The 55,445-nt window shown below is 66.4% G+C and carries 56 protein-coding genes (1 of these 56 only partly in view); 21 read left to right on the forward strand and 35 right to left on the reverse strand.

The genetic code is table 11. The features are described 5' to 3' along the window. Nucleotides 1-107: 107 nt before the first annotated feature. Both N5C28_RS19385 and N5C28_RS19390 read left to right on the forward strand, forming a co-directional pair. Nucleotides 108-404, forward strand: a complete 297-nt coding sequence (locus N5C28_RS19385) for a winged helix-turn-helix domain-containing protein (RefSeq protein ID WP_279824830.1) — start codon at nt 108-110, stop codon at nt 402-404. A gap of 35 nt (nt 405-439) precedes the next feature. Further along, the gene (locus N5C28_RS19390; protein WP_279824831.1) at nt 440-2,269 is read left to right on the forward strand and encodes an SLC13 family permease; all 1,830 of its coding nucleotides are present in this window, start codon (nt 440-442) and stop codon (nt 2,267-2,269) included. 109 nt (nt 2,270-2,378) lie between these two features. On the opposite strand, the gene N5C28_RS19395 is transcribed toward N5C28_RS19390, so the two are convergent. Then, nucleotides 2,379-2,846, reverse strand: a complete 468-nt coding sequence (locus N5C28_RS19395) for a bacteriohemerythrin (RefSeq protein WP_279824832.1) — start codon at nt 2,844-2,846, stop codon at nt 2,379-2,381. Nucleotides 2,847-3,027: 181 nt separating this feature from the next. On the opposite strand from N5C28_RS19395, the gene rlmF reads away from it, so the two are divergent. Continuing rightward, entirely contained in the window at nt 3,028-4,032 is a 1,005-nt protein-coding gene (gene rlmF, locus N5C28_RS19400) for a 23S rRNA (adenine(1618)-N(6))-methyltransferase RlmF (protein ID WP_279824833.1), read from the forward strand. A gap of 18 nt (nt 4,033-4,050) precedes the next feature. On the opposite strand, the gene N5C28_RS19405 is transcribed toward rlmF, so the two are convergent. The 6 genes from N5C28_RS19405 to sbcC form a co-directional block, all read right to left on the reverse strand. Continuing rightward, entirely contained in the window at nt 4,051-5,289 is a 1,239-nt protein-coding gene (locus tag N5C28_RS19405; protein ID WP_279824834.1) for an SLC13 family permease, read from the reverse strand. Between the two features lie 126 nt (nt 5,290-5,415). After that, nucleotides 5,416-6,156, reverse strand: a complete 741-nt coding sequence (locus N5C28_RS19410) for an ABC transporter permease (protein ID WP_347881271.1) — start codon at nt 6,154-6,156, stop codon at nt 5,416-5,418. Beyond that, nucleotides 6,156-7,103: an ABC transporter ATP-binding protein gene (locus N5C28_RS19415; protein WP_279824835.1), complete on the reverse strand. Its 948-nt coding sequence runs from the start codon at nt 7,101-7,103 to the stop codon at nt 6,156-6,158. The genes N5C28_RS19410 and N5C28_RS19415 overlap by 1 nt, the downstream gene beginning before the upstream one ends. Beyond that, the gene (locus N5C28_RS19420; RefSeq protein WP_347881273.1) at nt 7,100-8,251 is read right to left on the reverse strand and encodes an ABC transporter permease; all 1,152 of its coding nucleotides are present in this window, start codon (nt 8,249-8,251) and stop codon (nt 7,100-7,102) included. The genes N5C28_RS19415 and N5C28_RS19420 overlap by 4 nt, the downstream gene beginning before the upstream one ends. A 28-nt stretch (nt 8,252-8,279) precedes the next feature. After that, nucleotides 8,280-9,194, reverse strand: a complete 915-nt coding sequence (locus N5C28_RS19425; protein WP_279824837.1) for an ABC transporter substrate-binding protein — start codon at nt 9,192-9,194, stop codon at nt 8,280-8,282. Between the two features lie 121 nt (nt 9,195-9,315). After that, the gene (gene sbcC / locus N5C28_RS19430; protein ID WP_279824838.1) at nt 9,316-12,741 is read right to left on the reverse strand and encodes an exonuclease subunit SbcC; all 3,426 of its coding nucleotides are present in this window, start codon (nt 12,739-12,741) and stop codon (nt 9,316-9,318) included. Between the two features lie 171 nt (nt 12,742-12,912). Between sbcC and N5C28_RS19435 the strand changes: the two genes are divergently transcribed. Then, nucleotides 12,913-14,040 (forward strand): PQQ-dependent sugar dehydrogenase, encoded by a 1,128-nt coding sequence (locus N5C28_RS19435; RefSeq protein ID WP_279824839.1) that lies wholly within the window; start codon nt 12,913-12,915, stop codon nt 14,038-14,040. Nucleotides 14,041-14,087: 47 nt separating this feature from the next. Here the strand turns inward: N5C28_RS19435 and N5C28_RS19440 are convergent, their stop codons facing one another. From N5C28_RS19440 to sbcD, 8 genes are all read right to left on the reverse strand, one after another. Further along, entirely contained in the window at nt 14,088-14,693 is a 606-nt protein-coding gene (locus N5C28_RS19440) for a hypothetical protein (protein WP_279824841.1), read from the reverse strand. 66 nt (nt 14,694-14,759) lie between these two features. Further along, entirely contained in the window at nt 14,760-15,086 is a 327-nt protein-coding gene (locus N5C28_RS19445) for a hypothetical protein (protein WP_279824843.1), read from the reverse strand. Nucleotides 15,087-15,091: 5 nt separating this feature from the next. Then, a complete protein-coding gene (locus N5C28_RS19450) occupies nt 15,092-15,403 on the reverse strand; it encodes a hypothetical protein (RefSeq protein WP_279824844.1) in 312 nt (103 codons plus the stop codon). Then, the gene (locus tag N5C28_RS19455) at nt 15,400-15,870 is read right to left on the reverse strand and encodes a hypothetical protein (RefSeq protein ID WP_279824846.1); all 471 of its coding nucleotides are present in this window, start codon (nt 15,868-15,870) and stop codon (nt 15,400-15,402) included. The genes N5C28_RS19450 and N5C28_RS19455 overlap by 4 nt, the downstream gene beginning before the upstream one ends. A 34-nt stretch (nt 15,871-15,904) precedes the next feature. After that, on the reverse strand, nt 15,905-16,798 hold the full coding sequence (locus tag N5C28_RS19460; RefSeq protein ID WP_279824848.1) for a hypothetical protein: 894 nt from the start codon (nt 16,796-16,798) through the stop codon (nt 15,905-15,907). Nucleotides 16,799-16,958: 160 nt separating this feature from the next. Next, a complete protein-coding gene (locus N5C28_RS19465) occupies nt 16,959-17,327 on the reverse strand; it encodes a hypothetical protein (protein ID WP_279824849.1) in 369 nt (122 codons plus the stop codon). Nucleotides 17,328-17,342: 15 nt separating this feature from the next. Then, nucleotides 17,343-17,789 (reverse strand): hypothetical protein, encoded by a 447-nt coding sequence (locus N5C28_RS19470; protein ID WP_279824850.1) that lies wholly within the window; start codon nt 17,787-17,789, stop codon nt 17,343-17,345. Between the two features lie 15 nt (nt 17,790-17,804). Then, entirely contained in the window at nt 17,805-19,025 is a 1,221-nt protein-coding gene (gene sbcD / locus N5C28_RS19475) for an exonuclease subunit SbcD (protein WP_279824851.1), read from the reverse strand. A 242-nt stretch (nt 19,026-19,267) separates the two neighbouring features. Here sbcD and N5C28_RS19480 point away from each other — a divergent pair, with 242 nt between their 5' ends. From N5C28_RS19480 to N5C28_RS19490, 3 genes are all read left to right on the forward strand, one after another. Then, nucleotides 19,268-20,065: a 50S ribosomal protein L11 methyltransferase gene (locus N5C28_RS19480; RefSeq protein ID WP_279824852.1), complete on the forward strand. Its 798-nt coding sequence runs from the start codon at nt 19,268-19,270 to the stop codon at nt 20,063-20,065. A 2-nt stretch (nt 20,066-20,067) separates the two neighbouring features. Beyond that, entirely contained in the window at nt 20,068-21,423 is a 1,356-nt protein-coding gene (locus N5C28_RS19485; RefSeq protein ID WP_279824853.1) for an amino acid permease, read from the forward strand. Between the two features lie 65 nt (nt 21,424-21,488). Further along, complete coding sequence (locus N5C28_RS19490; RefSeq protein WP_279824854.1) at nt 21,489-22,196, forward strand: HAD family hydrolase; 708 nt, start codon at nt 21,489-21,491, stop codon at nt 22,194-22,196. Between the two features lie 12 nt (nt 22,197-22,208). Here N5C28_RS19490 and N5C28_RS19495 read toward each other — a convergent pair whose 3' ends face one another. Then, a complete protein-coding gene (locus N5C28_RS19495; protein WP_279824856.1) occupies nt 22,209-22,628 on the reverse strand; it encodes an Lrp/AsnC family transcriptional regulator in 420 nt (139 codons plus the stop codon). A 129-nt stretch (nt 22,629-22,757) separates the two neighbouring features. Here N5C28_RS19495 and yjeH point away from each other — a divergent pair, with 129 nt between their 5' ends. The 3 genes from yjeH (at nt 22,758) to yejK (ending at nt 26,701) form a co-directional block, all read left to right on the forward strand. Next, complete coding sequence (yjeH, locus tag N5C28_RS19500) at nt 22,758-24,032, forward strand: L-methionine/branched-chain amino acid transporter (protein WP_279824858.1); 1,275 nt, start codon at nt 22,758-22,760, stop codon at nt 24,030-24,032. An 82-nt stretch (nt 24,033-24,114) separates the two neighbouring features. Then, on the forward strand, nt 24,115-25,449 hold the full coding sequence (locus tag N5C28_RS19505; protein ID WP_279824859.1) for a TAXI family TRAP transporter solute-binding subunit: 1,335 nt from the start codon (nt 24,115-24,117) through the stop codon (nt 25,447-25,449). 247 nt (nt 25,450-25,696) lie between these two features. Beyond that, nucleotides 25,697-26,701, forward strand: coding sequence for a nucleoid-associated protein YejK (gene yejK, locus N5C28_RS19510; RefSeq protein WP_279824860.1), 1,005 nt, complete (start codon nt 25,697-25,699; stop codon nt 26,699-26,701). Between the two features lie 235 nt (nt 26,702-26,936). On the opposite strand, the gene N5C28_RS19515 is transcribed toward yejK, so the two are convergent. The 4 genes from N5C28_RS19515 to N5C28_RS19530 form a co-directional block, all read right to left on the reverse strand. After that, the gene (locus N5C28_RS19515) at nt 26,937-27,872 is read right to left on the reverse strand and encodes a glutathione S-transferase family protein (RefSeq protein WP_279824861.1); all 936 of its coding nucleotides are present in this window, start codon (nt 27,870-27,872) and stop codon (nt 26,937-26,939) included. A gap of 64 nt (nt 27,873-27,936) precedes the next feature. Then, nucleotides 27,937-28,251 (reverse strand): GIY-YIG nuclease family protein, encoded by a 315-nt coding sequence (locus N5C28_RS19520; protein ID WP_279824862.1) that lies wholly within the window; start codon nt 28,249-28,251, stop codon nt 27,937-27,939. Continuing rightward, nucleotides 28,252-28,962, reverse strand: a complete 711-nt coding sequence (gene pcsA / locus N5C28_RS19525) for a phosphatidylcholine synthase (protein ID WP_279824863.1) — start codon at nt 28,960-28,962, stop codon at nt 28,252-28,254. It abuts the gene before it with no gap. Nucleotides 28,963-29,076: 114 nt separating this feature from the next. Next, entirely contained in the window at nt 29,077-29,562 is a 486-nt protein-coding gene (locus N5C28_RS19530) for a nuclear transport factor 2 family protein (RefSeq protein WP_279824864.1), read from the reverse strand. Nucleotides 29,563-29,677: 115 nt separating this feature from the next. Between N5C28_RS19530 and N5C28_RS19535 the strand changes: the two genes are divergently transcribed. Then, nucleotides 29,678-30,688 carry a helix-turn-helix domain-containing protein gene (locus N5C28_RS19535; RefSeq protein ID WP_279824865.1) on the forward strand — a complete coding sequence of 337 codons (1,011 nt, stop codon included), beginning with the start codon at nt 29,678-29,680 and terminating at the stop codon, nt 30,686-30,688. A gap of 69 nt (nt 30,689-30,757) precedes the next feature. Here N5C28_RS19535 and N5C28_RS19540 read toward each other — a convergent pair whose 3' ends face one another. The 5 genes from N5C28_RS19540 to N5C28_RS19560 all read right to left on the reverse strand — a co-directional run bounded on the left by N5C28_RS19540 (nt 30,758) and on the right by N5C28_RS19560 (nt 35,815). Next, nucleotides 30,758-31,081, reverse strand: coding sequence for a hypothetical protein (locus N5C28_RS19540; RefSeq protein WP_347881272.1), 324 nt, complete (start codon nt 31,079-31,081; stop codon nt 30,758-30,760). Nucleotides 31,082-31,621: 540 nt separating this feature from the next. Further along, nucleotides 31,622-32,386 carry an amino acid ABC transporter ATP-binding protein gene (locus N5C28_RS19545; RefSeq protein ID WP_279824866.1) on the reverse strand — a complete coding sequence of 255 codons (765 nt, stop codon included), beginning with the start codon at nt 32,384-32,386 and terminating at the stop codon, nt 31,622-31,624. Nucleotides 32,387-32,396: 10 nt separating this feature from the next. Beyond that, the gene (locus N5C28_RS19550) at nt 32,397-33,494 is read right to left on the reverse strand and encodes an amino acid ABC transporter permease (protein WP_279824867.1); all 1,098 of its coding nucleotides are present in this window, start codon (nt 33,492-33,494) and stop codon (nt 32,397-32,399) included. 9 nt (nt 33,495-33,503) lie between these two features. Further along, the gene (locus tag N5C28_RS19555) at nt 33,504-34,688 is read right to left on the reverse strand and encodes an amino acid ABC transporter permease (protein ID WP_279824868.1); all 1,185 of its coding nucleotides are present in this window, start codon (nt 34,686-34,688) and stop codon (nt 33,504-33,506) included. Nucleotides 34,689-34,786: 98 nt separating this feature from the next. Further along, on the reverse strand, nt 34,787-35,815 hold the full coding sequence (locus N5C28_RS19560) for an amino acid ABC transporter substrate-binding protein (protein ID WP_279824869.1): 1,029 nt from the start codon (nt 35,813-35,815) through the stop codon (nt 34,787-34,789). Nucleotides 35,816-36,296: 481 nt separating this feature from the next. On the opposite strand from N5C28_RS19560, the gene N5C28_RS19565 reads away from it, so the two are divergent. The 8 genes from N5C28_RS19565 to N5C28_RS19600 all read left to right on the forward strand — a co-directional run bounded on the left by N5C28_RS19565 (nt 36,297) and on the right by N5C28_RS19600 (nt 45,621). Beyond that, complete coding sequence (locus N5C28_RS19565; RefSeq protein ID WP_279824870.1) at nt 36,297-36,956, forward strand: alpha/beta fold hydrolase; 660 nt, start codon at nt 36,297-36,299, stop codon at nt 36,954-36,956. Nucleotides 36,957-36,977: 21 nt separating this feature from the next. Then, nucleotides 36,978-38,879, forward strand: coding sequence for an acyl-CoA synthetase (locus N5C28_RS19570; protein WP_279824872.1), 1,902 nt, complete (start codon nt 36,978-36,980; stop codon nt 38,877-38,879). Nucleotides 38,880-39,072: 193 nt separating this feature from the next. After that, nucleotides 39,073-40,011 (forward strand): GGDEF domain-containing protein, encoded by a 939-nt coding sequence (locus tag N5C28_RS19575; protein ID WP_279824873.1) that lies wholly within the window; start codon nt 39,073-39,075, stop codon nt 40,009-40,011. 136 nt (nt 40,012-40,147) lie between these two features. Then, nucleotides 40,148-41,311 carry a dipeptidase gene (locus N5C28_RS19580; protein ID WP_279824874.1) on the forward strand — a complete coding sequence of 388 codons (1,164 nt, stop codon included), beginning with the start codon at nt 40,148-40,150 and terminating at the stop codon, nt 41,309-41,311. Between the two features lie 113 nt (nt 41,312-41,424). Continuing rightward, nucleotides 41,425-42,882 (forward strand): ATP-dependent RNA helicase RhlB, encoded by a 1,458-nt coding sequence (gene rhlB, locus N5C28_RS19585; RefSeq protein WP_279824876.1) that lies wholly within the window; start codon nt 41,425-41,427, stop codon nt 42,880-42,882. A gap of 274 nt (nt 42,883-43,156) precedes the next feature. Next, entirely contained in the window at nt 43,157-44,197 is a 1,041-nt protein-coding gene (locus N5C28_RS19590; RefSeq protein WP_279824878.1) for a DUF2157 domain-containing protein, read from the forward strand. After that, on the forward strand, nt 44,194-44,643 hold the full coding sequence (locus N5C28_RS19595; RefSeq protein WP_279824879.1) for a hypothetical protein: 450 nt from the start codon (nt 44,194-44,196) through the stop codon (nt 44,641-44,643). The genes N5C28_RS19590 and N5C28_RS19595 overlap by 4 nt, the downstream gene beginning before the upstream one ends. 69 nt (nt 44,644-44,712) lie before the next feature. Then, a complete protein-coding gene (locus N5C28_RS19600) occupies nt 44,713-45,621 on the forward strand; it encodes a LysR family transcriptional regulator (protein WP_279824881.1) in 909 nt (302 codons plus the stop codon). Between the two features lie 7 nt (nt 45,622-45,628). Here N5C28_RS19600 and N5C28_RS19605 read toward each other — a convergent pair whose 3' ends face one another. The 6 genes from N5C28_RS19605 to N5C28_RS19630 form a co-directional block, all read right to left on the reverse strand. Further along, nucleotides 45,629-45,757, reverse strand: a complete 129-nt coding sequence (locus tag N5C28_RS19605; RefSeq protein WP_279824882.1) for a hypothetical protein — start codon at nt 45,755-45,757, stop codon at nt 45,629-45,631. Nucleotides 45,758-45,873: 116 nt separating this feature from the next. Continuing rightward, nucleotides 45,874-46,476, reverse strand: a complete 603-nt coding sequence (locus N5C28_RS19610; protein ID WP_279824884.1) for a nucleotidyltransferase family protein — start codon at nt 46,474-46,476, stop codon at nt 45,874-45,876. 4 nt (nt 46,477-46,480) lie between these two features. Further along, nucleotides 46,481-47,449 (reverse strand): radical SAM protein, encoded by a 969-nt coding sequence (locus tag N5C28_RS19615; protein WP_279824885.1) that lies wholly within the window; start codon nt 47,447-47,449, stop codon nt 46,481-46,483. After that, nucleotides 47,446-48,450 carry an XdhC family protein gene (locus N5C28_RS19620; protein ID WP_279824886.1) on the reverse strand — a complete coding sequence of 335 codons (1,005 nt, stop codon included), beginning with the start codon at nt 48,448-48,450 and terminating at the stop codon, nt 47,446-47,448. The genes N5C28_RS19615 and N5C28_RS19620 overlap by 4 nt, the downstream gene beginning before the upstream one ends. After that, nucleotides 48,450-50,765, reverse strand: coding sequence for a xanthine dehydrogenase family protein molybdopterin-binding subunit (locus tag N5C28_RS19625; RefSeq protein WP_279824887.1), 2,316 nt, complete (start codon nt 50,763-50,765; stop codon nt 48,450-48,452). Before N5C28_RS19625 ends, N5C28_RS19620 begins: the two co-directional genes overlap by 1 nt. Then, complete coding sequence (locus tag N5C28_RS19630) at nt 50,762-51,232, reverse strand: 2Fe-2S iron-sulfur cluster-binding protein (protein ID WP_279824888.1); 471 nt, start codon at nt 51,230-51,232, stop codon at nt 50,762-50,764. The genes N5C28_RS19625 and N5C28_RS19630 overlap by 4 nt, the downstream gene beginning before the upstream one ends. A 515-nt stretch (nt 51,233-51,747) precedes the next feature. On the opposite strand from N5C28_RS19630, the gene N5C28_RS19635 reads away from it, so the two are divergent. Further along, the gene (locus tag N5C28_RS19635) at nt 51,748-51,909 is read left to right on the forward strand and encodes a hypothetical protein (protein ID WP_279824890.1); all 162 of its coding nucleotides are present in this window, start codon (nt 51,748-51,750) and stop codon (nt 51,907-51,909) included. 34 nt (nt 51,910-51,943) lie between these two features. On the opposite strand, the gene moaE is transcribed toward N5C28_RS19635, so the two are convergent. The 4 genes from moaE to N5C28_RS19655 form a co-directional block, all read right to left on the reverse strand. Beyond that, the gene (moaE, locus tag N5C28_RS19640) at nt 51,944-52,399 is read right to left on the reverse strand and encodes a molybdopterin synthase catalytic subunit MoaE (protein WP_279824892.1); all 456 of its coding nucleotides are present in this window, start codon (nt 52,397-52,399) and stop codon (nt 51,944-51,946) included. Between the two features lie 2 nt (nt 52,400-52,401). Beyond that, nucleotides 52,402-52,650 carry a molybdopterin converting factor subunit 1 gene (gene moaD / locus N5C28_RS19645; RefSeq protein ID WP_279824894.1) on the reverse strand — a complete coding sequence of 83 codons (249 nt, stop codon included), beginning with the start codon at nt 52,648-52,650 and terminating at the stop codon, nt 52,402-52,404. Further along, nucleotides 52,647-53,123: a cyclic pyranopterin monophosphate synthase MoaC gene (gene moaC / locus N5C28_RS19650; protein WP_279824895.1), complete on the reverse strand. Its 477-nt coding sequence runs from the start codon at nt 53,121-53,123 to the stop codon at nt 52,647-52,649. The genes moaD and moaC overlap by 4 nt, the downstream gene beginning before the upstream one ends. 124 nt (nt 53,124-53,247) lie before the next feature. After that, the gene (locus N5C28_RS19655) at nt 53,248-54,639 is read right to left on the reverse strand and encodes a PhoH family protein (RefSeq protein ID WP_279824896.1); all 1,392 of its coding nucleotides are present in this window, start codon (nt 54,637-54,639) and stop codon (nt 53,248-53,250) included. 468 nt (nt 54,640-55,107) lie between these two features. Here N5C28_RS19655 and yaaA point away from each other — a divergent pair, with 468 nt between their 5' ends. Then, nucleotides 55,108-55,445 carry the 5' portion of a peroxide stress protein YaaA gene (gene yaaA, locus N5C28_RS19660; RefSeq protein ID WP_279824898.1) on the forward strand. 442 nt of this gene lie beyond the right edge of the window, so only the first 338 of its 780 coding nucleotides appear in the window; it begins with the start codon at nt 55,108-55,110; the stop codon falls past the right edge of the window.

A 55,445-nucleotide genomic window follows, 5' to 3' on the forward strand; every position in this document is an offset into this window, starting at 1 on the left:
TGACAGAAAAGCCCGCGGCCCTCACCGGCGCGGGCTTTTTTGTCGTTTGGCGCCAGCGTACGGCTCGCAGTATCCTCCGGACTCTCCTTCGACCCGGGGCCGCTCAAATGGAAGTGAACAAGACCAAGACCAGTTTCTACCGCCGTCTCTACGTGGCCTGGCTGATCGACAGCGGCGAAGCCCGCAGCGTGCCGGATCTGATGGAGGCCACCGGCATGCCTCGGCGCACTGCCCAGGACACCCTCGCCGCCCTGGCCGACCTGGACATCGACTGCGTGTTCGAACAGCAGGCGGGTGAGCGCAACAACGCCGGCAGCTACGTGATCCACAGCTGGGGCCCCATCGACCGGCAATGGATCGCCACCAACCTGCAGCAGATCAAGTCGACCCTCGGCTATCCCTGACATCCTGCGATTCAGGTAACCGCCATGGAGGCGCCGTGAATTTCGAACTGCTCTGGGTGCTGGGCCTGCTGCTGGCCACCGTCACCCTCTTCGTCATCAACAAGCCACGCATGGACGTGGTCGCCCTGCTGGTCATCGTCGCCCTGCCGCTGACCGGGGTGCTCGACATCCAGCAGACCCTGGCCGGTTTCAGCGACCCCAGCGTGATCCTGATCGCCGCGCTGTTCGTCATCGGCGACGGCCTGGTCCGCACCGGCATCGCCTACCGCCTGGGCGATTGGCTGGTGGCCAAGGCCGGCAGCAGCGAAACCCGCCTGCTGGTGCTGCTGATGATCGCCGTGGCCGGCCTGGGTTCGGTGATGAGTTCGACCGGCGTGGTGGCGATTTTCATCCCGGTGGTGCTCGGCGTCGCGGCGCGCCTGAAGATCGCCCCGGGGCGCCTGATGATGCCCCTGGCCTTCGCCGGCCTGATCAGCGGCATGCTGACCCTGGTCGCTACCCCGCCGAACATGGTGGTGCACAGCGAGCTGCGCCGTGCCGGCCTCGAGGGCTTCGACTTCTTCAGCTTCACCCCCATCGGCCTGGCGATCCTCGTCCTGGGCGTGCTGTACATGCTGGTGACCCGGCGCTGGCTGCAGCGCAGCGGCGATGACGGCGAGGCGACGGCACCGCGCCTGACCCTGGCCGACCTGGCCCGCCGCTACCACCTGAGCGAGCGCGAGCGGCGCCTGCGCGTGCGGGCCGATTCGCCCCTGGCCAACCAGGCCCTGGACGAGCTGAAGCTGCGTTCGCAGTTCGGCATCAACGTCATCGCCGTGGAACGCCAGCGCCAGTTCCGTACCCTGCTGCTGATGGCCACCGGCAATACCCAGCTGCAGGCCGGCGACATCCTGCTGGTGGACCTCGCCAGCCCGGCCATCGCCCTGCTCGGCGCCTACCAGGAACTCGGCCTGGAGCCGATGCCGCTGCGCAACTCCTACTACACCACCCACTCCCACGAGCTGGGCCTGGCCGAAGTGGCCCTGCCGCCGGACTCGCACCTGCCCGGCAAGACCATCCAGGAGCTGGGCCTGCGCAGCCGCTACAAGCTCAACGTGGTCGGCCTGCGTCGCCACGGCAAGGCCCTCGAAGGCCTGCTGGTGGATGAAAAGCTGACCCACGCCGACACCCTGCTGGTGGCCGGCAGCTGGAAGCAGATCCACCACCTGCAAAGCCTCAACCGTGACTTCCTGGTACTCAGCCTGCCCGCCGAGGTCGACGAAGTGGCGCCGGCCGCACGCAAGGCACCCTACGCGCTGCTGAGCCTGGCGGTGATGGTGGGGTTGATGATCAGCGGGCTGGTGCCCAACGTCATGGCCGCGCTGATCGGCTGCCTGTTGATGGGTGCCTTCCGCTGCATCGACATGAACAGCGCCTACCGCGCCATCCACTGGCCGAGCCTGATCCTCATCGTCGGCATGCTGCCCTTCGCCCTGGCGCTGCAGAAAACCGGGGGCATCGACCTGGTGGTCAGCGGCCTGGTCGGCACCCTGGGCGAGGCCGAACCGCGGGTGATCCTGGCCAGCCTGTTCGCCGTCACCGCGCTGATCGGCCTGTTCATCTCCAACACCGCCACCGCGGTGTTGATGGCACCGGTGGCGATTGCAACCGCTCAGGCCCTGAACCTGTCGCCGACACCTTTCGCGATGATCGTCGCCCTGGCCGCCTCGGCCGCCTTCATGACACCGATCTCCTCGCCGGTGAACACCCTGGTACTCGGCCCGGGCCAGTACCGCTTCGGCGATTTCGTGCGCGTCGGCGTGCCCTTCACCCTGCTGGTGATGGTCGTCAGTGTGGTGATGGTGCCGTGGATCTTCCCGCTGTAGCGGGCGGTCGTTCGATTTGGTGGGCTGAAGCCCACCAATTGCCCCATCCCATGCGGATCACGAGCCCGTAGCCTGGGTCGAGCGAAGCGACACCCGGGTCGGCGAGCACTTACGCCGCGCGAAAGAAACGACGTCGGGCGCGGCTCAGCCAGCCTTCGTCGGAATGGTCGGCGGACAGCTGGCGCAGGTTCTCGGTCACTGCGGCCACGTAGTTCTGGTCGTCGTTGCGGATATGGCCGAACAGCCAGCGCCCCAGCAGGCTCTTGAGTTCCTCGGTGATGTCCTCGCCCTGGAGGAAACGCGCGCGGTAACCCGCCACCCGCTTGATGAACACCTCGTGCACCCGCTTGTGCGCCTTGGTGAAGATATAACCCGCCTCTTCGAGCATCGCCTCTTCGAAGGCGAAGTGCGAGATGGTGTAGTCGACCAGCTCCTCGATCACCTGGGCCACGCCTTCGGACCGGCCGCTCTGCTGCGCCACGTGCAACTGGTTGATCATGTCCACGATGCGCCTGTGCTGCCCGTCGATCACGGCAATGCCGGTGTCCAGGTCATCGGTCCACTCGAGGTACGCCATCGCTGTCTCCCTGCAAGAACGAGTAGCCGCAGTCTAGGAGCCTGCCCCCACGCAACCATTGACCTGGATCAATGGCCGACCGGTCGGTTGCCGTACGGCGTCATCAAACGGTCATCGTTTTCCCTGCACGAAGCTGAAAGCCTGTGGGAAAATGCGCGCCCTTCCACCTTGACCCGCCAGCATGTCCACCTCCAGCAAACGCCCGCCGAAAAAGACCACCACGCCCGCGCCCAAGACCGTCGAGAAGGGCCAGTTGCACCCGCGCAACCGCCACCAGGGGCGCTACGACTTTCCCGCGCTGATCAAGGCCAGCCCGGAGCTGGCGGCGTTCGTGATTCTCAACCCCTACGGCAAGGAAAGCATCGACTTCGCCAACCCGGCAGCGGTAAAGGTGTTCAACCGGGCGCTGCTCAAGCAGCACTACGGCATCGCTCATTGGGACATTCCGGCCGATTACCTGTGCCCGCCGATCCCGGGCCGGGCCGATTACCTGCACTACCTCGCCGACCTGCTGGCAACCGACAACGGCGGCAGCATGCCACGGGGCGCCCAGGTCAGGGCCCTGGACATCGGCGTCGGCGCCAACTGCATCTACCCGTTGCTGGGCCATCGCGAATACGGCTGGCAGTTCCTCGGGTCGGACATCGCCACCAGCGCCCTGGCCTCGGCACGGGCCATCGTGCAGTCCAACCCGGGCCTGGGCGAGGCCATCGAACTGCGCCAGCAGACCGACAGCGCCCACATCCTGAAGGACCTGCTGGGCGCCGATGAACGCTTCGAGGTGACCCTGTGCAACCCGCCGTTCCACGCCTCCGCCGACGAAGCCGCCAGCGGCAGCAAGCGCAAATGGCGCAACCTGGGCAAGCAGGACCCCAAGCGCAAGTTGCCGGTGCTGAACTTCGGCGGTCAGGCGGCGGAGCTGTGGTGCAAAGGCGGCGAAGCGGCCTTCGTCGGCCGTCTGGTCAAGGAGAGCGCCGATCATGCCCAACAGGTGCTGTGGTTCAGCACCCTGGTGTCCAAGGCCGGCAACCTGCCGGGCATCTATGCCGCGCTGAAACAGGTCAACGCCAGGGACGTACGCACCGTCGACATGGCCCAAGGGCAGAAACAGAGCCGCTTCGTCGCCTGGACCTTCCTCGACCCCGAGGCCCGGGCCCAGTGGTGGACGGCCCGCACGCCACGCTGATGCACCAGCCGCTGGCAGCTACCAGGGCAGCCAGCCGCCCAGCCCCAGCCACAGGCCGGCGACGGTCATGCTCAGCAGCGTCACCGGAAAGCCGCTGCGGGCGAAATCCACGAACCCCAGCGGCACACCCTGGCGCCGTGCGCTTTCCGCGACGATCAGGTTGACCACGCTGCCGATCAGCAGCAGGTTGCCGGCCAGGGTCGACATCACCGCCAGCCCGACCAGCACCGGCTCCGATAGCGCAGGCATCACCCCCAGCAGCAGGACCACGAACGGCACGTTGCCGATCAGGTTGCTCGCCAGCAACGAGGCGGTGGCCAGCGACAACACGCCCTGGGGCAGCAGCCCGTGCTCGGCCATCCGCGCCGCCAGCGCCGACACTTCGGGCAACACCAGGGCCGCCCCGGTGACCACGAACAACCCGGCGAACAGCAACAGCAGGTTCCAGTCGACCTTGTTCACGTAGTCCCGGCTGTCGACCCGGCGCGAAATCATCACCAGGGCTGCTACCAGCAACGCCGACCACTCCCGGGGCAGGCTGGTGGAAAACAACCCGAGCAGCACCAGGGTCGCCAGCAACGGCTTGAGGTAGCTGCGCGCACCGTAGATCCGCTCCACGGGCGGCTCTTCCGGCGCGACCGCCTTCGGCTCGCCCCAACGCGCGTGCCACTGCCACCAGATGCAGGCGTAGGTGATCGCCAGGGCCGCCAGGGCGGGGGGGCCGGCAATGAAGGTGAACGACCAGAAATCCAGGCCGCCGGCCTGGCCGATCAGGATGTTCTGCGGGTTGCCGATCAGGCTGGCGGACGACCCCGCGTTGCACGACAGCGCCAGCGCCAGCAGGAACGGCCGCGGGTCCAGGCCCCTGGCCAACAGGCTGTGGCAAAGCAGCGGGGTCAGGGCGAAGGCGACGATGTCATTGACCAGCACCGCCGACAGCACGCCGCCCAGCAGCACCACGCCGACCAGCAACAGCGCCGGACGCTGGGCGTAATGGCTGAGCTGGGCGTTGAGCCAGGCGTACACGCCGGAAAAATCGAACTGGGCAGAGATCAGCATCAGCGCCAGCAACAGCAGCAGCGCCCCCGCGTCCAGGTGATGCGCCGCTTCGGCGGGGCTCACCGCACCGAACACCAGCAACAGCACGGCCGCCGTGGCAGCGATCCAGCTGCGGTCGATGCGCAGGCCGCGCACGCCACCCGCGGCCATGCCCAGGTAGGTCACCACGAACAACCCCAGCACCAGCCAAGCACTCATGGCCATTTCACCCTCGATGATTGCAACCCAGAGGCGCGCTCGGTAGCGGCGCTGCTGCACTCTAGCGACGTCCACGGGCGGCGAACAGACGGCCAGGGCCCCGTGCCGGAAATTTTTCTGCGTCGCTCAGTGGGCGGCGTTGATGCCGGGCCGACTGCCCTGGAGCGCGGCAAACAGGCTGTCCACGGTCAGGGCCAGCAGGCCGATCAGCAGCGCGCCCTGCAGCACGTAGGCGGTGTTGCCGTTGATCAGCCCGGAGATGATCGGGTCGCCCAGGGTGCTGGCGCCGATGGTCGAGCCGATGGCCGCGGTGGCGATGTTGATGGTCACCGAGGTGCGAATGCCCGCAAGGATCACCGGCAGCGCCAGGGGCAGCTCGATCTGCCGCAGCACCTGGCCCGGCGACAGGCCCATGCCGCGGGCCGCCTCCAGCACCACCGGGCTCACGCTCTGCAACCCGCTGAGGCTGTTGCGCAGGATCGGCAACACGCCGTACAGGCTCAGGGCGAACAGGGTCGGCAAGGCGCCGAACCCGAGGGCCGGCACCGCCAGCGCCAGCACCGCCACCGGCGGAAAGGTCTGGCCGATCGACGCCGCCTGCCCGGCCAGCGGCTGGAAATCCGCCCCCCAGGGCCGCGACACCGCGATCGCTGCCCCCACGCCCACCGCGATGGACACGCAGGCGGCCACCGCCACCAGCAGCAGGTGACTGAGCAGCAGGTCATCGAAGGCTGCCTGGCGGTAGAGCACCGAGCGGGCATCCGGCGCCAGCGGCTGCAGCAGCCACTCGGCATGAGGCAAGCCCCAGGTGGCGATCAGCAGCAGGAACAGCCAGCACAGCGGCCAGCGCAGACGCCGCAGTTCCATCAGGACGGCGCCCCGTTCAGCAGGTGGCCGAGGTGCAACACACCCACCTGCACGCCCTGTTCATTCACCACTGGCAGGCTGTCGCAGCGCTGCCAGAGCATCAGCGAAATCGCCTGGCGCACGCTGTCGTTCGCCCTGATCACCCCCCCTTCGATGACCGCGCCCGGGCTGGCCAGCGGCTGCATCACGCTGGCCACCGGCACCAGCCCCGCCCGTTTCAGACCCCGTTCCTGGCCTCCGACCAGGTGCTCCACAAAGGCGTTGCAGGGGTTGGCCAGCAGCGCCGCCGGCGTGTCCTGCTGGACGATGCGCCCCTTGTCCATGACCACGATACGATCCGCCAGCTTCAGCGCTTCATCCATGTCGTGGGTGACGAAGAGGATGGTCTTGCGCACCTGCGCCTGAATCCGCAGCAGCTCGTTCTGCAGGCTGTCGCGGGTGATCGGGTCCAGAGCGCCGAACGGCTCGTCCATCAGCAGGATGTCCGGGTCGCCGGCCAGGGCCCGGGCGACGCCCACCCGCTGCGCCTGCCCACCGGACAGCTGGCTGGGGTACTTGTCGGCGAATTCGGCAACCGGCAGCTCCAGCAGCGTCAGCAACGCCTCCACCCGCTCGCGAATCCGCGCCGCCGGCCAGCCGAGCAGGCGCGGCACCACGCCGATGTTGCGCGCCACGGTCCAGTGCGGGAACAGCCCGGTGTTCTGGATCGCGTAGCCGATACGCCGCCGCAGCGCCTGGGGGTCGAGACGGTCGATCGGCTGGCCGTCGATGCGAATCTCGCCAGCGCTGTGTTCGCACAGGCGGTTGACCATGCGCAGGGTGGTCGACTTGCCACAGCCGGAGGTGCCCACCAGCACGCACAGCTCTCCCGCCGCCACCGTGAGGGAAATCCCGTCCACCGCCAGGGTCTGGCCGAACGCCTTGCTGACAGCCTGTAATTCGATCATCGCTCGGCACCCCCGCGCCAACCGTCGGCCAGCAGGCTGAACAGGCCGTCCGCCAGCAGGGCCATGAGCAGAATCGGCAGGGCACCGAGTACGATCAGGTCCATCGCCGACTGCCCCAGCCCCTGGAAAATGAAGGTACCGAACCCGCCGGCACCGATCAGCGCGGCCACTGCGGTCAGGCCGATGGCCTGCAGGGTGGTGACCCGCAGCCCTTCGATGATCACCGGCATCGCCAGCGGCAGGCGCGCCTGGAAAAACACTTGCAACGGTCCCATGCCCATTCCTCGCGCCGCCTCGATCACGCTGGCCTCCACGCCCTGCAGGGCCACGCAGGTGTTACGCACGATCGGCAGCAGGCTGTACGCGACCAGGGCCAGTAGCGCCGGCGCCCAGCCAATACCGCGGATGCCCCACTGCTGCAGCAAGGGAAACTGGCTGGACAGGTAGCTCAGGGGCGCCAGCAGCAGGCCGAACAACGCCAGGCTGGGAATGGTCTGGATCAGGCTCAGGCCGCCGATGACACTGCCCTGCAACCGAGGAAAGCGGCTGATCAGCGCCACCAGGCCGGCGCCCAGCACCAGGCTACCGACCAGCGTGGCCGCCACCAGCCCCAGGTGGGTGTACAGCGCGGTACTGAATTGAGCGCGGCGAGTCTGGTACTCGCGCATCAAGGCCAGGGGTTCCAGCCAGCCCAGGCGAACGATCAGCCAGGTCACCAGCAGCAGGCCGATGCCGATCCCCAGCAGGCCGACACGCGGCAGGCGCAGCCGCTGCTGGGTGTCGATCAGCATCAGCCCCAGCAGGAACAGCAGGCTCCAGGTGCCCGGACCAATACCGAGCCGGGCCAGGGGCATGTCCGCCCCCACATGCCGGGCCGCCATCCACGCCAGGCTCAGGGGCAGCTGAAGCACCAGCAGGCACACTGCGGCCAGCACCCAACGCGCCCTGTCACGCACCGCCAGGGCGCCGCACAGCAGCAACATCGCACTCAGCGCGAGGGCCCAGGGCAGGCCCAGCGCCCGCACCAGGCCGAGCCCGCTGCCGGGCATGATGCGATTGGGTTGCACGCTGGCGGCATCCAGCCCCCACAGCGCTGCCAGGGCCAACAGCACCAGCAGCGGGATCACTCGGTTGGTCGGCTGTTGCACCGTCAATCAGCGGTCCTCGACGGTCGCATCAGTCACCCAGGCCATCCAGGAATTCGGACGCCACCTGGGCGGGGTCGGCGCCCTCCACCGCCACCTTGGCGTTGAGGCCTTGCAGGGTGCGCAGATCGAGTTCGGCGAACACCGGCTCCAGCAGTTCGGCGATCTGCGGGTAGGCCTCCAGGGCATCGGCCCGCACCAGGGGCGCCGGCTGGTAGACCGGCTGCACGCCCCGGGTGTCTTCCAGCACCTGGATGTCCAGGGCACTGAGCCCGCCGTCAGTGCCGTAGCTCATGGCCGCGTTCACCCCGCTGGTCTGCATCGCGGCGGCGCGCAAGGTCGCCGCCGTGTTGCCGCCGCTGAGAATCAGCAGTTGATCGGGCTTCAGGCTGAAGCCATAGGCCTGCTGAAAGGCCGGCAGGGCGCTGGGCGACTCGACGAACTCGGCACTGGCGGCGAACTTGAAGGCCCCGCCTTTGGCCAGGTACGTGCTCAGGTCATCCAGGGTCTTGAGCCCGTGCTCGCGCGCCAGGTCGCCACGCACACTCATGGCCCAGGTGTTGTTGGCGTTCGCCGGTTGCAGCCAGACCAGTTGGTTGGCCTCCTGGTCCAGGCGTTTGACTGCCTCGTAGCCGGCCTCGGCGTCCTTCCACACGGCACTGTCGGCCTGCTCGAAGAAGAACGCGCCATTGCCGGTGTACTCCGGGTAGATATCCACCTCGCCGGCGATGATGGCCGTGCGCACGATGGAGGTCGCGCCCAGCTGGATGCGGTTCTCCACCGGTATCCCGCCGCGCTGCAGGGTCTGCAGGATCAACTGGCCGAGGATCGAGCCCTCGGTATCGATCTTCGACGCCACCACCACACGGTCCCGGGCCTGGGTCGCCGACGCGAACACCAGGCAACAGGCCAGTACCGCCAGCCATCGGGCCACGACCCTGCTCATTGGCAACATGCTTATCCCCCCTGCTCCGTACGAATCATGGACCGCGTGCAGGCGCACGCGTTTCAGGGATAACCATAGCAGCGCCTGCCGCCGGGGGATGCCGGCAGGCGCCTGCGGCGGCTCAGCTCGAGACCGCGAACCGCCTGTCCAGGCCGCTGTAACCCATGCCCACGCCCTTGTGCACCTTGAGCTGGACGGGAATGCGCTCCTTCAGTGCCTCCACGTGGCTGATGATGCCGATCATCTTGCCGCTGGCATTGAGGTTATCCAGCGCGTCCAGCGCCACCTCCAGGGTCTCGCCGTCGAGGGTGCCGAAGCCTTCATCGAGGAACAGCGAGTCGATGCTGGTCTTGTGGCTGACCAGATCGGACAGCGCCAGGGCCAGGGCCAGGCTGACCAGGAAGCTTTCGCCACCGGACAGCGTACGGGTGTCGCGGGCCACGTCCGCCTGCCAGGTGTCGATCACTTCCAGCTCCAGCTCACCGCTGCCCTTGCGCGACAGCTGGTAACGCCCGTGCAGGCGCTCCAGTTGCTGGTTGGCCAGGTACACCAGGTGGTCCAGGGTCAGGCCCTGGGCAAACTTGCGGAACTTGGCGCCATCGGCCGAGCCGATCAGGCTGTTGAGCTGCTGCCACAGGTCGTACTGCCCCTGCTGCGCGGCGATGGCCGCGAACAGGCTCTGCTGGGTCTGCCGGCGCGCATCGTCGCCCTGCAGCTGCGCGCGGATTTCACCCTGGCGCTGGCTGAGCTGCTTGAGGGCCGCCTGCAGGCCCTGCAGCTGGTCGTCCAGGTACGCGGCATCGTGTTCGGTCTGGGGCTCGGCCTGCAAAACGGCCAGCTGCGCCTGGGCGGCGGCATGCAGGGCCTGGGCCTCGGTGCGGGCTTTTTCCAGGCGCTGCCGGAGGGCCAGCAACTGATCGCGCTGGGCGTCATCGAGCAGCGCCGCAAGAAAGCCCGCCTCGTCGTGAAACGGGCTGCCGGCCAAGGCCGTTTGCCAGTGCTGCGCCGCGACCTGCTCGGCCTCGCGCAGCGCGACCTGGCGCTGGCCCAGGCCGTCGAGGGCGATACGCAGTTCCAGGCCGCGGCGCTCAGCCGTCGCCCACGCCGCCTGGGCGTCGTCCAACTGCGTGTCGGCCTGCTCCAGGGGCGTCGCCGCGAACGGCTCGCCGCCCGCCCCCTGCCAGCGTGCCAGCCACTGCTGCGCCTGCTTGTCCGCCTCCTGGACCTGATAGGTGAGCCCCGGCACCTGCTGCGCCAGGGCCTGGCGCCGCTGCTGCGCCGTCTGCCAGCGCTGGGCATCGCCCTGGCGCTCGGCCAGCCAGGCGTCACCGTCCTCGGGCAAACCATGGCCGAACACCGCCAGTTGCGCGCTGAGGTCCGTCTCGACCTCCCGCAGGCGGGCCTGCTGCTCCTCGAGCTGCCCGTCCAGCGTGCGTTGCGCGGCCTGGGCCAGGTCGTGATCGCGCTCGACCGCCGCCTGCTGTTGCAGGGCGGCGGCGTGTTTCTGGCTGGCGATAGCGGCCTCGCCCCGCGCCCGCTCCAGCTCCTGCTTGAGGCCATCGAGCTGCCTCAGGACGCCCTGGATCTCGGCCAGTTCGGCGATCTGCCGGGTCTGCGCCGCCACCAGGGCCTGTTCGTTCTCCGGCACTGCGTCGAGGGCTTGCCCCTGGCGCTGCCAGGCCGCATCCAGGGCGTCCAGCTGGCGCTGCAGTTCCTGTTGCTGCTCCTGGCTCTGGGCCACCTGGGTCTGCAGGGCGGTCACCTGATTGCCCAGGTGCTGCCCCTGTTCGGTCAGGCTGTCGAGCAGCTGCCGTGCGGCGTCCCGCGCCTGCTGGGTCGCGGACACGTCCAGCGCCTGGTACGCCGCCACCGCCGGGTGTTCATGGGAACCGCACAGAGGGCAGGCATCGCCGGGCTGGAGCTGGGCGCGGAAGGTTTCCAGGGCCTGGATGCGTTGCTCCTGCTCCAGCAGCTTGTCCTGATCGGCGAGCCGCTGCTTGGTCTCCCGGTAGCGTTCGCGCAGCACCTGGCGTTCGGCCTCGCGCTCGGCCAGGCCCTGCTGCTGGCGCGCCAGCCCGCCGGCGATGCGCTGCTGTTGCTGCACCAGTTGCTGACGCCGCTCGGCCAGTTGCGCCAACTGTTCAAGGGCGCTGCCGCGGGCGTGCACCGCTTGCCAGCGGCTGCGCCAATCCGCTTCGCTGCGCCCGTCGAGGGCGGCCTGCCAGCGGCCGTCCACTTCCGCCGCCCGCTGTTCCTCGTTGTGCTTGACCTGGGTGGCGGCTTGCACCGACTGCGCCAGGCCCTCCAGAGCGAGCTGGCAGCGTTGCAGTTCCTGTGCGCCGGCCTGCTGGCGTTGCAGCAGGGTGTCGATGGCCTGGCGCACCTGGCGACGGACCGCAAACGCGTGCTGCCAGCCGCTCAGTTGCGCCGCCACCTGCTCCTGGTCAGCCGAGTCCTGCAACTGGCTGTCCAGCGCCTGGCACTCCGCCTCCAGGGACTGCAATGCCGTGCGCTTTTCCAGGGCGACGGCCGCGCTGGCCCGGGTCGCCTGTTCCAGCTGCCGGTGCAGTTGCTGGCCGACCTCGACCCGCTCCTGCTCAAAGGCCTGGCGCTCCGCGTCGCTGGCCGCCAGCGCCCGCGTCGCCTCGCGATAGGCCTGATAGACCGGCTGCAGGCGCTGGGCCGGCTCGCTGTGCCGCAAGCGCTGCAGGTCGTCGGCGGCGTCCGCTTCGGCCCGGGCCGCCGCCCCGACCTGGGTGGCGGCCGTGGCGACCTGCTGCTCGGCACGGCCCAGGTCGGTCAGCCACTGCCGCTGGCGAGCGGTCTCGGTGAGCTGCGCCTGGGTAGCGGTTTCCTCGGTGGCCAGCTGCGCCGCTTCCTCACCCAGTGCCTGGCGCTGCTCGTCGCTCAGCAGCTCGACGCCCTCGGCCCGCGCCCGCAACTGATCGAGCGCCACCTTGGCCTCGCGGGTCTGCTCGAACACCCGTTGGGAAATCAGCCCGTAGATATCGGTGCCGGTCAGCTCTTCCAGCAGCTCGGCGCGCTGGTTGGCACTGGCCTCAAGAAACGCCGCGAATCCGCCCTGGGCCAGCAGCATGGATTTGGTGAAGCGCTCGAAATCCAGGCCGGTGAGCTGCTCGGTCTGCTTGAGTTTGTCGTTGATCTTGTCGGTGAGGATGCTGCCGTCGGCAATACGCGCCAGCTCCACCTTGGGTGGTCGCAACGCGCCGTCGGCCTTGTCCCGCGCCCGGCGCTGGCTCCAGAACGCCCGGTAGCCCACGCCCTTGACCTCGAATTCCACCTCCGCCAGGCAATCGGCGGTGTGCCGGGTCATCAACTCGTTGCCGCTGGCCGACAGCGTGCTCATGCGCGGGGTGCGGTGGTACAGCGCCAGGCAGATGGCGTCGAGCAGCGTGGTCTTGCCCGCCCCGGTGGGTCCGGTGATGGCGAACAGGCCGTTGTCCTTGAAGGGCTCGGCGGCAAAATCGACCTTCCACTCGCCCTTGAGGGAGTTGAGGTTCTTCAGGCGCAGGCTGAGGATTTTCATGGCGGGCGGAGGGCTCTGTCACGGCGGGAAGCAGGTGTGGCGCCGTCGAGCGGCCCACACGGGGCCGCTCGAACTATCGCCGTTGACGCGCATCGTAACAAAAGCGCCCTGCCCCCAGCCGCCCGGCGCACGTAACGTGTGTCATCCCGTCAACAAGGAGAGCCGTTCGTCATGACTCACATCGCCTACCCCCTGGCCTGTGGTATCGCCCTTGGCATCGCCAGTTTGAACGCCCACGCCGCCGACGCCCTGCCGCAAGCGCAGTGGCCCTTCACCACCGAATCGCGCGCCACGTTCGACGAACCCTGGGCGATGACCTTCCTGCCCGACGGCACCCTGCTGGTGACCGAGAAGCGCGGCGCCCTCAAGCACCTCGACCCGAAAAGCGGCAAGGCCGGTACCATCACCGGCGTGCCCAAGGTCGCCTACGGTGGCCAGGGCGGCCTGGGCGACGTGGTCCTGCACCCCGACCATGCCGACAACGGCTGGGTCTACATCAGCTATGCCGAAGCCGGTGACGGCGATACCCGCGGCGCCGCCGTGGCCCGCGCCACGCTGAAGCTCGATGCCGAGGGCGGCGGTTCGCTGAACGACCTGCAGGTGATCTGGCGCCAGACGCCGAAAGTCACCGGCGGCGGCCACTACGGCCATCGCCTCGCCTTCGGTCCGGACGGCAAGCTGTGGATCACTTCCAGCGAACGGCAGAAATTCACCCCGGCCCAGGACATGCAGGGCAACCTGGGCAAACTGGTGCGCCTGAACGACGACGGCAGCCTGCCCGGCGACAACCCCTTCGCCGACCAGGGCGAGGTCGCGGCCCAGGTCTGGTCCCTGGGCCACCGCAACATGCTCGGCCTGGCCTTCGATGCCCAGGACCGGCTCTGGGTGCACGAGATGGGCCCGGCCGGCGGTGACGAGCTGAACCTGATCAAGCGTGGCGAAAACTACGGTTACCCGGAGGTTTCCAACGGTGACCACTACGGCGGCGAGCCGATCCCCGACCACGACACCCGCCCCGAATTCGAAGCGCCGAAGATCACCTGGAACCCGGTGATATCCCCGGCCGGCTTCGTCATCTACCAGGGCAAGCAGTTCCCGGGCTGGGACGGCGCCGGCCTGATCGGCGGGCTGTCCTCACGCGCGCTGGTGCGCATTGCCTTCGATGGCGAGAACGCCCGGGAAGCCGAGCGCTACGACATGGGTGCCCGCATCCGCGAAGTGGAACAAGGCCCCGGCGGCAGCCTGTGGCTGCTGGAAGATGGCAGCGGCGGGCGCCTGCTGGAGCTCAAGCCGAAGTGATACGCAGGGCATAAAAAACCGGAGCACAGGCTCCGGTTTTTCATGCATCAGTCATTGTTGAAGTGGAAGTACAGCACGTTCGACCAGTTGCCCAGCCCCAGGGCGTAGACGGCCTGCAGATCGACCGCCGGCTGCTTCGGCGGCTCGGGCTGGCGGCCCAGCAGGCGGGCGAAGAATCCGAGCGGTTTGGCCGGTTCGGCAGGCGGCGGTTGAAGCGTCTGAAGCGCGGCGTCCATCTCCGGCTGCAGGTTCAGCAGGTGCGTGAGCAGCGCCTCGTTCTGCACCTCCAGGGGCGTGTCGCCCATGTCGAAGATCTCGCCGCACTCCAGCACGAAGTAGGTGTTCTGGTTCTCCGGTTTGTGCAGGAACGCCAGGGCCTCGGCAATCAGCGGCTGCGCCTCCGGAAGGGGAATCGTCGCCAGGAAGGCTTCCAGGTTGCGCACACCGCTGGCGTAGTCGCCGATCAGGGCGATGTCCTCGTCGTGGTCCCAGAGCGAGGACGGGCACGCCTGCGGGTTGCCTGACAGCAGAATCCTGAACACCAGGGGAATGTCGTAATTCCACTCGGAAATGCCGATCAGCTTGCGGCCGTTGGCTTTCGCCTCAGGGCCGGGAACGATGTTGGTCGAGTAGAGGTAACTGCGGTTTGCCATGCGACGCTCCGTTGTCTGGCAGGTGAATTGAGCCGTGCGCTGAAGAGCCAGCACACGGAGGCGGGTTCAGGCTGCCACGTACTGCTGCAAGCCCCGCCCAGCCGGCCAAGCATGCCACGTCCCGTCCGGGTCCACTTCGCCATAGCACGAAGACGTGACGTCGTACCCAAAGCCGTAGCCGGCCAGGTCATCGCCCAGCAGCACGATGCCGGCGCGGTCGAAGGCAGGTCCATGGACCTCTTCCGGCGAGACCGGCCCGCTGTAGATCATGCAGCCACTCGCCGTCTCGCCGAACCCGACATCGCCCAGGTATGCCAGGTACTCCTCGGGCAAACCGGGGTGCGCGGCGCGCAGGGCCTGGACTTGCGTGGGCGTCAGTGTCGTCGTGCGCATACCGGTCAGCCCCTCTCGCCCAGCGAACCCGGCGGCCAGCGAGACAAGGTACGGGCAATCGCCTCGGCCAGTTGCATCGTTGCCGGGGGCTCGCACTCGAACCATTGCCCGAACGCCGTGGCAAGTTGCTCCAGTTGAACCGGGCCGAGTGCGGACAAGGTGCTGGGCGTCACCTCATGGCCGAACGCCCGCCAGATGGCCTCGCAGCACTCATGGGGCGAGGCCTCGAAAAAGGGCACGGGCGGGCTGACCAGTTCGCTGAATGCCTGGCCCATGGCGGTTTCGAAATCCATCTGCAGCGTGCTGTTGTCCGTCATACCGGCCTCGGCTCCGTGCCGCCAACCCGGGCAGCTCCTTGAAAGGTGGCAATGTACCGGGCCGGCTGGTGCTCGTAGAAGCTCAGGTACAGCAGGTAAGCACGGCGGCATGCCGTGCATTCGACCAGGCCGAAATAAGGGTGCCCGGCATCGTGCGACATGACCCACGACGCGCCGTCCCGCGCCTCGATGCGACAGCCGAACAGCGTGGCGATCCGCACGCGCGCCGGCTCCGCCAGCGCCGGGAACCAGTCGCTGGCCTGGCCGATGAAACCCAGCACGTTGAGGGTCAACGGCGTGGTGCAATCAACGCAGGCGAAGGTGAGTGACGCCCGCTCCTCCTCCATCCCGTCGAAGAACGGCGCACGACGGCGCGAGGGGCGCACGAACGGCGGCTGCAGGTGCACGTCCGCGCTCAGGTCCGAGCGTTCGGGTTGTCGATCCGGTGTACCGTCAATCGAGGTCATGGCACGAGGCTCGGTAGTAAACGGTCGGCCGGCATCAGTCGATCCGCGTCCAGGCCTGCCCGTCGAACGCCACCACATCCTTGGCGCCGATGGACCATAGCACCCGGTCGGTACAGGCCAGCTTGCCGGCGGTGTTCGCACCACAGTCCAAGGGGCTCAGCCGCGTATCGTCCAGACGATAGACACGGCTCGGTGTGGCGACATACAGGGCGCCCTGAAACCAGCAGAGGTCCCGGACGTCATAGGGAAACGGGCCCACGTCGAGCACCTCCCAGGTATCACGCCGCCCCCGCAACAGCAGGCCCTGCAAGCCAGCGCCATACACGTTGCCATCGCCGGCGCAGCAGACGGCGCTGAGCAGCCGGTGGGTGGGGCTGGCGAGGTTTTGCCAGGCGCTGCCGTCATACCGCCAGATCTCGCCGCGCAGGCCCACGGCGTAGAGTTCCTCAGCCGCAAAGCCGTCGATGGACTCGAAACCGACGATCTCATCACCGCCATCCGGCAATCCATGCTCCAGCGCCTGCCAGCCCTGCGCGGGAGTCCGCTGATAGACCTGGCGATCGCCACCCACCACATACACGGAATCGCCAATGGTCCGCGCGCACCGCAACGGCCCCCGGCTGTCGATCGCAATGCCCGAGCCGCTCAGCCGTCCCTTGCGCTCCCCCTCACGGTCCTTTTCCAGGTACTGGCCGTGGCTGCCGATGAACAGCAGGCGTTCGTCCTGTTGCGGCGGCACCTGCACCACATCGGCCAGCGGCCAGCCCTGTTGCGTGGTGCTGAGAAACGCGCCGGCCTCCCAGGCGATCACAACGCAATGGGGGACATTTCTGGCGGCCAATTCGTCGATGGATAACACCAGAAACCCGCGCTCGTCCTGAGTGGGAATGCCGGCGACATAGGAACCGATGTCGGTAAAACGGGGCATGGCTGATCGATCCGGCGCTTCGTGCGGCCGCTTCTGCTGGTGAGAGGTGGCGGTTTTAACATGCCCGCCGGGGTGGCGTGGGCGGCGACACGGGCGTTGCGTGACGCCGCGCGCATTCTCGCGCCTTGCCCTGCCTTGTCGACCGTCAGCAATGGCCGGCTCAGGCAGGCGCCAGCTCGGCGAGCCTGGCCGCGACCAGTTCATTCAACAACGCGGTATCCACCTCCCAGTCGGCAGGCACCTGGAACAGGTTCTTCTTCACCAGGAATCCGCCCGCCTCCAGCCTGGGCCGGAACGCGTCGATCACGTCGGCACTCCAGGGAGCCAGGGCAAGGTGATGCTTCGCCGCCGAGACGCCGAAGACGTAATCGCTGCCCCGGCAAATCTGCGGGACATTCCAGGCCAGCCGGACCTGCAGCCCGGAGGCCTGACCGAGGATGTGCTCGATGACCTGCCGCAGCGTATGAGCCTTCACGGGCTCCAGCGACTCCAGGTAGTCGTCGACCGACGCGAATCTGCTCGAACTCATGCTGTCGCCTCCTGGCTATCGGGGTGACGGCGACCACGCCGCCCACGGATAGTGATAGCCGTGATTTTCCCGGACGACATACCGCGCGCCGCAATCGGTGCATTGGCAGTCGAATTCGGGCTCCCAGGGGATGTCGCGCTTTTCCAGTATGTCGATCAGGCCGTGTTGCGCCTGGCTCTCGGGCAGGATCTGGTCGGTCGAGGCATACACCGAGCAACGGCAACGCCCCTCCGAACGGGCCTCGACGATGCGCAGCGCCAGCCTGACGCAATCCCGGCTGTCGCGGACGGCGGGCCGCTCTGGTTCCGGCAGGTTCTTCACCGCCTGACGCATGCGTTCAAGAGCGGGGACATAGTCGCGCGCCAGTACGTCGTTGCGGCTGCGGATGATCGCCCAGGCGGTCAGCCAGGCCTGGTGGGTGTCCAGGGACTCGAGTGCGGCCAAGGCGTCGTGTGCGTTCATCCCCGTAGCCGCCACTCAGTCCTGCCGGTTCTGCAATTCGTCCAGCACGCCCCGGTAGAGTCCCTGCAAACGCACCACCTCGGCGGCGTCCAGTTGCTCCTGCTCGATACGGCGAGCGAAGACATCGTCAGCGCTCAGTTCATCCAGGGTTTCGCGGGTGTTGCTGGTGAGGCTGGCGACGGCGGTGCCGCGCTCGCGGCGGATGCGCAGGACCTCAACCGGCAGCCCTTCGCAGAACGCGGCGATGCGCTGCTGCAGGTCGCTGAGGTAGTCGTCGGACAGCACCAGCACTTCGAGCCACACCGGCCGTTCAACCGTGCCCTGGCTGGCGATTTCCTGGAGGGCAGTCTGCAGTTCGTTGAGGTCGCCGCGCAGGGAATGCATCGGCTGGAAACAGGGCACCGGCAGCGGCGTCACACTGCGCAGGCCAGTGGCCTCGAGCTCCACCAGCAGCACTTCTTTCTGCTGCCGGGCCTCGTCGAAACTCAGGGCGATGGGCGAGCCGCAGTAGCGAATGTGCTCCAGCCCGCCAACCTTCTGCGGCCGGTGGATATGGCCGAGGGCAATGTAGGCGGCGGGTGGAAAGGCGCTCGTGGGAAAGGCCTCCAGGCTGCCGACGTAGATTTCCCGCACCGACTCGCTGGCACTGGCGCCCACGGTGGTCAGGTGGCCGGTGGCGACGATGGGCAGCGCATTGCCCAGCTCGGCCCGCTTGGCCTCGGCCAGGGCGTACAGCGCCTGGTAGTGCTGCTGGATCGCCTGCTGCAGGGATTTCTGCTTGTCTTCGGCGCTCTGCCCGGCCTGGCTGTTCAGCACATCGCGCGGGCGGATGAAGGGAATGCCGCACAGCAGCGCAGCCGGCTCACCGTCGCGCCCCCTGAGTACCAGCAGTTGTTCTTCCAGCGCCTCGCACACGCCGGGGATCACCCGGGTGCCGAGCTGTGCCAGCAGCGTCTTGCTTTCGCCGAGCATGGCCACCGAGTCGTGATTGCCACCCAGCACCACCAGCTCGCAGCCGGTGTCACGCAGCTCGACGATAAAGCGGTTGTATTGCTCACGGGCATAACTGGGGGGCGCACCGGTGTCGAAGATATCCCCGGCGATCAGCACGGCGTCCACCTGGTGCTCGCGCACCTGCCCGATCAGCCAGGCGCAGAAGGCCTGATGTTCGGCCTGGCGGGTCTTGCCCATGAAGTGCTGGCCGAGGTGCCAGTCGGAGGTGTGGAGAATGCGCATCGTCAGGGTCGAACCGGAACTCGTGAACAGGCCGGTACATTGCCTGCGCGCCCCGGCGAAGGCAACGCCCGGGGCGCGCGTTCCTGCCCACCTTACATCGTGTTACACAGCCACAGGCGCTGTGCTGGCTGCCCTCAAGCGCATTCTTGCCTGATCCCGCCAGGCCGCGGCCAATCAGGGGAAGAACCTTTTTTCCGGTGCGTCAGTCGGACAAAAACAGACCCCGCCAGGAGATTCCGCCGATGACCGCGCCATCCGTTCGTGCTCTCTCGTCCTTCGTCCTGCCCCTGGGATTGCTGACCGGCCTGCTCGCCGGTCCCGCCCAGGCACAGACCCAGAAACTCGACGTGCCGTACGTGCCGACGCCGCAGCCGGTGGTGGCGCACATGCTGGAAATGGCCGATGTCGGCCCGGACGACTACGTGATCGACCTTGGCTCCGGCGATGGCCGGATCGCCATCGCCGCGGTGAAGGACCGTGGTGCCAAGGCCGCCTATGGCATCGACCTGAACCCCGAGCGGGTCCGCGAAGCCACGCAGAATGCCGAGGCGGCCGGCGTGGCGGACAAGGTCACGTTCGAGCAGGGCGACCTGTTCAAGAAAGACATCGCCGACGCCGACGTGCTGACGATGTACCTGCTGTCGACGGTCAACATGCGCCTGCGCCCGGTCATCCTCGACACCCTCAAGCCCGGTACCCGCGTGGTGTCCCATGCCTTCAACATGGAGGACTGGGAGCCTGACGCCACCGCGGTGGTCGGCGGCAGCCTGGTCTACCTGTGGGTGGTGCCGGCCAAGGTCACCGGGAAATGGACCATCGAGGCGGACGGCCAGACCTACCAGGTCGAGCTGAGCCAGAACTTCCAGCAGGTGACCGGTAGCGTCGACGGCCAGCCCGAGCGCCTCAGCGGCCGGCTGGAAGGCAGCGAGCTGTACTTCACCCTGAACGATCAGCTGTACGTCGGCCGGGTCGAGGGCGACCGCATCCAGGCCGTGTCCGCCGAAGGTGCGGTGAGTGCCTGGATCGCCCGGAGGGGCTGACCATGAGCACAGCCACCGCGTCCCACCTGGCTGGCCTGTCCGCCACCGACGGTGTGGCCATGCTGGTCGGCGTGGTGGTCGGGGTCGGCATCTTCGGCCTGCCGCCCCTGGTCGCTCAGCACGCCCCCAGCCCCGAGCTGTACATCGGCCTGTGGCTGGCCGGCGGGCTGGTGATGCTGATCGGTGCCCTGTGCTACGGCGAACTGGGCGCCTCGCACCCGGACCAAGGCGGCGAGTACCACTACCTGGACCTGGCCTGGGGACGCCGGGTCAGCCTGCTGTTCGCCTGGGCCCGGGGCACGGTGATCCAGACCGGCGCCATTGCCGTGGTCGCCTTCATCTACGGTGACTATGCCCAGCGCCTGCTGCCCCTGGGGCCTTACGGCAGCGCCTGGCACGCGGCGCTGGTGACCGTGGCGCTGACCGCGCTGAACGTGCTCGGCACCCGGGAATCGCGACGGGCCCAGGTGTTCTTCACCGTGCTCACGGTCGGTGCGCTGATCGCCGTGATCCTGGCCGGCCTGGTGCTGGCGGAACCGGTGGCGACCGGCACGGCGGACAGCGCACCGGTCGGCAGCGGCAACCTCGCCGGCATGCTCGGCATGGGCATGGTGTTCGTGCTGCTGACCTACGGCGGCTGGAACGAGGCGGCGTACCTCTCGGGCGAGTTGCGCAACCCCGGTCGCAACATGAGCCGGGTGCTGCTGATCGGTACCTTGGTGGTGACCGGGGTCTACCTGCTGGCGAACCTGGTGTTCCTCGATATCTTCGGCCTGGAAGGGCTGCGTGCCTCCAGCGCAGTGGCCGCCGACCTGATGAAGATCGTGGCCGGGCCACGGGCCGAAGTGTTGCTCAGCCTGCTGGTGTGCGTCACGGCCCTGAGCACCTTGAACGCCACCATTTTCACCGGCTCACGGGTGTACTACGCCCTCGGGCGCGACGTGCCGCAGCTGGCGATGCTCGGTCGCTGGAACGAACGGGGTGCCACGCCGGTACGGGCGCTGCTGGTGCAAGGGGTCATCACCCTGCCGCTGATCCTGTTCGGTGCCCTGAGCGAGAACGGCGTGGAAACCATGGTCGCCTACACCGCCCCGGTGTTCTGGCTGTTCATGTGCCTGACCGCACTGTCGCTGATCCGTCTGCGCCAGCATCAGCCCCAGGCGCGGCGCCCGTTCAACGTGCCGCTCTACCCACTGACGCCCCTGTTGTTCGCCCTGAGCTGCCTGGCGCTGTTCGGCTCCAGCCTGCTGTACGCGGGCTCCGGTGCCCTGCTCGGGTTGCTGGTGCTAGGCGCGGGCCTGCCCCTGCTGCTGTTGCAGCGCCCGGCGCCGGTTGAGCCAAGGGACGTGGCGGATTGACTGGGCGGGCGCGTGCGAGCTGTGCTACACAGGACAGCTCCCGCGCTCAACGAAACGGAGCCCCCATGCCCCAGACGCGCCACATCGACCTGCTGATCAGCGATTGCGACGGTGTACTGATCGACAGCGAAATCATCGCCGAACACGTCATGCGTGAAGTGCTCATCGAGCTGTTCCCGGCCCAGGAACTGGAAAACGTGCTCACTGGCACCTTCGGCCTGCAGAGCCGGGACATCCTGGCGCGGGTCGAAGCGCATTTCGGCACTATCCTGCCCGAGGGCTTTCTCGAGCGGCAGCGGGCACTGACCGAAAGCCGCATTCGCCGCGACGTGCAGCCCATCCCCGGGGCACGCGAGGCGCTGCAGGCCATCGACCTGCCGCTGGCCGTGGCCTCCAACAGCCGTCTCGAAGCGGTGACCTTCGCCCTGCAGCGCTGTGGCCTGACGGAGCGGGTCAGCCATGGCGTGTTCTGCGCCGAACACGTCGAACGGCCCAAGCCGGCACCGGACGTCTACCTGCTGGCGGCGCGCACCGTGAACGTGGCGCCGGAGCGTTGCCTGGTCATCGAGGACAGCGCCACCGGGGTAATCGCGGCCCTGCAGGCCGGCATGCGGGTGATCGGGTTTCTCGGCGCCAGCCACATTCCCGCCGAACACGGCGAAACACTGCGCCAACTCGGGGTCGAGCACCTGATCGGTGATATGCGTGAACTGCCGGACCTGGTGAAGCGCCTGGCCGGCGAGCCGTCGCGGGCCGTGCCCCTGCCGCCGTGAGCGAGATAGGCGCTAAAACGCCCAGTCCTTGACCACCATGTGGGTCTTCACTTTCTGCATGCCGGGGAAATTCTCGATGGCTTCGCGCACTTCGGCGAAACGCAGCATCGACGGCGCCTCGACATACACCAGCATGTCGGTCTCGCCACTGATCCCGCTGCAGTGGCGAATCTCGGGAAACGCGCGCATGCGCTCGATGTGCCGCTCGCAGCGCCCGCCCTGGTAGTACAGCTCCAGAAACGCCTTGATCCCCGCGCCACCGGGCAACACCACCTGCGCGTGATAACCGCTGATGGTGCCGCTGGCTTCCAACTGACGGATACGGTCGCTGACCGCCGAGCGCGACAGATTGACCTCGCGGGCGATCTGGCTGACCGGCAGGCGGGCATCGGCACGTAACAGGGCGAGGATCTGCTGATCGAACTTGTCCACGGGTGGTTCTCGGAAAAGGCAGGTTGACGGTCAATTCCGCCAGTTCGCCGGACAAAGCCGGCGCTTCGCCAGCAGCCTGCACCAGGCGGGCGGCTTAACATGGCGAACGGAATCGCCAGAGCATACAACATGAGTCGCCTGAACCAAGAACTGAGCCTGCTGCAGGGCGTGGGCCTGCTAAGCACGTCGCTGCTCGGCACCGGGATTTTCGTGGTGCCGGCCCTGGCCGCCACGGCAGCCGGCGAAGTCTCGCTGTGGGCCTGGCTGGTGTTGATCGCCCTGGTGCTGCCGGTGGCCTTCACCTTCGCCCAGCTGGGCCGCCACTACCCCCACGCCGGCGGCGCGCCGCACCTGATCGGCCGGGCCCTCGGCCCGCGCATGGAGCGGCTCAGCGCGCTGCTGTTCCTGGCTGTGCTGCCGGTGGGCCTGCCGGCGGCACTGAGCATCGCCAGCGGGTTCTGGAGCGCCCTGTTCGACCTCAGCGCCAGCGCCAACCTGGCAATCCAGCTCGCCACCGTGGTCGCCATGCTGCTACTCGGGCAACGCCCGACCAGGGCATCCGGCCTGATCCAGGGGCTGATCGCGGTGGCGATCATCGCCACGGTCGCGCTGATCTGGTGGGCCGGCGACCTGCCACGGGCCAGCCAGCCGCTGCTGCCGGCCATCGACTGCGCCTGGCACCTGCTGCCCGCCGCCCTGGGGGTGATGTTCTGGTGCTTCGTCGGCATCGAAGCCTTCAGCCACTTGGGCGAGGAGTTCAAGAACCCCGAGCGCGACTTTCCCCTGGCCCTGCTGCTCGGCGTCCTGCTGGCCGGCCTGGTGTACTGGGCCTGCTCGGTGGCGGTGCTGAGTTTCCATGCCTACGGCGACGTGACCAGTGACGGCGCCTCGCTGCCGCGCATGCTCGACCTGCTGTTCGGCGAACACGCCCGTGGCGTCAGTGCGGTGGTCGGCTACCTGGCCTGCTTCGCCTCGATGAACATCTACGTCCAGGGTTTCGCCCGGCTGATCTGGAGCCTGGCCGACGAGGGCAAGCTGCCCGCCACCCTGGCCCAGCGCAACCACCACGGTGTGCCGGCGCGGGCGCTGTGGCTGGTGGTGCTGAGCTGTGCGCTCTGCGCCACGCTGACCTGGAGCCTGTCGGTGTCGGTGGACCAGCTGATTCGCTACGCCAACGGCAACTTCGTGGTCATCTACCTGCTGAGCATGGTGGCCGGCTGGGTGCTGCTGCGCGGCATCTGGCGCTGGATCGCCGGGCTCAGCACGCTGTTGTGTGCGGCGGTGCTGGTGATGCTCGGCATCGACGCCTGGTACGCCGTGGGCTTGCTGGCGCTGCTGGCGGTACTCGACCAGGCGCGCCTTGCGCACAGCCGCCGGCCTCTCGACCACTCGGCGCGTTCGTAGTCCGTCCCAGGGGCGGCTCATGGGGTGACCGCAGGTGCAATCGGGTTCTATGCTTGCCGAGAACCCGCTGAAAGGAAGCCCCATGCCCCGCGTGCTCAACGACCTGAAAATCATGCTGCTGGCCAACCTGTGGATCGTCCCGGTGGTCGGCGCACTTGTCTGGGCGCTGTTCCATTTCGTCGCCCCACCACCGCCGATGAGCGCCAGCATGGCCACCGGCACCAGCGGTGGCGCCTACCAGCAGTTCGCCGAGCACCTCAAGGAAGAACTGGCCAAGGAAGGCTTCGAGCTGAACCTGGTGCCCACCTCCGGCTCACGTGACAACCTGCAGCAACTGCTGGCCGATGACCCGTCCGTGCAGATCGCCCTGGTGCAGAGCGGCCTGGAGCGCCAGGTGAGCGCCGGCGAGCGGGAGCGCCTGAACAGCCTGGGCGCCATCTACCAGGAACCGCTGTGGTTGTTCCACCGCCGCGCGGTGAGCCTGGACCGCATCGCTGATCTCAAGCCGCTGCGCCTGGCGCTGGGCGGCGAAGGCAGTGGTACCCGTGCCGCCAGCGACGCCGTGCTCGGCGCCAACGGCATCGCGGGCGACCAGTATCCCGAAACCTGGCAAAGCATCGGCGGCGGCAAGGCCGCGCGGGCCCTGATGGCCGGCGAGCTGGACGCCGGCTTCTTCGTCGGCCCGGCGGAGAACGCCCTGGTGCAGCAACTGGCGGCCCACCCGGACATCGCCCTGGCGCATTTCCGCCGCGCGGCGGCCTACGAGGCACGCCTGCCCTTCTTCACCCAGGTCCGGGTCGGCGAAGGCCTGCTCGACCTTGCCAGCAACGCGCCGGACCGGGATGTCGTGACCCTGTCGCCGGTGGCCACCCTGGTGGTCAACGACGACTTCAACCCGGGACTGGTGCCGCTGTTCCTCGCCGCCACCCGTGAAGTGATGAAGAACGGCAACCTGCTCGACCCCGCCGGCACCTACCCCAGCGCCGAGCCGCGCACCTTCGAGCTGCACAAGGACGCCGAGCACTACTACAGCAACGGCCTGCCGTTCCTGCAGCGCTACCTGCCGTTCCGCATCGCTTCGCTGGCCGACCGCTACATCATTCTGCTGATCCCGCTGATCGTGGTCATGATCCCCCTGTTCAAGGCCGTGGGACCGATCTACCAGTGGCGCATCCGCGCGCGCATCTACCGCTGGTACAAGTACCTGCGCGACATCGACCGCAAGCTGCACGCCGGGTCGCTGCCGGACGAGCTGGACAGCGAGATCCAGCGCCTGGAACAGCTGGAAGACGAGCTGGCGGCGGTCGACGTACCGCTCTCCTACTCCCACGAGCTGTACGAACTGCACATGCACCTGCGCTACGTGATCAACCGCCTGCGCGCGCTGCAGCAACGGCGCGCACCGGAGCACGAGTAAAACAGGTGAGAGGGCTTCAACCGCAACGATCGCCACTGAAGCGCCTCCCCCAGGTCGATACCTCCTCATCAGGCAACTGCCATGGTGGATGTGAAAAGCGACATCCACCCTACATAGTGATCGACATGGTTGTGCGAAGGGCTTTTGTGGGAGAGGCTTCAGCCGCGACTGATTGCCGATCGGTCATGAGCGCGTACCGCCGCTTCAGGTAAACTGCGCGCCTGTTTCACTTCAGCACGAGACCGCCATGCCGATCCGCCATTGCATCGTCCACCTGATCGACAAGAAGCCCGACGGCACACCCGCCGTGCTGCACGCCCGCGATACCGAGCTGGGTGCCTCGCAGGCCATCGAGAACATGCTCGCCGACCTCAACGAGAGCTACAACGCCAAGCAGGGCAAGGCCTGGGGGTTCTTTCACAGCGAGTCCGGGGCCTACCCGTTCAGCGGCTGGCTGCAGGCCTACCTCGACGACAGCCAGGATTTCACCGCCTTCAGCCGCCAGGCCGTCGAGCATCTGCAGAAGCTGATGGAGGAGTCCAACCTCTCGGTCGGCGGCCACGTGCTGTTCGCCCACTACCAGCAAGGCATGACCGACTACCTGGCCATCGCCCTGCTGCACCACAGCGACGGCGTGGCGGTGAACGATGCCCTGGACGTGACCCCGGCCAAGCACCTGGACCTCGGCCAACTGCACCTGGCGGCACGCATCAACATTTCCGAGTGGCGCAACAACAGCCACTCCAAGCAGTACATCTCGTTCATCAAGGGCAAGAACGGCAAGAAGGTCTCGGAATACTTCCGCGACTTCATCGGCTGCCAGGAAGGCGTCGACTCACCCAGCGAGACCCGCACCCTGCTCAAGGCCTTCAGCGACTTCGTCGAGAGCGAAGACCTGCCGGAAGAACAGGCCCGCGCCAAGACCGACACCCTGGTCGACTACGCCACCAGCCAGGCCAAGATGGGCGAGCCCATGACCCTGGAAGAACTGTCCGGGCTGATCGACGAGGAGCGCCCCAAGGCCTTCTACGACCATATCCGCAACAAGGACTACGGCCTGTCGCCCGAGATCCCCGCCGACAAGCGCACCCTGAGCCAGTTCCGCCGCTTCACCGGCCGCGCCGAAGGCCTGTCGATCAGCTTCGAAGCCCACCTGCTGGGTTCGAAGATCGAATACGACGAAACCCAGGACACCCTGATCATCCGCAACCTGCCCACGCAGCTGACCGATCAGCTGAAGCGCCGCAAGTAACAGAGGACGCGGGAAGAAAAGCTCGCGGACAAGTCCGCTCCTACAGAAGCAGACCGCAGGTCCCTGTAGGAGAGGCCTTGGCCTCGAGCTCGACGATCGAGCACGCACCTCCGGACCGATCGTTCCCATGCTCCGCGTGGGAATGCATCCCCGGACGCTCCGCGTCCAGACCACAGCGTGCGAAATGCAAAACGCCCGGCATGCCGGGCGTTTTGCTGTCTGGCAGCTACGGGAACTAGCGGGCCTCGATGCGGAACCCCACGCGCGGGAAGTGCACATGGACGGTGCCGGCGCGCGGGTCTTCGCGGCGCAGGGTCAGCACTTCGCGGCCGCTGAACACCAGCTCCCCTTCCACCGGGTCGACCCCGTAATCGATAGCGCAAATCGCCACCTGCTGACCCGGCACGAAGCCATTCGGGTCGACGAACTCCTCCTGGGGCAGCGGCACCGGAGTGGCGTCGCGGGCGATGCCGATGGCCTCTTCGCTGCTCAGCTCGCTCGGCGTGCCGTGACCAAAGCCCAGCACCCGCTCCAGCCAGGCCGCGACGGCCGGGTAATCGTTGACCAGGGGCGCGGTGACCGGTGTGCCACGCAGGAACCACAGCGGGTGCGCCACAGCCACATCCGCCAGCGAAGGCTCGCCGAACAGGAAACCACCCGGGTCACGCTCCAGCTGCTGTTGCAAACGGGCCATCAGGCTCGGCCACTGGTGCTTGGCCGTCTCGGCCGGCAGGCGGGTCGCCAGGCCGCCGCTGAACAGCGCCGAGCGATCGGCGACGAAGGCCTTGAGGAATTCCGGCGGCAGCTTGCCGAAACGCGCCGCGATGGATTCGGGCTGGAACACCAGGCTCACCGCGTGCTGGAACAGCACCGAGTCGGCCCACTGCGCCAGGCTCGCCACGGTGAAGTGCTGGCCATGGGGAAACAGCGTCGGTGTCGGTTTCTCCGCCTCCAGGCGTCGCGCGATCAGGGCGGTGTCGCAGTAGATGTCGGCACCGACCTGCAGCACCGGGGTCTTGCGGTAGCCGCCGGTCAGGGCGACCAGGTCCGGCTTGGGCATGATCGGCGGGATCATCACCGAGCGCCACGGCAGTTGCTTGAACCCCAACAGCAGGCGCGCCTTCTCGGCGAAGGGCGAGGTCGGGTAATGGTGCAAGATCAACTCGGGCATGGCGGTCTCCGCATGGCTGGATGAACGCCCAGCTTAATCGGCCCTGCCGTTGCGGCCTACCCGATCAGGGTGATGGTGCGTTATCAACCACGCCGATGACGGCCGGCAACGCCGTCGCCACCAGCACTTCCTTGGCCGCCTTGCTCAGGCGCTTGATCGCCCGTTCGCGGCGCAGGGCATCGCCCTTGCCCGCGCAGGCTTCGGTGTAGACCAGGGCGATAGCCGGGCTGGAAAAGAAAAAGCGCGCGCCTTTGCCGCTCTGGTGCTGGGCGAAGCGCCGTTGCGGGTCATCGCTGATGCCGCAGTACAGCGCGCCGTTCTGCGCACGCACCAGGTAGACGAACCAGGCTTTCTCGACGGCGGGTGCTGCCTCGGACACTCAGGCCAGCCACTCGCGGGCGGTGCGCCACAGGCAGACGCCGACGAAATAGGCGGACGCCAGGCCCCAGATCACCAGCAGCCAGGTCTGGTTGAGCGGGTACTGCAGGATCAGCAGCGCGCAGGAGGCCATCCACACCATGGTCACGGCGATGTTCACCGCCATGAACTCCCGGACCCGGAACGGGTGCAGGAACTTCATGCGGGTCAGGGTCAGGGCAGCCAGCACGACGATGGTGAGGAAGCTCAGCCAGGGGTCGAAGTCCAGCAGGTAAAGGTAGACCACCACCACGTTCCAGGCGGCCGGGAAGCCGACGAAGTAGTTGTCCTTGCTCTTCATGTTGACGTTGCAGAAGCAGAACAGCGACGACAGCAGGATCAGCCCCACCGCCGGCAACAGGGTGTAGTCCGGCAGCTCGATGAAGCGGTAGACGAAGATCGCCGGGATGAACACGTAGGTCAGGTAGTCGATGACCAGGTCCAGGGTGGAGCCATCGAAATGGGGCAGCACCACCTTGACGTCGAACTTGCGCGCCAGGGTGCCGTCCAGGCCGTCCACCAGCAGCGCCAGGCCCAGCCACATGAGGCAGACCTGCGGCCGCCCGTCGAGAACCGCCAGCAGCGCCAGCAGCCCCAGGATGACACCGCTCGCGGTGACGGCATGCACGCTCCAGGCCTTGGCTTTACTTGCGGACAGCATCAGTGCACTCATTGTCAGGCTCTCTAGGACGGGTTCTTCCATCAACGAATACCCAGACGCTGCAATACGGTCTGGCGTTATCGGAAGTTAAGACCAGAAAGCCTACCATTCCGTTCGTTAAAGCACCTATATCCCGTGCAGCTGACGACCGGCACGAAATTGCTGCAGACCCTTGCCGGCCTGGCGACGAATGGCATTCTGCACCGGCGGCGCCCAGCCCAGCAGCAGGCCCTTGGCCCCCAGCGCCTGGCGGGCCCAGCGCCACAGATCGAAGCTGTCGCGGTGCTCGGCGATCAGCCCGTCGCGGAAGACGAAGCGCGCCTCGATGTGGTTGACCACGGTGTTGCCGGTCTGACTGAACAGGTAAGTGGCGACCCAGCGCGCGCTGCCCTGCCGGTCATCGGCCTGCACGCTATCGAAGGTCAGGGAAAACCCCTGGGCCTTGGACGCCAGCATGCGCCACATGTCTCCCGCCTCGGTGCCGCGCAGGTCTTGGAAGACCGGGTCGCTGAAGCGCACGTCCGGGGTGTAGCAGGCCGCCATGGCTTCGGCGTCCAGACGCTGGAAGGCTTCGTAGAAGCGGGTGATCAGCTCGGCATTGGGGTGGCTCATGGGGCGTCTCCGCAGGAAGGAATAGCCACAGTATTGCGCGCAACGCGTCAGGCCGCGATTGGCTAAATCGCCAACTTTGTGTCAATAATCGCCATCCTTCGGTCGGAATCGCCCCATGCCCGCGATCGCCCTGTACGTCTGCCCGCAAACCGTCTGTGCCAGCCTGAGCCTGGCCAATGATGCCTTCGGCCTGGCCAACCACCTGGCCGGCCGCCCGCTGTTCACGGTGCAGCGGGTCAGCGCCGACGGACAGCCGGTAGACCTGGGCTTCGCCCGTATCCAGATGGACGGCGACCTGGCAGTGGCCGAGACAGCCGATGTGCTGATCGTCCCGGCCACCGGCAGTGCCATCGATGCCTGCCTGGCGGCCAACGCCCCTCTGCTGGCCTGGCTCACGCAACGCCCCGCCCACCAGCAGATCGCCAGCCTGTGCAGCGCGGCCTTCCTGCTGGGCGCTGCCGGCCTGTTCGACGGTCGGCGCGCGACGACCCACTGGGCGCTGGCCAACCCGTTTCGCCAGCGCTTCCCGGGCGCCCGGCTGGACATCGACGCACTGGTCTGCCACGACGGCCCGATCCTCAGCTCCGGCGGCGCCCAGGCCGGCCTGGACCTGTGCCTGTACCTGATCGCCTGGCACGCCGGCGATGCGCTGGCCGAACAGGTGGCCAACACCCTGGTGGTGGACGGCCGGCGCACCGGTCAGCTGCGCCATGCCCCGCTGATCCCCGCCAACCCGGCCCGCGACCGGCAGATCGAGCCGCTGTTGCAGTGGATGCAGCAGCACCATGCCGACGCCATCGACCTCAACCGCCTGGCCGAGCAGGCCAATTGCTCACCCCGGACACTGCTCAGGCGCTTCAAGGCCTGCACCGGGATGACGCCCAACGATTACCTGCAACGCCTGCGCATCGGCCAGGCCCAGCAGGCCCTGCGCAATCCTGCCCACACCCTGGAACAGGTGGCTGAAAAGGTCGGCTACGCCGACCGCGCCACCTTCGCCAAACTGTTCAAGCAACTCAGCGGCGAAACCCCGGGCGCCTTCCGCAAACGCCTGCACCTCACCCTGCCCCAGCCGTCTCGCAGGACAGCAGAGCAATCGACAGGCGAAAAAAAACCGGCTGGGTAAGCCGGTTTTTTCAGGTCAGCCACTGCGTTGGGGTCATGCTGAAATCTCGATCGATGGGTCGGCGCGGTCTCAGGCAACACGGCTTTCGATCAGGCGATCCGAACCACCTTCAGCAACGCGGTTCTCGATCAGGCGATCCGAACCACCTTCAGCGACACGGTTTTCGATCAGGCGATCCGAGCCACCTTCGGCAACGCGGTTTTCGATCAGACGGTCGGAACCACCTTCAGCGACGCGGTTTTCGATCAGGCGGTCCGAACCACCTTCGGCAACACGGCTTTCGATCAGGCGATCAGCACCGCCTTCGGCGACGACAGGTTGGGCGGAAGAGGCAGCGAATACGTTGGCGGCCAGTACAGTGAAAGCAACGCTGAGGATGAGTTGGCGTTTCATGATGGTGTGCTCCGGGGTGTTGTGGGTTGGTATGGAGCAGATGTTACGGGAGGGGATTTTTAAGAGAACTTCATTGAGGTGATGGTAAACATCGACGCGAGAGATGGTTGCTCGGGAGCCTCTAGTCCGGGGCTCTTTGTCTATAGAACCTTTACACGAAGGTGCTGGAAGCCTGCGGTGCGTAGCGGACGCAGAGCGTCCGGAGCAGCGTTCCCACGCGGAGCGTGGGAACGATCAGGCGGAGGGGTGACGAAACGCTGATGGCTCCCACGCTCCGCGTGGTAGCCCAATCCCGTGACGCTCTGCGTCACCAGCGGCAGGTCAGTAAACAGACGTCCCGCAGCGGGCGCAGGGCGCGCCCGGGGGCGGTCAGGAGGCAGAGCTCGAGGCCAAGGCCTCTCCTACAGTGGAGCGCGGTCGCCTTTGTAGGAGCGGACTTGTCCGCGAGCTTTTCTAACGGGACCGCGACAGTCCGAGGAACACCTATTCAACCTCAATAAAAAAGGAGCCCGAAGGCTCCTTTTTCGATACCCGCCCGGATCAGTGAATGATCTGGCTGAGGAACAGCTTGGTGCGTTCGTTCTGCGGGTTGGTGAAGAAGGTGTTGGGTTCCGCCTGTTCGACGATTTCACCTTTGTCCATGAAGATCACGCGGTTGGCCACGGTGCGGGCGAAGCCCATTTCGTGGGTCACGCACAGCATGGTCATGCCGTCTTCTGCCAGGCCGATCATGGTGTCGAGTACTTCCTTCACCATTTCCGGGTCGAGTGCCGAGGTCGGCTCGTCGAACAGCATGATCTTCGGCTTCATGCACAGCGCGCGGGCAATCGCCACGCGCTGCTGCTGACCGCCGGAGAGCTGGCCCGGGTACTTGTTGGCCTGTTCCGGGATGCGCACGCGCTCCAGGAAGTGCATGGCGATTTCCTCGGCCTGGCGCTTGGGCATCTTGCGCACCCACATCGGTGCCAGGGTGCAGTTCTGCAGCACGGTGAGGTGCGGGAACAGGTTGAAATGCTGGAACACCATGCCGACTTCACGGCGCACGGTCTCGATGTGCTTGAGGTCATGGGTCAGTTCGGTGCCGTCGACCACGATGCGCCCCTGCTGGTGTTCTTCCAGGCGGTTGAGGCAGCGGATGGTGGTGGACTTGCCGGAACCCGACGGGCCGCAGAGGACGATACGCTCGCCCTGCTGCACGTTCAGGTTGATGTCCTTGAGCACGTGGAACTGGCCGTACCACTTGTGCACGCCTTGCATCTGGATCATGCCGTCAGCCGGCGCAGGTTGCTTGTTGACTTCACTCATGGGTTAGCTCCTAACGCTTGTGGCCAGTGTCCAGCTTGCGCTCCAGATGCAAGGAGTAGCGGGACATACCGAAACAGAAAATCCAGAACACCAGGGCGGCGAAGACATAGCCTTCGGTGGCCATACCCAGCCAGGCCGGGTCGGTGGTGGCTTGCTTGATGCTGTTGAGCAGGTCGAACAGGCCGATGATGATCACCAGGCTGGTGTCCTTGAACAGCGCGATAAAGGTGTTGACGATGCCCGGGATGACCATCTTCAGGGCTTGCGGCAGGATCACCAGGCCCATCATCCGCCAGTAGCCCAGGCCCATGGCCGCAGCGGCTTCGTACTGGCCCTTGGGGATGGCCTGCAGGCCACCACGCACCACTTCGGCGATGTAGGCCGACTGGAACAGGATGACGCCGATCAGGGCACGCATCAGCTTGTCGAAGCTCATGCCTTCGGGCAGGAACAGCGGCAGCATCACCGAGGACATGAACAGCACGGTGATCAGCGGCACACCGCGCCAGAACTCGATGAAGGTCACGCAGATCACGCGGATGGCCGGCAGGTCCGAACGGCGACCGAGCGCCAGCAGGATGCCCAGCGGCAGCGCACCGGCGATACCGACAGCGGCGATCACCAGGGTCAGCATCAGGCCGCCCCACTGGCTGGTCGAGACCGTCGACAGGCCCAGGAAGCCACCGTGCAGCAGCCAGAAGGCCACGACCGGATAGACCACCAGGAAGCACAGGCCGTACAGCGCCTTGCGTGGCATCGCCGAGACGAACAGCGGCGCGGCACCGATGATGGCGAGCCACAGGGTCAGGTCGACGCGCCAGCGCAGTTCGGTCGGGTAGAACCCGTACATGAACTGGCCGAAGCGCTGCTGCACGAACACCCAGCACGCGCCACCGGAGGTGCAGTCGGCACGGGTGGTGCCAACCCAGTCGGCGTCGATGAAGGCCCACTGCACCAGCGGCGGGACGATCAGCCATACCAGGTACAGCGCCAGCAGGGTCAGCAGGCTGTTGAACCAGTTGGAGAACAAGTTGGCGCGCAGCCAGCCCAGCATGCCGACGCTCATGCGCGGCGGCGGAAGATCAGGTTTGAACGTATGGTTCTGCATGGCTGCTCCTTACCGCTCGATCAGCGCAATGCGCTTGTTGTACCAGTTCATCAACATGGAAATGCTGATGCTGATGGCCAGGTACACGCTCATGGTGATCGCGATCACCTCGATGGCCTGACCGGTCTGGTTGAGCACCGTACCGGCGAACAGCGACACCATGTCCGGGTAACCGATACCGGCGGCCAGGGACGAGTTCTTCGCCAGGTTGAGGTACTGACTGGTCAACGGCGGGATGATCACGCGCAGGGCCTGCGGGATGATCACCAGGCGCAGCGTCTTGCCGGCCGGCAGCCCGAGCGAGCGCGCGGCTTCGGTCTGGCCATGGCTGACCGCCATGATCCCCGAACGCACGTTCTCGGCGATGAAGGCCGCGGTGTAGATGGTCAGTGCCAGGGTCAGCGCCAGCAGCTCGGGGATCAGGACCCAGCCGCCACGGAAGTTGAACCCGGTCAGCTCCGGCACGCTCCAATGCACGGGCGAGCCACTGAACAGCATCGCCAGGCCCGGCAGCACCACCAGCAGCGGCAACGCGCCGAAGGTGACGGGGACTTTCTTGCCGGTCTTCTCGAAGTTGGCCTTCGACCAGCGGGCGAACAGGACGCTGCCGATGATGGCGATGACCACCGCGCCGAAGAACAGGCCGAAGCTGTCGGTCGGGTCCGGGGACGGCAGGTACAGGCCACGGCTGTTGAGGAAGAAGGTATCGCCAACGTCCAGGCTCTGCCGAGGCCCCGGCAGCGACAGCATCACGGCGAAGTACCAGAAGAAGATCTGCAGCAACGGGGGAATGTTACGGAAGATCTCGATGTACACGGTGGCCAGCTTGCTGATCAGCCAGTTGGGCGACAGCCGGGCGACACCGAGCAGGAACCCCAGCAGCGTCGCCAGAACGATACCGATCACCGACACCAGCAGGGTGTTGAGCAGGCCGATGACGAACACGCGTCCGTAGGAGTTGCTCTCGGTGTAATCGATCAGGTGCTGGGCAATGCCGAAACCGGCACTGTTGTTGAGGAACGCGAAGCCAGAAATGATGCCGCGCTTCTCGAGGTTGGTCTGGGTGTTGTCGAACAGATACCAGCCGAGCGCCACGACGGCGACCACGGCGATGATCTGGAACAGCCACGCTCGCACCTTGGGATCGGTCCACACCGAACCACGGGGGCGAGAGGCATTTGCGGTAGTTTGCATAGGAGCCCTCATGGAACACCCATGCCCGCTTGCGCGGGCATGGGGTTCACGTCATCAGAACAGTGCCGGCGCTCCAGGACGGAACACCGGCAAGACGGTCAGCGCACTGGCGGTGCGTACTGCAGACCACCTTTGTTCCACAGGGCGTTCAAGCCACGTTCGATTTTCAGCTCGCTACCGGCGCCGACGTTGCGGTCGAAGCTTTCGCCGTAGTTACCGACTTGCTTGACGATCTTCACAGCCCAGTCTTTCGGCAGTTTCAGGTCCTTGCCGAACTCACCTTCGGTACCCAGCAGACGGGCGACGTCCGGGTTCTTGGTGGATTTGGCCTGTTCTTCAACGTTGGCCGAGGTGATGCCCAGCTCTTCAGCGTTGAGCATGGCGAACAGCGACCAGCGCACGATGTCGAACCACTCTTCGTCACCCTGGCGCACGACCGGGCCCAGAGGCTCCTTGGAGATCACTTCCGGCAGTACGACGTAGTCGTCCGGGTTGGCCAGCTTGATGCGCTGTGCGTACAGCTGCGACTGGTCGGAGGTCAGCACGTCGCAACGGCCGGCTTCGACCGACTTGGCGCTCTCGTCGGAGGTATCGTAGGTGATGGGGGTGTACTTCAGGCCATTGGCGCGGAAGTAGTCGGACAGGTTCAGCTCGGTGGTGGTACCGGCCTGGATGCAGACGGTTGCGCCGTCGAGTTCCTTGGCGCTGGAAACGCCCAGCTTCTTGTTCACCAGGAAGCCCTGGCCGTCGTAGTAGTTGGTGCCGGTGAAGTTCAGGCCCAGGGCCGCGTCGCGCGAGCTGGTCCAGGTGGTGTTACGCGAGAGGATGTCGACTTCGCCGGACTGCAGCGCGGTGAAGCGCTCCTTGGCGGTCAGCGGGCTGTACTTGACCTTGGTCGCGTCGCCGAACACGGCTGCTGCCACGGCGCGGCACACATCGACGTCCAGACCCAGGTAGTTGCCTTTTTCGTCGGCGTAGGAGAAGCCAGGCAGACCATCGCTGATCCCGCACTGTACGAAACCTTTCTTCTGTACCGCGTCCAGGGTTGCGCCTGCTTGGGCGAAGCCGCTGACACCGAGAACGGTGGCGGTGGTCAGAATAGCCAGGGTGGATTTCACCATCTTCATTAAAAACCTCCAGTTGCTTTTGTTGTGTTTGGAGTCTCGGTCCTACCACCGTACCCTTATGGGGCACGTCGAACGCGTCGGCAGCAACGCGGTCAACCGGGGTGCGGACCACGGCGAGAGTCTAGTTGCCGATCCTGCGATCAGCCATACCCTCGCCCGCCCATTGGTTGAATGGACTAGAGACGGATAGCAATTTGCCACTCGCCCGATGTTTCACCTCGGACGAACCTCTTGGAAACCCCCATCAAATTGGCTTCCCGTCTGCTCCGTGCCCTATCTGGTCGCAGTGTTACCCCGACCGGGCGACGGCGTCAGTCCCGGTTGGTTATAGCAAAGCCCATACCAGCACTGTGCCAGGAGCACCATACGGGCAGGTCAAGAGTAAAACTTGTACGCTTGCGACAACTTGTTCACAGATTAGCCCCTCTTTGAAAATCCAGACGCACCAAAAATGCGCAGGCGCACCACACTGGAGCCACACATGAACGAACCGCTGATTCTCGAGCCCACACGCGCCGCAGACGCTTGTGTCATCTGGCTTCACGGCCTGGGCGCGGACCGCTACGACTTCCTGCCGGTCGCGGAGGCGCTGCAGGAACGCCTGAAGACCACCCGTTTCGTGTTACCGCAGGCACCGACCCAAGCGGTAACGATCAACGGTGGCTGGGCCATGCCCAGCTGGTACGACATCCTGGCCATGAGCCCGGCCCGGGCGATCAACCGTGAACAGCTGGAAGCCTCCGCCCAGCAGGTGATCGGCCTGATCGAGGCGCAGCGTGACGCCGGCGTGGACCCGGCGCGCATCGTCCTGGCCGGTTTCTCCCAGGGCGGCGCGGTGGTGCTGCATACCGCCTTCCTGCGCTGGGACCATCCCCTGGGAGGCGTGCTGGCGCTCTCGACCTATGCGCCGACCTTCAGCGACGACTTGCAGTGGGCGGATACAAAAAAACAACTGTCGGTGCTTTGCTTGCATGGCACATTCGATGACGTCGTCACCCCGACCATGGGCCGTGCCGCCCATGACTTCCTGGCGGCCCGCGGTATCACGGTGCAATGGCGCGACTACCCGATGGCCCATGAAGTCCGGCCGGAGGAAATCCGCGACATCGCCGACTGGCTGGAGGAACGACTCGCCCGTTGATCCCGCGCATGAGAGCTTCCGATGAACGATTTACCCGTTATCCGTACCCGGCGTGACATCGAGCAGATCGAACAGACCCCGCTGGCCGAGCGCGACCTGCCGGCCAGCACCTATGAACTGATCCAGCGCACCGCGCAGCTTCATCCCCAGGCACCGGCCCTGTCGTTCCTGCTCCAGGGGCAACCCGGCGAGCCGGTGTACCGCCTGACCTACCCGCAACTGCTGGGCAAGATCACCCAGACCGCCAACGCCTTCCACCGCCTGGGCCTGCGCCCGGGCAAGGCGGTGTCGTTTCTCCTGCCCAACCTGCCGCAGACCCATTTCACGATCTGGGGCGGCGAGGCGGCAGGCATCGTCAACGCCATCAACCCGCTGCTGGATGCCGAGCACATCGCCGAGCTGATCCACGCCTCCGACTCCGAACTGCTGGTGACCCTGGCGCCCTTCCCCGGCACCGACCTGTGGGCCAAGGTCGACGCCCTGCGCGACCAATTGCCGGAACTCAAGGCGATCATCTGCGTGGACATGGCCAATCTGCTGCCCGATGCCCAGCGCGACGCGATCAAGGCGCAGCGCGGCCCGCTGCCGGACGGCGTGCTGGATTTCGACGAACTGATTGCCGCCTGCCCGGCCGATCACCTGGAAAGCGGACGCCGCATCCAGGCCGATGACATCGCCAGCTACTTCCACACCGGTGGCACCACCGGCACGCCGAAGCTGGCACCGCACAGCCACGGCAACGAAGTGGCCATGGCCTACAGCATGAACCTGGTGACCCGTTTCGGCCCCGGCGATGTCACCCTCTGCGGGCTACCGCTGTTCCACGTCAACGGCGTGATCGTCACCGGCCTGACCGCCTTCATCGGCGGGGCTGAAGTCCTGCTGGCCACGCCCCAGGGCTACCGCAACACCACCTTGATCAGCCACTTCTGGTCGATCATCGAGCGTCACAAGGTCAGTTTCTTCAGCGGTGTGCCGACCATCTACGCCGGCCTGCTGCAGATCCCGAGCGAGGGGCACGACCTGTCGTCCCTGAAGTACGCGCTGTGCGGGGCAGCACCGATGCCGGTGGAGCTGATCCGCCAGTTCGAGGTGAAGACCGGCCTGACCCTGCTCGAAGGCTATGGCCTCACCGAAGGCACCTGCGGCAGCTGCGCCAACCCGCCCGCCGGTGAGCGGCGGCCCGGTTCCATCGGCCTGCCGATGCCGTACTGCCAGGTGAGCATCAAGGTGCTCGACGACCAGGGCAACTACCTGCGCGAGGCGCAGCCCAACGAGATCGGCAACCTGTGCATTCGCGGCGCCACGGTGTTCAAGGGCTACCTGCAAGCCAGCAAGAACCAGGGCATCTGGGTCGATGGCGACTGGTTCAACACCGGTGACCTGGGCCGGGTCGATGCCGATGGCTACATCTGGCTGACCGGCCGCAGCAAGGACCTGATCATCCGCGGCGGGCACAACATCGACCCGCAGATGATCGAAGAGGCGCTGCACAAGCACCCGGCCGTGGCCCTGGCTGCCGCCGTCGGCAAGCCGGACGAAAAGGCCGGCGAATTGCCGGTGGTGTACATCCAGCTCAAGCCCGGCAGCCAGGCCAGCGAAGCGGAGCTGCTCAGCCATGCCGCCGCGCACATCCACGAACGCGCCGCGGTGCCCAAGGATGCCTGGCTGATCGATGCCATCCCCCTCACCGCAGTCGGCAAGACCTTCAAGCCGGCCCTGCGCTTCGATGCCATTCGCCGCGTCTACCAGGCGGCCCTGCACGAGCTGGACGGTGACATCCGGGTCGAGGTGCTGAGCGACGACCAGCAGGGCCAGCTCGCCCATGTCCACCTGCCACCCGGCAGCGCCCACCTGGAAAAAACCGTGCACGAACGCCTGGCCGGTTTCGCCGTGGGCTGCGTGGTCCACGCGCCCCACTGACGCACAACGGGCGCAGGGAGGCGCCCATTTGTGACGCAACCGTCAGATTCGGCAACGCCCTGTCCACCGGTTCACGCTCCAGGATTGTCAGCCACCGTGCCGGGTAATACTGTCATACAAGGTGTTCGCCCGATGACACGGAGTGTTCGCGATGCCCCCTGCCTCAGGCAGACCCGGCAACCTACCCGTCACCATGAAAAAAGCACCCTGGCAGGCCAACCTGCAGCAGATCCGCAATCTGCGACTGTTCAATAATGTCGCCGCCAACAGCATCGACCAGTTGCTGCGGGAATTTCGCGCCTGTGACGTGGAAACCGGCGAAATCCTGCTGTCGCCCTTCAGCCGCAACCAGTACCTCTACCTGCTGCTCGACGGCCAGTTCGAGGTTTACCTCGGCTCCCTGGACAACCCGCCCGTGAGCACCCTGGTTCCCGGCGACTGCGCCGGTGAAATCAGCTTCATCGACAACGAGCATCCGTCCGCCTATGTGGTGGCCAGCCAGCCGTGCTCGGTGCTGCGCCTGCACCGCGAATCGCTGGTCAAACTGTTCCAGCACTCGCCGCAACTGATGCAGAACCTGCTGGAGCTGCTGTGCGACCGGGTGCGTCAGGGCAACCAGCTGATCCTGCACAGTGAGCAGAATGCCAACATCGACACCCTCACCGGCGCCTTTAACCGCCGCTGGCTGGAGCCGGTGTTCGAGCGCGAAAGCACCCGCTGCGCCTTCGACGAACAGCCGCTGTGCCTGCTGATGCTGGATGTGGATCACTTCAAGGCCTACAACGACCAGCATGGCCACCTCGCCGGCGACTACGCCCTGTGCATGGTGGCGCAGACCCTGCGCAGCCAGCTGCGGCCGAAAGACAGCCTGACCCGTTTCGGCGGCGAGGAATTCGTCATTCTCCTGCCCGAGCTCGGGCCGGACGACGCGCGCGGCATCGGCGAGCGCCTGCGCCAGAGCGTGGAACGGACCCAGTCGTTCTATTCGCCGATGGGCATCCTGCCCGGCGTCACCGTCTCCATCGGCCTGGCGCAGATGCAGCCACGGGACGACTTGCAGGGCCTGATCGACCGTGCCGACCGGGCGCTCTACCAGGCCAAGGAACAGGGCCGAAACTGCCTGTGCGGCTGATGCGCCGGCGATACGCTGCAAAACTCACTGATCATCCCCCATCAAGCTGGTAATTTGGCCGAAAAGGCCATGTTCCGGCGGGCGAACGCTTTGCTAGAGTCGCGGCACAACAATAAAGCCCGGAAGGCCTATCTCCATGCGCAAACGCTTGCTGCTCGCCCTGCCGATTCTCGCCGTCGCAGGTGCCGGAATCTTCTTCACCCTACCCTCGCTGCTCGACCGCTACATGAACAGCGTCGAGAACGCGGCACCCTATAGCGCCAACGAACAGGCCAAGGCCCTGCACGACACTCTGTTCATCGCCGACCTGCACGACGACGCCCTGCTCTGGGAGCGTGACCTGCTCAAGCGCTACAGCTACGGGCACTCCGACCTGCCGCGCCTGCTGGACGGCCAGGTCGGCCTGCAGGTGTTCTCCACCGTGACCAAGACCCCGCGCGGGCTCAATTACGAGCGCAACGCCGCCGACAGCGACAACGTCACCCTGCTGGTAATGGCCCAGCGCTGGCCGAAGGAAACCTGGGACAGCCTGCTGCACCGTGCGCTGTACCAGGCCGACAAGCTCCACGAGGCCGCCGGCAGCGATGGTCGCCTGGTGATGATCCGTACCCGCGACGACCTGTCCGCCTTCATCGCGGCCTGGAACAAGGACCCGCAGCGCGTCGCCGCCCTGCTGGCCACCGAAGGCCTGCAACCGCTGGAAGGCAAGCTGGAGAACGTCGACCGCCTGTATGACGCGGGCTTTCGCATCACCGGCCTGGTGCACTTCTTCGACAACGAGGTCGGCGGCTCGGCCCACGGCCTGGACAAGGGCGGCCTGACCTCCTTCGGTCGCCGCGTGGTCAAACGCCTGGAAGACAAGGCGATGCTGATCGACCTGGCCCACGCCTCCCGCCCGCTGATCGATGACGTGCTAGCGTTCGCCTCGCGCCCGGTGCTGGTGTCGCACAGCGGCGTGGAGGGCACCTGCCCCGGCCCGCGCAACCTCAGCGATCGCCACCTCAAGGCCATCGCGGCCACCGGCGGGGTGATCGGTATCGGCTACTGGGACGCCGCCGTCTGCGCCACCTCGGTCGAGGCCATTGTCAAAGCCATCCGCTACACCGCGGACCTGGTGGGCGTGGAGCACGTCGCCCTCGGCTCGGATTTCAACGGCACCATCCATGCCCCGTTCGACGTCACCGGCCTGGCGCTGCTGACCGAAGGCCTGCTCGGAGCCGGGTTCAGCCAGGCGGACATCGCCGCCATCATGGGCGGCAACGTGCAGCGTCTGCTGCTCGCCAATCTGCCGTCATCCTGAGGGCAAGACCGCCGATACCGCCAGATTATGCCGGCCGGCTGCGGTACTTCGCCGCGCCGGCTTCTTGCTTTACACTGGCAGCCGTTCACTCCTTAACCAATGACGAGATGACCGTGCTCAAAGCACTCAAGAAGATGTTCGGCAAGGCCGACGGCGAGCAAGCCACCCCAGTCAGCCAACCGGCCACGCCAGCAACGCCTCGTAACAGCGACGCCACCAGCGACAAACGCAGCCGCAAGCCCAAGCCTCCGCGGGCCCCGGCCGGTGATGCGTCCCCGGCGCCGGCTTCCACGGTCGAACAACCAGCCGCCAAGCCCGAGAAGCCACGTCGCGAGCGCGCCCCCAAGCCGGTCGACACCTGGAAACTCGAAGACTTCGCGGTCGAACCCGCCGAAGGCAAGACCCGCTTCCATGATTTCAAGCTCGCCCCCGAGCTGATGCACGCGATCCATGACCTGGGCTTTCCCTACTGCACGCCGATCCAGGCGGGCGTACTGGGCTACACCCTCAACGGCCAGGACGCCATCGGCCGCGCCCAGACCGGCACCGGCAAGACCGCCGCGTTCCTGATCTCGATCATCACCCAGCTGCTGCAGACCCCGCCGCCGAAAGAGCGCTACATGGGCGAGCCGCGCGCGCTGATCATCGCCCCGACCCGGGAACTGGTGGTGCAGATCGCCAAGGACGCCGCCGAGCTGACCAAATACACCAAGCTCAACGTCATGAGCTTCGTCGGCGGCATGGACTTCGACAAACAGCTCAAGCAGCTGGAGTCGCGCTTCTGCGACATCCTGGTCGCCACCCCCGGCCGCCTGCTGGACTTCAACCAGCGCGGCGAAGTGCACCTGGACATGGTCGAGGTCATGGTGCTCGACGAAGCCGACCGCATGCTCGACATGGGCTTCATCCCGCAGGTGCGCCAGATCATCCGCCAGACCCCGATGAAGGGCGAGCGCCAGACCCTGCTGTTCTCCGCCACCTTCACCGAAGACGTGATGAACCTGGCCAAACAGTGGACCGTCAACCCGGCCATCGTCGAGATCGAGCCGGAAAACGTCGCCAGCGACACCGTCGAGCAGCACGTCTACATGGTCGCCTCCAGCGACAAGTACAAGCTGCTCTACAACCTGATCACCCAGAACGACTGGACCCGGGTGATGGTCTTCGCCAACCGCAAGGATGAAGTGCGGCGCATCGAAGAACGCCTGACCCGCGACGGCGTCAGCGCCGCGCAGATGTCCGGCGACGTGCCGCAGCACAAGCGCATCAAGGTTCTGGAAGGCTTCCGCGAGGGCAAGATCCGCGTGCTGGTGGCCACCGACGTTGCCGGCCGTGGCATCCACGTCGACGGCATCAGCCACGTGATCAACTTCACCCTGCCGGAAGACCCGGACGACTACGTGCACCGCATCGGCCGCACCGGCCGTGCCGGCACCAGCGGCACCTCGATCAGCTTCGCCGGCGAAGACGACGCCTTCGCCCTGCCGCCGATCGAAGCCCTGCTGGGCCGCAAGATCACCTGCGAAATGCCGCCGGAAGTGCTGCTCAAGTCGGTGCCACGCAAGCACTGATACCTCGCTCGCAGGCACCCGCTTCACCCAGACGCCCGATGCTTTCCCGCATCGGGCGTCTTGCTTTCCGCAACGCCCAATCCCCGTAGGAGCGGGCTTGCCCGCGAGCTTTTAACCCCAAGATCACCACCGTGGCGAACAAGCAGAGCTCGCGGACAAGTCCGCTCCTACACAATCCGCCTGAGCTCACCGTTTTGTGCAGGACCACTCGACAGGCGATTTGTGGCTTGGTCACACTGCGCGGCCGTCCAACCAGGGAAACGGAGCGCCCCTCATGACGTTGAAAATCGACAGCCACGACCTCGCCCGCGCGGTGCAGGCCGGGGTGCTGCAACCCGGCCAGGACCAGGCCCTGCTGGCCTTTCTCAGCCAGCAATCACCGGCCCGCGCCTCCTTCCAGCTGGCCCATGTGGCCTATTACTTCGGCGCCATGCTGATCATCGGCGCCATGGGCTGGCTGCTTACCGAAGCCTGGATGCGCGTCGGCGACATCGCCCTGCTGCTGGTCAGCACAGCCTATATGCTGTTTTTCGTGCTCTGCGGACGCAGCCTCTGGCAACGCGGCTCCCCCATCCCGGGCGGCCTGCTTGGCGCGGTGGCCGTGAGCATGACGCCCCTGGTGGTGTACGCCGCCCAGCGGGTGCTCGGCCTCTGGCCCATGGACGACGTCCAGCACAACTACCATGACTACTACGCCTACGTGCACGGGGGCTGGCTGGCCATGGAGGTCGCCACGGTGCTGGTGGGTATCCTGATGCTGCGCCTGCTGCCCTTCCCGTTCATCGTCATGCCGATGGCCATGGCCCTGTGGTTCCTGTCCATGGACCTGGCCGAGCTGGCCTATGGTGCAGCGCTCAGCTCGGACCAGCTCCGCTGGGTATCGCTCTGGACCGGCCTGGTGATCCTGCTGGGGAGCCTGTGGGTCGATGGCCGCAGCCGCCAGGACTTCGCCTTCTGGGGCTACCTGGCAGGCCTGCTGGCCTTCTGGTGCAGCCTGACCCTGATGGGCAGCGACGACCACCTGCGCAAAGCCCTGTACTGCCTGATCAACCTCGGCCTGATCGGCGTCGCCGTACTGTTGCGCCGCCCGGTGTTCATGGTGTTCGGCGCCCTTGGCGTGGCCGCCTACCTGGGCGACCTGGCGTACCGGGTGTTCGAGGACTCGCTGCTGTTCCCGATCATCGTCAGCCTGCTGGGCCTGGGCGTGATCGCCCTCGGCGTGGCTTACCAGAAACGCCGTGACCGCCTGACTCACAGCCTGCGCCAGCGACTGCCGGCGGCCTGGCTGGACTTCCTGCCGGCGTTGCGACGTTGAGCCTGTGGCGCGCAGCCCTGCAGAGCCTGGCCATCCCGCTGGTGGCCGGGCTGTTCATCTGCCTGATCACCGGCAGCCTGCAACAGCAACACCTGGTACTGGCCTGGCCGCTACTTGTCGAGCCGGACAGCGTGCCCTGGCAGGAGAGCCTGCTGGCCTCGCTGCCCGCCATGATGCTGTTCATCCTGCTCGCCCGCTGGGTGCGCAGTGACCGCGGGCGAGCCCTCGGCTTCATTACGCTTGTCTTCCTGGCGGCCTTCTTCAACTGCCTGCTCTTTGCCGAATCCTTCGGCTCCACCTGGTCGACCGGTGCGATCCTCAGCGCGCTGTTGCTCGGTCACCTGCACCTCCTGGCCCTGGCCCTTCTGCCGGGCGGCATGCTGCTGGGCCTGATACGCCTTGCACTGCCGGCTCGCCCCACCGACGCCCCTCAACACCGCAGCTAACGGTGCGCCGCCTCGGCGGAACGGCTAGCATGACGGCATTCCCGAAACTGGAACGATCAAGGCAGGCCAATGCTCAACCGCATGGAGATGGTGCGTATTTTTTGCGTGGCGGCCGAATCCACCACCTTCCGCGAAGCCGCCACGCGCCTGGGCGTCTCGCCCCAGAGCGTGACCCGGGCGATCAAGGAGCTGGAAAACCAGCTGGGTGAAATGCTCTTTCACCGCAACACCCGGCAGATTCACATCACCGCGTTCGGCGAGCAGCTGGCCCGGCAATCGCGGCGCACCCTGGAAAGTTTCGACAAGCTGTTCACCCCCAGCGCCTCGCCCCAGGGCGGTGAACTCAGTGGCCGGGTCGGCATCACCGCGCCGCTGGTTATCGGCCGCCTGTTCCTGCTGCCGTTCCTCCAGCCGCTGTTGCGCCAGCACCCGGGGCTGCGGGTGGAACTGCGCCTGGATGACCAGCTCACCGATGCGGTGGAAGCCAAGATCGATGTCGGGGTGCGCGTCGGTTTCATGCGCGATCGCCGCTACATCGCCCGTTCCGTGGCCCAGGTGCCGTTCCATGTGGTCGGCACCCCCGAGCTGGTGGCCAGCAGCGGCAGCCCCGAGCGGATCCAGGACCTCAACCAGCACCCGTTGTCGGTGCTGATCGACCGCAAGACCGGCCGCCCCTGGCCCTGGGTGTTCGCCGACGGCCAGGTGTTCCACCCGGACAGCGCCAACTTCACCTGCGACGACCCGGAGGTCGAGCGCGAGGCGGTGCTCAGCGGCCTGGCCTACGGGCAGTTGCCCAGCTTCCTGGCGCTGGAACATATTCAGGCCGGGCGCCTGCAGGAGGTGCTGCCGGCATACGCCCCCGCGCCCTGGGAGCTGTTCATCTACCGGCCCCAGCGCGGGCCGGTGCCAGCACGGGTCAGGCTGGTCTACGACCACCTGATCGCCTGTTTCTCCGATCCGCAGCGGTTTCCCCGCTAGGCCGCTGTCACGCGACCAGGGCCAGGTAGGTGACGAATCCGGCGAACATCAGCCAGGGATGGCGAATCCAGCCCCAGAACCAGCCTGTCATCAGGGTGAGCTGGCAAAGGGCGTGGATGAGGATCGGGTCGAACATGGGGCGCACTCCATCAAGCAAGACGATGCTGTCTTACTCTGAGAATGCGATGTGAAAGTCCCCTTTTTGGCCCTTGCCCGGTCGCGCACGGAAAAATATTTCGCGTCCCGGCAGCCCTAGGTCAGGTTCTGCAACGCCTCGGGCGTGTCGACATCGTTCACCAGTCCGGGATCGTCCAGCACCACGCTGCGGTGCGCCTGGGGGTGGGCCATGAGCACCTGCCGTGCACCGTTGTCGCCGGTCAGTTGCATCATCTCGGGCCAGAACCGCCGGCCGAAGATCACCGGATGACCGCGCTGACCCTCGAACACCGGTAGCACGATGCGATCCGGGCTCGCCTCGGCCAGCAGCGCGCGCAGGCTCGCCTCGTTCAACCAGGGCATGTCGCCAAGGAACACCGCCAGAGCATCGGCCCGGGACACCTCATTCAGGTGCCGGACACCCGCCGCCAGGCTGTGGCCCATGCCCTGGGCCGATTGTTCGCAGGTCAGCCAGCGGGCTGCTGCAGGCAATGCCAGCGCGGCCGGGTCATCGTCCCCGCGCAGCACCACCAGCACCTCGTCCAGCACCGCGCAGGGCAGCGACAGACTGGCCGCCAGCAAGGACCGACCATCGGCCAGGGCAGCCTGGCGCTTGTCGGCACCGAAGCGCCGGCTCACGCCAGCCGCCAGCACCAGGCCCGCCACCGCACAGGGTTGTTCATTGCGCGTTGTCGCCATGGACTCAGCCACCAATGATCTTCATCACCATGACGTCGCCGGCGAAGGCCACGTCCTGCTTGTCCGCCAGAGCACCCTGCAGGCGTGCCTGCAAGGCCGGCAGCGCCTGCTCGTAGGGCGTGTCCAGCAGGTCGCCGATGAAGTGCCGCTGGCTGGACGACAGGCAACCATACAGCCAGCCGTTGGAGGTCAGGCGCAGGCGCGAACAGGTCCGGCAGAACGGCGCGCTTTCGTTGGCGATGATGCCGAAATACCCCTGGCCGGGAATCTCGAAACGCTGGGCCGTGGCATCCAGGGCCGTGTCGGCCTGGCGGTAGGTGTAGCGCTCGGCAATGCGTTCGAGAATCTCCGGCATGCCGTAGAACTGTTGGCGAAACGCCGTGGCATCGCGGGCCAGGTGGCCCATGCGCATCAGCTCGATGAAACGCAGCTCGATGCCCCGCGCCAGGCAGTAGTCGAGCAGCGGCAGCACCTGCTCGTGGTTATGCCCGCGCAGCGGCACCATGTTGACTTTGACCTGCAGGCCCGCGTCCAGCGCAGCCTCGATGCCGCGCAGCACCTCGGCCAGGTCGCCGCCCCGGGCGATGCGCCTGAACGCAGCGGCATCCAGGCTATCGAGCGAGACGTTGATACGGCGCACGCCACCGGCGAGCAGCACCGGCAGCTTGCGTTCGAGCAACTGGCCGTTGGTGGTCAGCGACACATCCTGCAAGCTCAGCTGACTGATCGCCGCGAGAAAGCCGTCGAACAGCGGGCTGATCAACGGCTCGCCGCCGGTGATGCGCAGTTTTTCCAGGTCGGTGGCCTGCTTCAGGTAGGCCACCGCCGTCACCAGCTTGTCCAGCGGCAGCGCATCCCGCTGCGCCACCAGCCGTTTGCCGTCCGGCACGCAGTAGGTGCAGGCGTAGTTGCAGGCCGAGGTCAGGCTGACCCGCAGGTTGCGAAAACGCCGGCCCTGTTTATCGACGATCACGCCCGTTCACCCACCGTCGCGGCCTTGGCCGCCACCGCAGGCTTTCTCGGTACCGCCACGCCGTTCTTGATGGCGACGATTTCCGCCATCAGCGACAGGGCGATCTCGGCCGGTGTGTGGCTGCCGATGTACAGGCCGATGGGCCCGTACAGGCGGCCGATGTCCGCCTCGCTCAGGCCGAGCTGCGCCAGGTAGCCCCGGCGTTTGTCGGTGGTCTGCCGCGAACCCAGCGCGCCCACGTAGAACGCCCGGGACTGCAGGGCCGTGAGCAGCGCCATGTCGTCCAGGCGCGGGTCGTGGGTCAGGGTGACGATGGCGGTACGCTCGTCCGGCTGGATGCTCAGCACCGCATCGTCCGGCATGCCCGGCACCTGGATCACCCCGGGGTTGTCCCACTCGGCCGAGAAACTGCTGCGCGGGTCGCACACCAGCACCTCGAACCCGAGCATCAGCGCCATTTCCGCCACGTAGCGCGACAGTTGCCCGGCTCCGATCATCATCAGGCGCCAGCGCGGGCCATAGATCACCCGCAGACGCTGCTCGTCGAAAGCGAAGGCATCGTCCGCCGCCGCGTCGCTCAGCCGGCTCTCGCCACTGGCCAGGTCCAACTCGCGCACGCTGACCTTATGCTGCCCGCAGCGCTCGATCGCCTCGGCCACCCAGGCCGGGTCCTCCACCACTTCTTCGGTCAGGCGCAGGGTGCCGCCGCAGGGCAGGCCGAACCGCGCGGCCTCCTCGCGGGTCATGCCGTAGGTGATCAGGTTGACCGCCCGCCCCTGGGATTCGAAGCGCCCCTCGAGGTGGCGCTGGATCAGGTCATCCTCGATACAGCCGCCGGACACCGAACCGATCACCACGCCATCGTCGCGCAGGGCCAGCATCGACCCCGGCGGACGCGGCGCACTGCCCCAGGTCTGCACCACCGTGTACAGGCGCACCCCGTGCCCGGCCTGCCGCCAGGCGAGCACGCGGGTGAGGACGTCGAGGTCGACGTTATCCATCAGGCCGTGCCCTTCCAGCCGTTCAGCTGGCTGCGGATCGGCAGGTCGCGAATGCGCTTGCCGGTGGCGTTGAAGATCGCATTACACAGCGCCGGGGCGATCGGCGGTAGCCCCGGCTCACCGACGCCACCCAGGGGCAGGTCGCCCTCCGGCTTGATCAGGTGCACGGCCACGGTCTTCGGCGCCAGGGGCATGCGCGCCAGCTCGTAGGTGTGGAAGTTGTCCTGCTGCACGCGGCCGTTCTTGAAGCTGATCTCGCCAGTGGTGGCCAGGCCGATGCCCATCACGCAGGCGCCTTCGAGCTGCGAACGGATACGCTCGGGGTTGATCTGCGGGCCGCAGTCGGCCGCGATCACCGCGTCGTGGACGATCAGGCTGCCATCGTCCTTGACCTCCACCTCGAGCACCGCCGCCACATAGGTGACAAAGCTGTAATGCGCGGCGATGCCCTGGGCACGCCCTTTGGGCAGGGTCTTGCCCCACTTGGCCTTGCTCGCGGCCTCCTCGACCACGGCCCGCAGGCGGCCGATGTCCACCGGGTAGCGTTCCGGCGACTCCCCGTGGTTCCAGCCGTCGCTCAGGGCGGCGGGGTCGATCTGCCGGGCCGGGCCCAGCAGGCTCAGCAGGTAGTCCTTCTGGTCGATACCGGCGGCAGCCGCCAGCTCGGCGACGAAGCACTGCTCGGCGAAGGCATGGGGGATGTTGTTCACCGAGCGGAACCAGCCGACCCGGGTGTGGGCGAAGGCTTCCGGGTTCTCCAGGCGCACGTTGGGCACGTTGAACGGCGTGGACACGAAGCCCAGGCCCAGCTCGAACGGCGCCTTGTGGCCGGAATCCGGGCCGAACAGCGCGGTGATGCTCGGCGATGCGGAGCGGTGCAACCAGGCGGTGGGCAGGCCGTCGTCACCGAGGGTCGCCTCCAGGTGCTGCACCGACACGGTGTGGAAGTAGGAGAAATGCAGGTCGTCATCACGGGTCCACTGCACCCGCAGGTGACGCCCCGGGAACTCCTTGGCCAGGATCGCCGATTCGACGACGAAGTCCGGCTTGGACTTGCGGCCGAAACCGCCGCCCAGCAGGGTGACGTTGACCGTGACGTTCTCGAAGGGCAGCCCCAGACGACCGGCGACCCGCTCACGGGTGACCTGCGGCGCCTGCACGGGGCCCCAGACTTCGCAGCGGTCGTCCTTGAACAGGGCGGTGGACACCGGCGGCTCCATCGGCGCCTGGGCCAGGTGTGGCAGGTAGTAGTCGACCTTGACCTGCTTGCCGCCCTTGGCGAAGGCGGCCTGGACGTCGCCACTGTCGCGCACCACCTTGCCGGGTGCCTGGGCGGCCTTCAGCAGGCTTTGCTTGAAGGTCTCGGAGTCGTAGCTGCCGTTGGGGCCGTCGTTCCACTCCAGCACCAGCGCCTCGCGGCCCTTCATGGCCGCCCAGGTGTTGCTGGCCACCACAGCCACGCCACCCAGGGGCTGGAATTCGGACGGAATCGGCGTGCTCTCGATCTCGATCACCTTGAGGACGCCCGGCACCTTGAGCGCCGCGCTGCTGTCGACACGTTTCAGCGTGCCGCCGTACACCGGCGGGCGCGCCACCACGGCGTAGAGCATGTTGTCGAAACGGGCGTCGAAGCCGAACTGCGCTTTGCCGGTAACGATGTCCTGGCCGTCGATGGCGCGGTGCGAATCCTTGCCGATGTAGCGGAACTGATCGGAGGTCTTGAGCACCAGGGTTTCGCGGGCCGGTACCGGCAGCAGCGCGGCCGCCTCGGCCACCTCGCCGTAGCCCATGCTACGGCCCGAGGCCGGGTGCAGCACACGGCCCTGCTCGGCCCGGCACTCGCTGGCGTTGACGCCCCACTCCTGGGCCGCCGCCTGGACCAGCATCAGCTTGGCCGCCGCGCCGCAACGGCGCATCGGCTCGTACCAGTGGCGCATGCTGCGCGAACCGTCGGTGTCCTGGTTGCCGTAGCGGCCCTGGTCACCCGGCGCCTGGGCGACCTTGACCTGGGCCCAGTCGACGTCCATTTCGTCGGCCACCACCATGGCCAGGCTGGTGCGGATGCCCTGGCCCATTTCCGAACGGTTGCAGACCACGGTCAGCAGGCCGTCCTTGTCGACGCTGATGAACACCTTGGGATTGTCGACCCAGCCATCGGGCATGGCGTCGGCGCCGTAGGCCGTCGGCTCCTCGGCGAACGCGTCGCGCAGCCCCCAGTTGGCGGCGATGACCAGCGCGCCGGTCAGGCCCATGCCCTTGAGCAGGGTGCGGCGGCTGAAATTGACGGCAACGAAGCCTTCGAGATCACGGTTCATGCGCGGTCCTCCTTCAGGCTGACTGCCGCATCCTTGATGGCGTCCTTGATGCGGTTGTAGGTGCCGCAACGGCAGATGTTGCCGGCCATGGCCGCCTCGATCTGCGCATCGTCCGGGGCCGGGTTGCTCTTGAGCAGCGCCGTGGCCGCCATGATCTGTCCGCCCTGGCAGTAGCCGCACTGGGCCACCGCACGCTTGAGCCAGGCCTGCTGGACCACCTGCCCCACCGGGTCGGTGTGCAGGTTGTCGAGGGTGGTCACTTCCTTGCCCACGGCATAGCTGATCGGGGTCACGCAGGCCCGGGTCGGCTGGCCGTCGACATGGATGGTGCACGCACCGCACAGGCCCATGCCGCAACCGAACTTGGTACCGGTGTAGCCGGCGAGGTCACGAATCGCCCACAGCAGGGGCATGTCCTCGGGGGCATCCAGTTGATGCATCTCATCATTCAGACGGAGTGAAATCATGGTTAAGGCCTCTGATTCTCGTCGGTGATCCGCCGCATCACGAGGACGCGAACCCGACTCTTATGGGTACGGCGGGCATCGGGGGGATGACCGCTCACCGGATGGCGGGCCATCCGGCGACACGAAAGAGCAGGGCCTTGGCCCTGCTCCGGATTTTCCCTGCTGCGAGGCTGACGTTCATTGCCAGAAACTCGCCGCTTCTTGCCTGATCCTCCGAAGCATGCGGGCACGCAAAGGCCATGCGGGAGGATCGGCACGGCCCCGACGACACGACCGTCAGTCATCGGTGCGAAGCGAAGGGGCAGTCGATGAAGTGTGGCCACAAACCAGGCGTATCGAAATGGCACGGTCTGGATTACAGAATTCCAGTTTATGGAATTGACCGTACAGCGCCCGGCCGCTCTGGCATGCGCCTTTGGCCGCGTCATCAGGCGGTTGTTTGTTGCCCCAGATCAAACACGGGTGCCGACCAGCGACTAGACTGTCCTTGAGCGCTGCACAGAGGGAGAGACGCCATGGACCCCGACCACCTGATGCTGATGCTGTTGATCTGCGGCTTTCTGTTGCTGGGGATCGGCTTCAACTACCGCGAGCACGAATGGGGAATACGGGTGATCGGCGTGGGCACACTACTGATGCTGGCTCCGATCGTCCTGGGCGTGCACCTGGCCCTGTAGAACGATCGGCCGGCAACAGGGCCAAGGACAGGCGCTAGGGTTGTTTCCAGCGATCAGCGGCCTGCTGGTCGCTGCAGCGCCCTTCGACCCAGCGTGGCCCTTCGCTGGTGTCTTCCTTCTTCCAGAACGGCGCCCGGGTCTTCAGGTAGTCCATGACGAACGCGCAGGCGTCGAAGGCGGCCTGGCGGTGAGCACTGGCGGTGCCGACGAAGACGATCGGCTCGCCCGGCTCCAGGCGGCCAACGCGGTGAATGACTTCGATCGACAGCAGCGGCCAGCGCTGTTCGGCCTCCGCGGCGATCTTGACCAGGGCCTTCTCGGTCATGCCGGGAAAGTGTTCGAGGAACATCCCGCCCACGTCTCGCCCGTCGTTGAAATCCCGCACGTAGCCGATGAAGCTGACCACCGCGCCCACGCCCACGTTCTGCGCATGGACGGCGTTGGTTTCCACGCCCGGATCGAAGGCCTCGGCCTGCACGCGAATGGCCATGTTCAGCCCCCGGTGACCGTGGGGAAGAAGGCGACTTCATCGCCTGCGGCCAGCGGCTCGTCCAGGCTGCACAGCTCCTGGTTGCGGGCGCACATCAGGTTCTGTTCGGCCAGCACTTCCCACACCCCGCCACGAGCCAGCAGGTGCTGGCGCAGGGCATCGAGGGTGGCAAAGGACTGGCTGTCGCTGATCTGTTCGCCATCCAGGCCCAGGGCCTCGCGGTAACGGGCGAAATACTGCACGCGAATCATGCCTGCTCCTCCGCCACGAAGTGGCCGCTCTTGCCGCCGAGCTTCTCCAGAAGCCGCACACCCTCGATGGTCATGCCCCGGTCCACGGCCTTGCACATGTCATAGATGGTCAGGGCGGCGACGCTGGCGGCGGTCAGCGCTTCCATTTCCACGCCGGTCTGCCCGGTCAGCTTGCAGCGGGCCTGGATGCGCACGGCGTCGGTGCCCTCGGCCACCAGTTCGACCTTGACGCTGGTGAGCATCAGCGGGTGGCACAGCGGGATCAGGTCGGAGGTTTTCTTGGCCGCCTGGATGCCGGCGATGCGCGCCACGGCGAAGACATCACCCTTGGGGTGTTCACCCTCGACGATCATGCTCAGGGTCTGCGGGCGCATGCGCACGCGCGCTTCGGCGGTCGCCTCACGGACGGTCAGCGCTTTGTCGCTGACATCGACCATGTTGGCGCGGCCTTGGGAATCGAGATGGGTCAACACAGGGTCTGCTCCGGACGGATATCGGGTCGATTGTAAACCCGGCAGTCAGGTTCCGGCACCTGCAATCGGCCACGCCCTTCACGCAGGCGGCCTGCGCCTGCGGAAAGGAACGACCGGAGGGACGTTACATGTGGGTTTCCGCGTACTCCGCGAGAATCGAGCGCGGCACCCCTTGCAGGGTGATGTGCACGCCGTGGGGGAAGTCCTTGAAGCGCTCGGTGAGGTAGGTCAGGCCCGAACTGGGGGCCGACAGGTAGGGGGTATCGATCTGCGCCAGGTTACCCAGGCACACCACCTTGGAGCCGGTGCCGGCGCGGGTGATGATGGTTTTCATCTGGTGCGGCGTGAGGTTCTGGCATTCGTCGATGAGGATCAGGCTCTGCTGGAAGCTGCGGCCGCGGATGTAGTTCAGCGATTTGAACTGCAACGGCACCTTCTGCAGGATGTAGTCGACGCTGCCGTGGGTGTTTTCATCGTCCATGTGCAACGCTTCGAGGTTGTCGGTGATCGCGCCAAGCCAGGGCTCCATCTTCTCCGCCTCGGTGCCGGGCAGGAAGCCGATTTCCTGGTCCAGCCCCTGCACGCTGCGGGTGGCGATGATGCGCCGGTAGCGTTTGCTGACCATGGTCTGCTCGATGGCCGCTGCCAGCGCCAGGATGGTCTTGCCCGAGCCCGCCGCGCCCGACAGGTTGACCAGGTGGATGTCCGGGTCCATCAGGGCGAACAGCGCCAGCGCCTGGTAGATGTCCCGTGGGCGCAGGCCCCAGGCTTCCTGGTGCAGGAGCGGTTCCTGGTGCAGGTCGAGGATCAGCATCTCGCCGTCCTTGATGCCCTTGATCCAGCCGACGAAGCCCTGCTCGTCGATGATGAACTCGTTGACGTGCACCGCCGGCAGGTTGTCGGTCAGTTGCACGCGGTGCCAGGTGCGACCGTGGTCCTGGCGGGTCTCGACCTTGCTCACGCGGTCCCAGAAGGAGCCGCCCATGTTGTGGTAGCCCTGGGACAGCAGGGACACGTCGTCGACCAGCTGGTCGGTGTGGTAATCCTCCGATTCGATGCCGCAGGCCCGCGCCTTCAGGCGCATGTTGATGTCCTTGGTCACCAGCACCACGTCCAGCCCCGGACGGCGCGATTTCAGCTCCACCAGCTGGTTGATGATCTTGTTGTCGTTGAGGTCTTCCGGCAGCCAGGTGATCGGGGCTGCGCTCTTGCTCATGAGGATCGAGAGAAACCCGCAGGGCCCGCTTTTCTCCCGCTGGATCGGTACGCCGTGCTCCACGTCTTCCGGTGATGCGCCCCCGAGGATCTTGTCGATCAGACGAATGGCCTGGCGGCATTCGGCTGCCACGCCTTGCTTGCCGGTCTTGAGCTTGTCCAGTTCCTCCAGCACCGTCATCGGGATCGCGACGTGGTGCTCTTCGAAGTTCAACAACGCATTGGGGTCGTGGATCAGGACATTGGTGTCGAGGGCATACAGGGTTGGAGCGGTGGGCTTGGAGCGTCCGTGGTCATCCATACTCGGTCACCTTCTTTTAGGAGCCAGGCGACGGAATGCCAGAGCAGCGCTCCGCCGCGGGGGGCCGCCGTCCTCTCAGGCGGGGCTGAGAAGGTGCAAGCAAGGTGAGGGCCAATGGCCGCCACCTGTCTGCAGGGTTCGGCGGTCTCAAGGTCTTAGATACTCCAAAAAACATGACAGTCGAATGTTTTTTTCATTGCTGGCGGGTTTATTTGTCGCCTCGACGAATAGCGCTTGGCGACCTGCCTGGACCCCGCTAAAGTTCGAAGTCCTACCGGCCTGTCACATGCCTGAAATACCCCCGTCTCATCCCCTGTTCCCTGCCCTGTAACCGTGCATCTGCTTGTTCGTAGCGCCCACCTGCAGCGCCGCATGGTGCCCCATTCAAGAGAATCCATCGCCTCGATAGCTGGAGCCCGCCCCACCGCTCGGCCTAGAATCGCGCCCAGACTTTCAGGAGCAGACGTTATGCTGATGGTGATTTCCCCGGCCAAGACCCTCGACTACGAGACGCCGCCGGCGACCACGCGCTACACCCAACCCGAACACCTCGACCATGCCCAGGACCTGATCGCCCAGCTGCGCGACTTCAGCCCGGCGCAGATCGCCGACCTGATGGGCCTGTCCGACAAGCTGGCGGGGCTGAACGCCGCACGCTTCGGCAGCTGGAGCCCGACCTTCACCCCGGACAACGCCAAGCAGGCCCTGCTGGCCTTCAAGGGGGATGTCTACACCGGGCTGGATGCCGAATCGTTCGACGAGGCGGATTTCGACTTCGCCCAGAAGCACCTGCGCATGCTGTCGGG

Source organism: Pseudomonas sp. GD03944 (genome assembly GCF_029839275.1).
GTDB lineage: Bacteria > Pseudomonadota > Gammaproteobacteria > Pseudomonadales > Pseudomonadaceae > Aquipseudomonas.

Excerpts from the sequence above, each read along its gene's own strand:
- N5C28_RS19425 (WP_279824837.1), bottom strand. The coding sequence starts at position 9,194 with ATGAGCAGGGTCGTGGCCCGATGGCTGGCGGTACTGGCCTGTTGCCTG.
- N5C28_RS19455 (WP_279824846.1), bottom strand. The coding sequence starts at position 15,870 with ATGACCTCGATTGACGGTACACCGGATCGACAACCCGAACGCTCGGAC.
- yejK (WP_279824860.1), top strand. The coding sequence starts at position 25,697 with ATGCCGATCCGCCATTGCATCGTCCACCTGATCGACAAGAAGCCCGAC.
- N5C28_RS19630 (WP_279824888.1), bottom strand. The coding sequence starts at position 51,232 with ATGATTTCACTCCGTCTGAATGATGAGATGCATCAACTGGATGCCCCC.
- N5C28_RS19450 (WP_279824844.1), bottom strand. The coding sequence starts at position 15,403 with ATGACGGACAACAGCACGCTGCAGATGGATTTCGAAACCGCCATGGGC.
- N5C28_RS19470 (WP_279824850.1), bottom strand. The coding sequence starts at position 17,789 with ATGAACGCACACGACGCCTTGGCCGCACTCGAGTCCCTGGACACCCAC.
- moaE (WP_279824892.1), bottom strand. The coding sequence starts at position 52,399 with ATGGCCATTCGCGTGCAGGCCGAGGCCTTCGATCCGGGCGTGGAAACC.
- N5C28_RS19465 (WP_279824849.1), bottom strand. The coding sequence starts at position 17,327 with ATGAGTTCGAGCAGATTCGCGTCGGTCGACGACTACCTGGAGTCGCTG.
- N5C28_RS19620 (WP_279824886.1), bottom strand. The coding sequence starts at position 48,450 with ATGGATAACGTCGACCTCGACGTCCTCACCCGCGTGCTCGCCTGGCGG.
- N5C28_RS19655 (WP_279824896.1), bottom strand. The coding sequence starts at position 54,639 with ATGGATGACCACGGACGCTCCAAGCCCACCGCTCCAACCCTGTATGCC.
- N5C28_RS19410 (WP_347881271.1), bottom strand. The coding sequence starts at position 6,156 with ATGGAACTGCGGCGTCTGCGCTGGCCGCTGTGCTGGCTGTTCCTGCTG.
- N5C28_RS19435 (WP_279824839.1), top strand. The coding sequence starts at position 12,913 with ATGACTCACATCGCCTACCCCCTGGCCTGTGGTATCGCCCTTGGCATC.
- N5C28_RS19590 (WP_279824878.1), top strand. The coding sequence starts at position 43,157 with ATGACGTTGAAAATCGACAGCCACGACCTCGCCCGCGCGGTGCAGGCC.
- N5C28_RS19405 (WP_279824834.1), bottom strand. The coding sequence starts at position 5,289 with ATGAGTGCTTGGCTGGTGCTGGGGTTGTTCGTGGTGACCTACCTGGGC.
- N5C28_RS19605 (WP_279824882.1), bottom strand. The coding sequence starts at position 45,757 with ATGTTCGACCCGATCCTCATCCACGCCCTTTGCCAGCTCACCCTGATG.
- N5C28_RS19540 (WP_347881272.1), bottom strand. The coding sequence starts at position 31,081 with ATGAAACGCCAACTCATCCTCAGCGTTGCTTTCACTGTACTGGCCGCC.
- N5C28_RS19530 (WP_279824864.1), bottom strand. The coding sequence starts at position 29,562 with ATGAGCCACCCCAATGCCGAGCTGATCACCCGCTTCTACGAAGCCTTC.
- N5C28_RS19610 (WP_279824884.1), bottom strand. The coding sequence starts at position 46,476 with ATGGCGACAACGCGCAATGAACAACCCTGTGCGGTGGCGGGCCTGGTG.
- N5C28_RS19485 (WP_279824853.1), top strand. The coding sequence starts at position 20,068 with ATGAGCACAGCCACCGCGTCCCACCTGGCTGGCCTGTCCGCCACCGAC.
- yjeH (WP_279824858.1), top strand. The coding sequence starts at position 22,758 with ATGAGTCGCCTGAACCAAGAACTGAGCCTGCTGCAGGGCGTGGGCCTG.
- sbcC (WP_279824838.1), bottom strand. The coding sequence starts at position 12,741 with ATGAAAATCCTCAGCCTGCGCCTGAAGAACCTCAACTCCCTCAAGGGC.
- N5C28_RS19635 (WP_279824890.1), top strand. The coding sequence starts at position 51,748 with ATGGACCCCGACCACCTGATGCTGATGCTGTTGATCTGCGGCTTTCTG.
- pcsA (WP_279824863.1), bottom strand. The coding sequence starts at position 28,962 with ATGAGTGCACTGATGCTGTCCGCAAGTAAAGCCAAGGCCTGGAGCGTG.
- N5C28_RS19395 (WP_279824832.1), bottom strand. The coding sequence starts at position 2,846 with ATGGCGTACCTCGAGTGGACCGATGACCTGGACACCGGCATTGCCGTG.
- N5C28_RS19460 (WP_279824848.1), bottom strand. The coding sequence starts at position 16,798 with ATGCCCCGTTTTACCGACATCGGTTCCTATGTCGCCGGCATTCCCACT.
- N5C28_RS19535 (WP_279824865.1), top strand. The coding sequence starts at position 29,678 with ATGCCCGCGATCGCCCTGTACGTCTGCCCGCAAACCGTCTGTGCCAGC.
- rlmF (WP_279824833.1), top strand. The coding sequence starts at position 3,028 with ATGTCCACCTCCAGCAAACGCCCGCCGAAAAAGACCACCACGCCCGCG.
- N5C28_RS19580 (WP_279824874.1), top strand. The coding sequence starts at position 40,148 with ATGCGCAAACGCTTGCTGCTCGCCCTGCCGATTCTCGCCGTCGCAGGT.
- N5C28_RS19600 (WP_279824881.1), top strand. The coding sequence starts at position 44,713 with ATGCTCAACCGCATGGAGATGGTGCGTATTTTTTGCGTGGCGGCCGAA.
- N5C28_RS19565 (WP_279824870.1), top strand. The coding sequence starts at position 36,297 with ATGAACGAACCGCTGATTCTCGAGCCCACACGCGCCGCAGACGCTTGT.
- N5C28_RS19570 (WP_279824872.1), top strand. The coding sequence starts at position 36,978 with ATGAACGATTTACCCGTTATCCGTACCCGGCGTGACATCGAGCAGATC.
- N5C28_RS19505 (WP_279824859.1), top strand. The coding sequence starts at position 24,115 with ATGCCCCGCGTGCTCAACGACCTGAAAATCATGCTGCTGGCCAACCTG.
- N5C28_RS19545 (WP_279824866.1), bottom strand. The coding sequence starts at position 32,386 with ATGAGTGAAGTCAACAAGCAACCTGCGCCGGCTGACGGCATGATCCAG.
- N5C28_RS19555 (WP_279824868.1), bottom strand. The coding sequence starts at position 34,688 with ATGCAAACTACCGCAAATGCCTCTCGCCCCCGTGGTTCGGTGTGGACC.
- N5C28_RS19480 (WP_279824852.1), top strand. The coding sequence starts at position 19,268 with ATGACCGCGCCATCCGTTCGTGCTCTCTCGTCCTTCGTCCTGCCCCTG.
- N5C28_RS19560 (WP_279824869.1), bottom strand. The coding sequence starts at position 35,815 with ATGAAGATGGTGAAATCCACCCTGGCTATTCTGACCACCGCCACCGTT.
- N5C28_RS19625 (WP_279824887.1), bottom strand. The coding sequence starts at position 50,765 with ATGAACCGTGATCTCGAAGGCTTCGTTGCCGTCAATTTCAGCCGCCGC.
- N5C28_RS19515 (WP_279824861.1), bottom strand. The coding sequence starts at position 27,872 with ATGCCCGAGTTGATCTTGCACCATTACCCGACCTCGCCCTTCGCCGAG.
- N5C28_RS19575 (WP_279824873.1), top strand. The coding sequence starts at position 39,073 with ATGAAAAAAGCACCCTGGCAGGCCAACCTGCAGCAGATCCGCAATCTG.
- moaD (WP_279824894.1), bottom strand. The coding sequence starts at position 52,650 with ATGATTCGCGTGCAGTATTTCGCCCGTTACCGCGAGGCCCTGGGCCTG.
- N5C28_RS19415 (WP_279824835.1), bottom strand. The coding sequence starts at position 7,103 with ATGATCGAATTACAGGCTGTCAGCAAGGCGTTCGGCCAGACCCTGGCG.
- N5C28_RS19550 (WP_279824867.1), bottom strand. The coding sequence starts at position 33,494 with ATGCAGAACCATACGTTCAAACCTGATCTTCCGCCGCCGCGCATGAGC.
- N5C28_RS19440 (WP_279824841.1), bottom strand. The coding sequence starts at position 14,693 with ATGGCAAACCGCAGTTACCTCTACTCGACCAACATCGTTCCCGGCCCT.
- N5C28_RS19385 (WP_279824830.1), top strand. The coding sequence starts at position 108 with ATGGAAGTGAACAAGACCAAGACCAGTTTCTACCGCCGTCTCTACGTG.
- N5C28_RS19445 (WP_279824843.1), bottom strand. The coding sequence starts at position 15,086 with ATGCGCACGACGACACTGACGCCCACGCAAGTCCAGGCCCTGCGCGCC.
- sbcD (WP_279824851.1), bottom strand. The coding sequence starts at position 19,025 with ATGCGCATTCTCCACACCTCCGACTGGCACCTCGGCCAGCACTTCATG.
- N5C28_RS19490 (WP_279824854.1), top strand. The coding sequence starts at position 21,489 with ATGCCCCAGACGCGCCACATCGACCTGCTGATCAGCGATTGCGACGGT.